Raw genomic sequence first — 56628 nt, 5'->3', positions numbered from 1 at the left:
GGCCACGTTGCGCCGATGCGTTCAAGGCAATGCGGCTGGCACCCTTGATCAGCATCACCAGGCATCCGGCGTCCGTCATCGCCTGCAGCGCCGGTTCGGCCTCGCGCATCGCCATGCGCGACTTGGTCCACAGCATCTTTTGCAGGCCGACAAGACGTGGATAGGCGGAATGGCCGGCCAATTTCCGGCCGAACCGGTCGCAGATGGCGGCCAGCAGCCGATGTTCCCTGAAGGAGACGAGATCGATATCGTTGGCGCTTAGCCACTGCATCGCGCAAGCGGCGGCTGCGTCCTCATCGGCAAGAAGCGCGGCCTTGAGCAACTGGTCGAGCCCGCCCGTCGGCCAGGACCAGCCATAGTCCGGGAAGCGTCGGCTGATGCGGCGGATGCGCGCCATCAGCCCGCGCCGGCCTTGTTCCGGGCCCGTCGCAGCATGGCCAGCCGCGCCACTTCGAGGTAGCCGCGGTCGCGCGTCGCATCGCGCCCGTATGACAGGCTGCCGGGCCTGATGCGACGCAGCGCCAGCACCTCTTCCATCATGTCGAGGGCACGGCCCGCCTCGCGTGCCCTAGCGATCCAGTCGATCATTTCGCCGCGGCCGCCCGGCGGATCGACGACTGGTCCGACGCTCTCGGCGACCTCGCGCCGGATCAGCATCGTGGTCCGCGACCAGCCGGGTACGGTGGCGTCCTCGGGCGCGTCCGGCCGGTCGTTGCGGAAGGTCCGCAAATGGCAGAAGACGCCCGATGTACCGGGCGATCCTCGCAGATATGCAAGCTGGCGCTCGATTTTGGTCGGCAGCCAAAGGTCGTCGGCGTCGAGCGTCGCGATGAACGGCGCCGACAGCGCGGCGATGCCTCTGGTCGTGGCGCTGCCCGGTCCGGCATTTGCCTGGCGCAGCAATTGCAGCGGCAGGTCCGTTCCGCCGATCGCCGCGGCGAGATCATCCGTTGATCCGTCATCGACGATCACCACCAGTTCCGGCCGTACCGTCTGGGCCGCGACCGATCGCAGCGTCTCGGCGATGGTGCCGCTGGCGTTGAAGGCGGGTATGACGACGCCGTATCCGTCCATCACAGGGATCGCCAATCCGAAAGTTTGTCGAGCTCGAAGATACCTTCGATCGGCCGCAGCGTCGGGTCGGCCTTGCGCCGCTTCATCGATTTATAGATAGCGCGCAGGAATTCCCGCGACTGGACGTCCTCTTGCCTCGTCATGTTGCCCGCATGCCGTCTGTAATAAAGCGCGACCGTGTCGGGAAGCACGTATCTGGGGCCGATCTCAAAACCGCGCAGCAGGTAGTCGGTATCTTCGGCCTGGACGAAATCCTCGTCGAAATCGCCTATGCGCGCGACGAGCCGGCGCGCGAAGATCGCCGCCGACAGATGAATGCCACGAACCGTGATGCTGTTGCTATCCGCCGTGGGCTCCAGGGTCCCGTCGTCGATCTTGTCGACCAGCATCATCCTTGAATAGGTCAGATCGAGATCGGAATTCTTCCGGAAAAGCTCGACATCGGCCTTGAAGCGTCCGGCTGGCGAGATGTCGTCCGAATCGAGGAACGACACCAGTTCCGCCTCGGGTTTGAGCTGCCTGAGCCCGCTGTTGCGCGCCCGCGTCACGCCCATGTTCTGCTGCTGGAACAGCCGGATGCAGGAATGATCATCGATCATCGCGCGCACGGCCTCGACCGAGCGATCGGTCGAACCATCATCGATGACGATGATGTCGAGGTCGGCGGCGTCGCCTTGCCTGAGCAGCGAGCGCAGCGCGGCGCCGACATAGGCCTCGCGATTGTACACCGGCATGATCACGCTGAGCTTCACCAGGCGCCTCGTGTCAGGAAAACCTCGATCGTGCCGGCGATCTCTGCCGGGTCGGTGCCGAGGGACAAACGAAAGCAGGGCAGGTGGCGCGTCAATTCGCTGAAGAAGCGAAAGCCGCTTTCGCGCTCGCCCGGCATCTGGGCGATGCCGGACGGCGCCAAGGCAATCATGGCATCCCTGCGCGACACCGGCATGATCGAACTTGCTCCGCCACCGCTGATATGTGGCACCATCAACGCAACGATGTCCAGCATCGCGGGCACCGGCCCAGGCGCGATGTCATCGACGTGAAACATGTGCTTGCCCTGCCAGTTCAGCGGGCCTTGCGCCGTTAGCCGCTGTTGCAGGCCCAGCCGCGCGAAACCTAGCGCGTCCTGCTTCAGCGTCGAGAAAAGGGGCCACGCGGTCACGCCTCCGGCGAGATTGATCAGCACGTAGTCGTCGCCGACACTGTCGAGTCCGTTGAGCAGGCCGGCGGCGACGGTGCCGGATTTCCCGACCCCGCCAGAGCCGGCGAGCAGGATGCCCTTGCCCTCGATGCCGAGCGTGCCGGCATGGGTCAGCCGCATGCCGCGCGCGGCATATTCCCAATGCAGGAAGGCGCGCAATGGTGCTCCCGGCTCCCAGGGCGGAAAGGCATCGGCCGAGGCCATCAGCTGCACGCCAATGCAATGTTGCGGATCGTAGATCTGCCAGAAATCCAGGTCGTGGAAATAGTGGCCGCGCAGCCCGGCTTCGGCGAGCCGTTTGGCAAAACCGTGCTCGGTGAAATGCGCATCGCCCCATCGCGCCGGCTCCGGGATGCCGTCGATGCCGGGATGAGCGATGAAGATGCGGCACACGGACGGTTCGGGCTGATCATGACCGGCCTCGACAAATGCATGGTTTAGTGCATCGGCAAGCACGCCGTGGCCGAGATGCGCGGTCAGTTCCAGCCGGGGCAGGCGAACCTTTCGTGTGGTCGGATAGCGCGGGGCCGCGCCTTCAGCGGCGGCGATGAGATACCGGGCGTACTCGGGCAAGGTTTCGAGCGTGACGCGCGGCATCAAGCGCCTTTCCATCACGGCCGCGGCCGGCCCGTCAGGAAGCCTGCTTGACCGCCGGCCAGCCAAGGGGTTCCTCGACCTCATGGATGGGATCGACGACGATCAGATCGGCGAGGTCGTCGTGAATGCTCACATTGAGCGGTTCGTTCGTGGCGGCAAGCTCGGCTGGCAATTCGCCTGGCAGTGGCTGCGCCGTCGCTTCCGAACGCACCAGCAAACCCAGTTCGAGCAATTGGGATATGAAGTGTTCGAGTTCGGCCTGGCCTATTGTCGAGCCGCCCGCGGCCAGCCCGATCAGAGCCTGGGCGTCCGCTCCGGACGAAAGCGCCTGCCACACCTTGCTGCCGGAATCCGAGAAGCCGAAATATTTGCCATTGGCAAGGTTGAGCACCACGGCTTCGCCATCGAAGGATTCGAAAACGATATCCCGGCTCGCAACCGCATAGGCATGGGATTCATGCATCATTGTTGCCCCGCTCTGCATTTTCCTGCCCGCCAGCAGGACCGCTTCCACCGACAACGGCTGTAAACTTTCGGGTCTTCCTTGGCAAGGTAACCATCGCCGGCAAGGCGCGGACCATTCCCGGATCAGTCGAAGGCCGGGCAGATCAAGCCTCGATTTCCAGTGCCGACAGTGGCTTTGAACAGCAGGCCAGGATGAAGCCATCATCGATCTCGTGATCGAGGATGCCGCCATTGTGGCTCATCTCGACGCTGCCGGAGACTTTCTTCACCTTGCAGGTTCCGCACAGGCCGAATTCGCAGGCCGCCGGTATCCGCACGCCCGAAGCACGCGCCGTCTGCAGCACGGTCTGGCCGGCGACACAGCCGGCGTCGACGTCCGAAAGCGCGAAGCGGATCGGCGTTGCGGCTTCGACGGGGACAGCCACACCGTCCTGCGCCGGCGCCGCGAATGGCACCGGGATTTCCTCAACGGTCGGCGCGGCAAAGCTCTCCTGATGGTACTTTGCCATGTCGAAGCCGGCGGCTTCGAGCATGCCGCGCACGGCGCGCATGAAGGGATCGGGGCCGCAGCAGAAGATTTCGCGTTCGCGGAAATCGGGCGCCAGCAGCGGCAACCGGATAGCGTCGATGCGGCCCATATGGCCATACCAGCGCTCGCGGCTCGACCGTTCCTCGATCATGAAGCCGAGCGACAGGCCCGGCATGTGGCCGCCGAGCAGCTCCAGCTCCTTGCGGAAGATGATCTCTTCCGGGCGCCGCGCGCAGTTGACGAAGCCGACATCGGTCCATGGCGCGCAGTCGTTCAGCCAGCGCAGCATCGACATCATCGGCGTCACGCCCGAACCGGCCGAGATGAACAGATATTTCGCCGCCGGATGGCTGTGCAGTGAAAAGTCGCCGCCTGGTCCATAGGCCTTGACGTGCGAGCCGGGCGCCAGGTGATCGAACATCCAGCGTGTGCCGATGCTGCCCACCTGCGCCTTCACCGTCACCGCGATCGAGAATGGCCGCGACGGTGACGATGACAGCGTATAGGTGCGCATCAGCGGCCCGTCCGGTGTCGGCAATTCCAGCGTCACGAACTGGCCCGGCTTGTAGCGGAACCAGGTCTGGTTGTCGGAGCGGAAGGTGAATGTCTTCACGTCGGGCGCCTCGTCGGTGACGCCGGTCACTTCCAGCACCTGCAGCCTGTCGTTCCAGGGCGCCATCTGGTCGAGATGGCGATAGAGGCCGAGGTCCGTCATCGCATTCATCCTGTTGTCCCTTTTGTTCCGCGCATGCCCAAAACCGCCGTCTTTAGCGATATGCCTTAGGCAACGCTGCGCAGGGCCGGCCGGCCGCCTTCGGCAAGCCGTGGCCCGATGAAGGACGCGTACCACTCGACGAACTGGATCACGCCGCCCTCATGCAGCTCCGAATAGGGGCCTGGCTCATACGCCGGCGACAGGATGCCGAAGGCGTTTTCCTCGACGATGCGGCGATCCTGGTCGTTGGTCTCGGTCCAGACATGGGTGAGTTCTGCGAGATCGTAATCGACGCCCTCGACCGCATCCTTATGCACCAGCCATTTGGTCGTCACCGCCGTTTCCGTGGCGCTGATCGGCAGCACCCGGAAGGTGACGGCGTGGTCGCCCAGGATGTGGTTCCAGGTGGTCGGATAGTGGTAAAGCAGCAACGAACCGATGCGGTCGGTTGAAACGCTGTCGGAAAGATTCCTCTCGACCGCGCGCTTTCCCGTCATCGTGTAGCTGACGGCATCGCGCAGCAGCGGCGCGCGGGTCGCGCGATACTGGCCGGCCGGATCGATGCGGAACTTGCTCGGCAGGCCGACCGATTCGCATTTCGCCCAGTGCGCCAGCATCTCCGGATCGCTGTCGGCGCCTTGCACGCCGGTCACCGTCGGTGCTTCCGGGAAGGTCTTGCAGAGTTCGGGATGGTTGCCGGCGCAATGATAGCATTCGCGGTTGTTTTCCCAGACCAGCTTCCAGTTGCCCTTCTCGATGATGGTGCTCTCGAAGGCGACTTTTGCCTCACGCAGCCGGTGCGGCAAAAGGTAGGGCTCGATCATCGCCCGCATCGGCGCGAAATCGGCGGGCTCGCTGGCCAGACAGATGAAGATGTAGCCGCCAACGCTTTCGCAGGCGACGGGCTTCAGGCCGTACTGGCTCTTGTCGAATCCATCGGCCATCTGGCGGGCGAACAGCAGCCGGCCGTCGAGCTCGTAGGTCCATTGGTGATAGGGACAGACCAGTTTGGCGGCCGTGCCCTTGTCACTGTTGCAGACGCGGCTGCCGCGATGGCGGCAGGAATTGTGGAAGGCGTTGATCTTGCCCTGCTGATCGCGCACCAGCACGACCGGATAATCGCCGATCTGCACGGTGATGAAGCTGCCCGGCTTGGGCAATTCGCAATCATGGCCGATGAACAGCCAGTCGCGATACCAGATCAACTCCATGTCCAGCTTGAAGTAGTCCGGGTCGGTGTAAAAGGGCTGTTCCAGCGAAAAGCCTTGTCTGCGGCTGTTCAAGAGCCTCAGCATGTCGTTGCGCGCGTCCATGTCCTGTCCTCAGTTTCAAGGACTGAACTGGTGGTGATTGAGGAAGGACTGGGCGCAGATCGGCGAAAAGCCGGACAAACACCATCCGCCTCTTGACCGCCCACCGCGATCAGTCGAGTTCTAGCGATCTCGGGCTGGTTTCCGGGCTCTGGAGTTGTCCTTGCGGACCATCGCGACACCTTCCCAGGCTTTCGCCCAGTGGTCTCCCGTTGCGACTTGAACTCCACCACCGTTGCGGGGGCAGCGCCGGAATCTGACCGGCTTCCCAATTCTCCACTCCGTCGTCTCGCAGCGGCACCTGAGATGCCCGATCTAACCACGACAGGCTTTGCGACATCGGCACGAAAGCGACATCGCATCCATGCGGCGCGACACGCATGCTGGATCGTCATGACAGGCTTGTAGCCGTTGGAATCGCCTTCTGTCGCCAAGCCGCGCCGGCACCCTCTTCCACCCTTTTGCCGGCAGCAAATAGGTTAACGGTTTCAAAAAGTGACTATTAGCAGGGACTAAAATCGAACCGAACGGTTCGTTTCTGTTGACGGTGCGTGCAAGACGCTGTGAACGCCGAGCCTCCGACACAGTTGGTGATCGAGGTGCTGCTTTAAGCTAACAATTTGATATTACACGAGAAAATAAGAGATGTGGAAAGCGCTGGTACAATTTCAAGTGGTGGAGTCATGGTCCACGCTGAACAACTTCGTGATTGGAAACGGCAAGGGTGCTCTCCCACATCGGGGCTGTCCGAACGACGCGATTTAATCCCAAGACACGCCGCTAGACGGATGGAAAAATACTGGAGTACCAAAAAATGAAAAAGATCATTCTCACTGCCGCCGCCCTTCTGGCTGTTTCCGGCAGCGCCTTCGCTGGTAGCGACAATTACGGTTCGAACGGCGCCAACCAGCCTGCTGCCGCGGTGGACAGCTCGTACACCGCTTCCACCTCCACCAAGACGTCGGAGCCTGTTGCTCAGACGCCTGCTCAGGGCAGCGATCGCAACCTCTTCGGCCGCTAACGGCCTGTCCCCACGGACGGCGGGCTTGCCCGCCGATCCGGTGGAATTCAAGAAATTCAGGAGTGTCTAAAATGAACAAGATCCTTATTGCCGCCGCCGCCGTTCTGGCCATTTCCGGCAGCGCTTTTGCCAGCGACAACTATGGCTCCAACGGTGCCAACCAGCCTGCCGCCGCGGTGGACAACTCGTACACCGCGTCGGTCGACAAGTCGGCTCCTGCCAGCCAGGAGCCCGTCCAGCACGGCGCCGATCGCAACCTGTTCGGCAACAACTAACATCTCTTCAAGCAAGGACGGCGCGATCAGCCCGCCCCTTGAATTCGAAAAAATCGGAGTACCAAAATGAAAAAGATTGTTCTTACCGCCGCCGCTCTTCTGATTGCCGCTGGCAGCGCCTATGCCGGCAACGACAACGTTGGCGACACCGACATCAACAAGCTGGCGACCGTCAACGTCGACACCTCGCATACGGGCTCGACCCGCAAGAGCGAATCGCCTGTCTACAAGCTGCTCAATTCGTCGGGCGACGTACAGAAGTCCGCCCCTCAGGGCGCAGACCGCAACCTCTTCGGCAGCAACTAACCAGCCGTGGTGATATACAAAAGAGAGCGGCGGGCTTGCCCGCCGCTCTCTTTTTGCGTTGTCAAGACAGCTTGTGGTCTCAGGCGGCTTTTGCTTCCGCTTCCTGCAGGGCGAACGACCGTCCATCCGCATCGAAGATATGAAGGTCGCCGGCATTGGCGGTCAGCCGCAGCGTCGAGCCGCGCTTGACCTCGACATTGCCCGGCAACTTGGTCACCAGCGGCAGGTCGGCACGGCCGATGTCGATATAGACCAGCTGAACCTCACCGAGCTGCTCGAGATAATCGACCGTCCCCTCGAACAGATAATCGCTACCACTGGCGATCGCGAGATCTTCCGGCCGCACGCCGAAGCTGACCGCCGCTCCCTTTGCTGAAGCAGGCGTCGCTATCGGTACCGTCGCCTTGCGTCCGCCGACATGACTGACGATGGTCGGATTGCCCGTCTTGTCGACCGTCGCCGGCAGGATATTCATGGCCGGTGAGCCGATGAACTGGGCGACGAAGAGGTTGCCGGGGTTCTTGTAGAGCTCCATGGGCGTGCCGACCTGCTCGATGTGGCCATCCTTCAGCACGACGATGCGGTCGGCCAGCGTCATCGCCTCGACCTGGTCGTGCGTGACATAGATCATGGTCGTGTTGGGCATCGATTCCTTGAGCTTGGCGATCTCGATGCGCGTGGCGACGCGCAGCGCCGCGTCAAGGTTCGACAGCGGTTCGTCGAACAGGAACACTTTCGGATTGCGCACGATGGCGCGGCCGATGGCGACACGCTGACGCTGGCCGCCGGACATCGCCTTGGGCAGGCGGTCGAGATATTTGGTCAACTGCAGGATCTCGGCTGCCTGCCGTACCCGCTTGTCGATCTCGGACTTGCTTTCCTTGCCGATCTTCATCGAGAAGGCCATGTTGTCGTAGACGGTCATGTGCGGGTAGAGCGCATAGGACTGGAACACCATGGCGATGCCGCGCTTCGACGGCGGCACGTCGTTGACCACCTGGCCGTCGATCCTGAGTTCACCCGAGGTGATTTCCTCAAGCCCGGCGATCGAGCGCAGCAAGGTCGACTTGCCGCAGCCCGACGGTCCGACGAAGACGATGAATTCGCCCGATTTGATGTCGAGGTCGATGCCGTGGAGAATGTTGAGATTGCCGTAGGACTTCTTCACTTGTCTCAAATTGACATCGGCCATTGATTTCCTCCAGTGATTCCTCAGATGTTTCAGCCTATGCGTCCGAACCAGGCGTCGTAACCGCCAAGTTCGACCGAACCGGTGCTCGCCTGCCCGGAAAACCCGTGTCCCGCCAAAGGTTGCAGGGTTCGGTTGCCGAGGTCAACCTTCGCCGGCCTGGCGCCCAGATTGAAAACGCAGACGACCTCCTCATTGCCCGCCCGGCGGGTGAAGGCGACGGTGTCGCCCTCGCTTTCGACGAAGGTGATGTCGCCCTTGGCCAGCGCCGGATGGGCGCGGCGGAAGGCGAGAAAGCGCCGGTAATGCTCAAGCAGGGAGGTCTCGTCGCCTTGCTGCACGTTGACCGCCTGTGACAGATGCTTGGCCGGCACCGGCAGCCAGGGTTTTGCCGGGGAGAAGCCTCCATTCCTGGCGCCGCCATCCCACACCATGGGCGTGCGGCAGCCGTCGCGGCCCTTGAATTCCGGCCAGAAGCGGATGCCGTAGGGATCCTGCAGGTCCTCGAAGCGCAGGTCGGCCTCGCCGAGCCCGAGTTCTTCGCCCTGGTAGATGCAGACTGAGCCGCGCAGCGACATCAGCAATGCCGAGATGACCTTGAGATAGGCGGACGGGTCGGCTTCATCGGCGGCCCAGCGCGAGGCGGGGCGCATCACGTCATGGTTGGAAAACGCCCAGCACGACCAGCCGTCGCTGGCCACCCTGCCAAAGCCTTCCAGCACCGAGCGCACTTTGGCGGCGCTGATCTTTTCCGGCGCCAGGAAGTCGAAGGAATAGCACATATGCACGCGCTTGCCGCCGGCGGTATAGGCGGCGACCACGTCCAGCCCGCGCTGCGAATCGCCGACTTCGCCGACCGCGGCGGTCGCCGGATACTCGTCGAGCAGCGCCCTGAAGCGCTCGAGGAAAGCAAGGTTCTCCGGCCGGCTCTTGTCGTAGATATGATCCTGGTAGTTGTAGGGGTTGACCGCCGGCGCGGTCTGGTCGTTGCGCTCTTCCGGCGGCAGCGGCGGATTGTTTTCCAGCCCCTGGCTGTGGAAGTAGAAATTGATGGTATCGAGACGGAAGCCGTCGACGCCGCGCTCCAGCCAGAAGCGGGTGACGTCGAGCAGCGCGTCCTGGACTTGGCGGCTATGGAAGTTGAGGTCGGGCTGCTCGGCCAGGAAATTGTGCAGGTAATATTGCTGGCGGCTGGTGTCCCATTGCCACGCCGAGCCGCCGAAGATCGACAGCCAGTTGTTGGGCGGCGTACCGTCGGGCCTTGCGTCGGCCCAGACATACCAGTCGGCCTTCGGATTGGTGCGGCTCGAGCGACTTTCCATGAACCAGGGATGGATATCGGCGGTATGCGACAGCACCTCGTCGATCATCACCTTGAGACCCAGCCGGTGCGCCTCCGCCGTCAGCGCGTCGAAGTCGGCCAGCGTGCCGAACATCGGGTCGACGTCACAATAATCCGAGACGTCGTAGCCGAAATCCTTCATTGGCGATTTGAAGAAAGGCGAAATCCAGATGGCATCCGCGCCAAGGGCGGCAATGTAGGGCAGCCTGCCGATGATGCCCTTGAGGTCACCGATGCCGTCGCCGTTGGAGTCCTGATAGCTGCGCGGATAGATCTGGTAGATCACCGCGCCCCGCCACCAGTCGCGATCAATGGCGGGGTCTGGTTTCGAAGTCGCCTTCAAAGCCGATTGCATTGTCTCAACCTCCTTTCACCGAGCCGGCCAGCAGCCCGCGGACGAAATAACGCTGCAGCGAGAAGAAGACGATCAGCGGCACGATGATGGTGATGAAGGCCGATGTCGTCAGGATCTCCCAGTTGCCGCCACGCGAGCCGAGCAGCGCATTGAGCTTGGCCGTCAGCACGATCTGATCGGGCGCCGTTCCGAGGAAAACCATTGCCACCAGGAGATCGTTCCATACCCACAGGAATTGGAAGATGGCGAAGGAGGCAAGCACCGGGAAGGACAGCGGCAGCACGATCTTGACGAAGATCTCGAAATCGCTGGCGCCGTCGATGCGCGCCGATTCCATGATCTCGCGCGGCAGGCCGGCAATGTAGCTTCGGAGCAGATAGATGGCGAAGGGCAGGCCGAAACCGGTATGCGCCAGCCAGATGCCGAGATAGGTCTTGGACGGCACGCCGAAGAACGTCCCGACGCCGTTGTAGAGCTTCAGGAGCGGGATGAGCGACATCTGCAGCGGCACCACCAGCAGGCCGATGACGACAGCGATCAAGAGCGCGCGGCCTGGAAAGCGCATCCAGGCCAGCGCATAGGCGGCAAACGCCGCGATCAGGATCGGGATGACGGTCGCCGGGATGGTGACCGTCAGCGAATTCATGAAGGAGCGGCCGATGCCTTCGGAGAACAGCACGGTCTGATAGTTTTCGGGGGTGAATTTCGGCGGTGCCGACGAAGCGTAGTAGATGCGCTGGCCCCGGTCGCCCTCGAATGCCTTGGGCGAGGCCATGACGAAGCTGCCGTCGGCGTTGAGTTGCAGGGTGACGCCGTCGCCGAGATCGGCTGATGTGCCGGCAGGATACTGCGTCGGTGCCGCCGCCTTGACGCCGAAGGCACTGATGCCGCGCTTGGCCCCATCGCCGAAGATGTTGCCCTGGAGAACGAACTTGCCGTCCTTCTCTACTTGTGTGGAGGCGGCCGGCAGGCGGCCGGCTTCGGTCTGGCTGGAACTGGCGAACGAATTCCACCAGCCCGAGGCGATGATCTGATCCTTGTCGCGTATCGACGAGACGAGGATGCCGAGCGTGGGGATGGTCCAGATCACCACGAAAACGAGCACCGCGATATGGACGCCGAAACGGCTGGCGAAGGAGTTTCCGGTCGCGACGGCCATCTCAGTGTCCTCCCGTCTCTTTGTTGGCCTGGCGGATGTTCCAGATCATGATCGGAATGACGGCGATCATGATGATGATGGCAATGGTCGCGCCGCGGCCGAAATCGCCGCCGCCGCGGAACATCCAGTCGAACATCAGATTGGCCAGCACCTGGCTGTTCCATTGACCGTTGGTCATGGTCAGGACGATGTCGAACACCTTCAGCACCAGGATGGTGATGGTGGTCCATACCACCGCGATGGTGCCCCAGATCTGCGGCACCATGATCTTCCAGAAGATCTGGAACGGATTGGCGCCGTCTATGACCGCCGCTTCCAGTGTTTCTTCGGGGATGCCGCGCAGCGCCGAGGAGAGGATGACCATGGCGAAGCCGGTCTGGATCCAGATCAGGATGATCATCAGGAAGAAATTGTTCCAGAGCGGCAGCGATATCCAGACCTGCGGCTGGCCGCCGAAATACTGGATGATGGCGTTGAGCAGTCCGATCTGGATCTGGCCCTCGCCACGATATTCGTAGATGAACTTCCAGATCACGCTGGCGCCGACGAAGGAGATCGCCAGCGGCAGGAAGATCAGGCTCTTGGCGATCGTACCCCACCATATCTTGTCGGTGAGCACGGCGATGATCAGGCCGAGGAAGGTGCAGGCCGCCGGCACCACCGCCAGCCACAGGATGTTGTTCCGGATGGCGTTTCGCAGATCCGGATCGCGCAGCGCCCACTCATAGTTGGCGGACCCCACGAAACTCGTGCCGCCGCGGTCGAAGAAAGACAGCCACAGCGTCGCGATCACCGGATAGATCAGGTAGATGGTCAGGATGATCAGCGCCGGACCCACGAACAACCAGGGCCGCACCAATCCCTGCCGGCGCAGATTGTTGACGGCGGCCGTCCCGGACACCCCACGCGAGGGGAAGATCAGGTCGAGCAGTTTGTTGGCGCCCCAGAAATAGGCGACGCAGCCGCCGACGCCGATGATGATGACGAATATTGCCGAGAAAATCTGAGTCGCCATGGGTCCCTCTCCCTGCGCATGACCGGCCAGGCGATGCTGGCGACTGGAAACGCCGACTTTCAGTTGTTCGGAACAATCGAAACGCGAAGGCTTCCGGCATGCACCGCCGGTCGGATCCGGGCCGTGGCCCGGATCCAGTAGGAGGATCAGGAAGGATCAGGTCTCGCCGCAGCGGCCTACTTGATTGCGTCCCAGCTCTTCTGGATGTCGGTTGCGACGTCCTGGGCGGACTTGCCGCCGACCAGGTCGATCATGCCGGTCCAGAAGGAGCCGGCGCCCACCTTGCCGGGCATCAGGTCGGAGCCGTCGAAGCGCACCGTCGTGGCGCCGACCAGGATCTCGCCCTGCTTCTTCAACGCATCGCTGCCATAGGCGTCCTTGTTGGCGCCCTTGAAGGGGGTGACGAAGCTCTTCTGCGCCATCCACAATTCATGCGCGAGCGGCATCTGCAGGAACTTGATGAATTCGCGCGACGCCTTGGAATCCTTGGTGATCATCACCAGCGTTCCGGCCACTTCCAGCGGCGTCCCGAGTTCCGGCTTGGAGGCGTAGGGCGGGTAGGGGAAGAAGTCCGCATCCTGGCCAAGCTTCACGCCCTCCGGGAAGAAGGAAGGGATGAACGATGCCTGATGGTGCATGTAGCACTTCGGCGGCACGGTGAAGAGGCCCTTCGGGCTGTCGCGGAAGTCGGTCGCCGCGACCGCCTTGGCGCCGCCGTCGACCATCTTGTCGTCGGTGGCGATCTTGCCGAAGATGTCGATGGCGTTGACCACTGCCGGATCGGTGAATGGGATCTCGTTCTTCACCCACTTGTCGTAGACTTCAGGCGGCTGCGTCCTGAGCATGATATCCTCGACCCAGTCGGTCGCCGGCCAGCCGGTCGCGCCGCCCGAGCCAAGGCCGATGCACCAGGGCTTGCCGCCATCGGCGATGATCTTCTTTTCGAGCTCGGCCAGTTCTTCCTGCGTCTTCGGCACCTTGTAGCCGGCTTCCTCGAAATTGTCGGGCGAGTACCAGACAAGCCCCTTCACGTCGATCTTGTAGGGAAAGGCATAGAAGCCCGGCTTGCCGTCCTTGCCCGTATAGGTGCCGAGCTTGGCCCAGGAGTCGCCGGCGGCGTAATTCTCCTTGACCCAGGTCGCGACGTCGTCGCCGAGCGGGGTCAGCACGCCCTTGGAAGCAAGGTCCTGGATGAGGCCCGGCTGCGGCAGGACGGCGATGTTGGGCGGGCTGCCGGCCTGGGTGTCGATGACGATCTGCTGCTCGTAATTCTCGGACGAGGAATATTTGACCTCTGCGCCGGTGGCCTCGGAGAAATAATCGAGTACCGACCGGACAAGCGCCTCGTCCTCGCCACGCCATGGGCCGAAGATCGACAAGGTCTCACCCTTGAGGTCGACTTTCTTGAGGTCTTCATAATTCGCCCAGTGAAAGTGCTGATCTTCGCCGGGCTTGAACTTCAGTTCGGCCTGCGCGGGCGCGCTCAGGGCGAACGCGGCAGACGCAACGCCCAGCAAAAGCAACTTCTTCATCGGTATTCCTCCCAGTGGGTCACACATACAGGACGGAACCTCCATTCCGCCCGCCGACGCCGCAGGACTGTGACTCACTCGCAAGGGAACCGCAACCTTTCGAAGAGTCTTCCAAAGCGCTTTGGCCTTGCCGATCTCGCCATTGAATCGATCAGGAGTCAAGAGTGCTCGCGAACTAATCGATTTAACTGCCAGCAGTCTGCGCTCGAAAGGTGCGTCGCAACATGCTTTTTTGGCGGTGCAACAGCAATTTCTGTTTCAAAGCTGGCCCCCGCACGCATATGGTCTCTGCGATGTGGCCGCATTTCGGGTAGTGTTTGGGTCGATTCAATCTAAAAGCGCTTTGAGGCAGGGAGGCCTCTCGTGAACCTCAAGCAACTCGCACATATGCTGGCGCTTTCGCAGACGACGGTAAGCCGGGCGCTGAACGGCTATCCCGAAGTCAACGAGGAAACCCGCAGGCGCGTCATGGACGCCGCCAAGCGCCACGGCTATCGCCCCAATCCGAGCGCGCGTCGGCTGGCCACGGGCAAGTCCGGAATGATCGGCTACGTGCTGCCGACGGGTGCCGCCGTCGACATCGACCCCCACTTCGTCGAATTCCTGTCCGGCCTCGGCGACTATGCCCGTTCGCACGAACTCGACCTTGTCCTGTCCCCGACCGACGCCGACGATCAGGAGACGACCTACCGGCGCATCGTCGCCAACCGGCAGGTCGATGCCGTCTACATCTCGTCGCCCAGGCCCGCCGACCGGCGCGTGGCGCTGGTCAATACGCTCGGCATTCCCTTCATCGTCCATGGCCGCAGCGAGGGCTTGGACTTCGACTATCCCTTTCTCGACATCGACAATGAAGGCGCTTTCCACGAGGCCGCCCGGCTGCTCGTCCAGCTCGGCCACCGGCGGCTGGCGCTGATCAATGGCGATGACGGGGAGACCTTCGCCATTCATCGCGAGCGCGGCCTGCGCCGGGCGCTGGCAGCAAGCGGCCTGACATTGGACGATCGCCATGTCTGCTCCGTCGTCATGACCGAGGAGAACGGCTATCGCGCCGCCCGGCGCCTGCTTGAACAGGACGGCGCGCCGACGGCAATCGCCTGCTCCAGCCTGATCATGGCGCTCGGCGTCGTGCGCGCGGTGCGCGACCTTGGCCTCAGCATTCCCGGCGACATCTCGCTGATCGCCCATGACGACGTCTTTCCCTGGCTGAAGCCGGAGAATTTTTCCGTGCCGCTGTCGACGACGCGCTCGTCGATCCGGCTGGCCGGCGCGCGCATCGCCGAGCGGCTGGCGGCGCGGATATCGGGACTGGAGGAGGGCGCGCGCGGCGAGGTCTGGCCGGTCGACCTGGTGGTCAGGGGATCGGTGGCGGGAGCGCCGGCCTAGGGTCGCCCCAAAACAGAGTGCCCTCTTAACCCCGCATTAGCGCGCATCGAACGCTGCCCAAGAAGCGGTTGTCCAACTCGGAAATGATCGAGATCAACGGCCTTTACCGGGTTATTGGCAGCGATGAGCAGGCGGTATTGATGCGATGACTGGCAATAATCGGTTTGGCTGTCGTCGGGCTTTGTCTTGGAGTCGCGTTGCTTCTGCTATTCCGTCGAACCCGGCGACTGGCGACAGGTTGATCGGCCGCAGATCGACGAAATCGACGCCTGAAGCGAAAACCTATTCCCTCACGGCCTCGGCCGCCTTAAGGTCCAGCAACCCGTAGCCGAAATCATTGTCGCGTCCCTTGGGCCCGAGATCTCTCGCCGTCGCCGCAAGTGCCTTCTCGATGTCGTTGGCCGAGCGGTCGGGCGTGGCGTGGATGAGGTTGGCGATGGCGCCGCTGACGACCGCCGCGGCAAACGAGGTGCCCGTCACCACGTCCGAGCCGGCGCCGCTCGGTGCCACCATCTCGACGCCCGGCGCCGAGATGAAGACATAAGCGCCGCGATTGGCCTGCGGCATCAGTCCGTCACTGGCGTCGGTGGCCGTCACCGCGATGACACCGTCAAAGGCGGCCGGATAGCCATAGGGCGCCTTCGGGCCGTTGTTGCCGGCGGCGGCGACCAGCACCATGCCGAGCGCCCGTGCATTACGGCAGGCGGTGCCGAGCAGGTCGTTTTTCGGGCCGACGAAGCTCATATTGATGATGCTGACATTCTGGTCCGCCGCCCAGTCGAGCGCCGACAGGATGACGTCCATGGTCGACTTGCCGCCCTCGAAGGCACGCGCGTGGTAGATTTTCGCGCCCGGCGCCATGCCTTCCAGCGGGCCGACGCCGGCAATCAGACCATCGATCGAAGTGCCGTGGTCGCGCTTTTCGATCGGGACGTCGGGCATCGCGTCGAACTGCGCGGCGATGACCCCGGCCAGAGCCGGATTGGTATCGTCGATGCCGGTATCGATGACGGCGACACGCACGTTCTCGCCACTGGCCTGTTTGGCGTCGAGCGCGATACGGTCGAAGGCATAGTTGACGATGCCGGCCGCCTGTTGCAGCGAATAGATATGGTTGGGCTCGCGGCGCTGCGTGCGGCCGTCGGCGGCAAGCTGCGCCAGCACGACGCCGACGGGGCGGCCATCGCGAATGCCGAAACGCACCAGCGTGGTGCCGAGCAGCCGGGACTGGCGCTGCGAGCGCACTTCAAGGCCGAAGGACGCGGCGATCTGCTGCACGGCTCCGGCATCGCCGTCGACGGTCACCAGCACCTCGTCGGGTACGAAGTCGCCGGTCACGGCGCGTCGCGACTGGACGGCGATGAGATCGGTCGGCGAGATGATCGGGCCACCGGACGGCGGGCCTGCCTGGTTCCCGGCGGGGGCTGTCGCGGGCTCCGGTCGTGGTATCGGCACCGGTGCAGGAAGGGCGACCGGGTTGGGGAAGAGGTCGACGATCAAGGCGGGCAGAAAAACGGCGCCGGCCTGGGCTACACCCGACCCACCCTTATCGCTGCCGTCGTTGACGCAGTCGGCTGCGGTCGAATTGGCCTCGTTGTTGCAATCGATTTTCGTCCGGTCGGGAGTGGCATCGTTGCCCTGCGCCGACGCAGGCACGGCGGCGATTGTGATCGCCGCCGCCAGGATGGCCGCAAATCGAATGACCGCCTCAACCGCCATCAACAGGTTTCCTTCCCTCGATCACAGCCTCCGCGAAAGGCTGCGCGGCAATAAGGCCCCGCAGTTTCTCGTAGTCGGCGGCTGTCGTCGCCGGAATGGCGAGCCTGAAGACGCCGTCGGCGGTCGGTCCGCCGATGATCTTGAGCTTGTTGGCGTCGAGAAAGGCGGCAATATCGGCCATCCTGGCATCCGGCTTGAATTTGACCAGCGCGAACGGCAATTTGGCCAGATCGTCTTGTGCGCCGGCGATCTCGAAATTGCCGCCCTTGCCGCCAGGCTGCACCAGAGACTGGACCGCGATCAAGGCCAGCAGCACCGCGGCCGCCGCCCAGGCGACGCCGACCGGCACCGCCATGAAGCGGCCCCACGCCTGCGCCAACCAGGATCCGCTTGCAGGCGCCCGAACCGGCCCCGCCTCCGCGTCGAGCGCCTTGGCGAAGCGGCTGAGCGCATCGGCCGGCGGGCGGATCGCCTCGTTGGCTGCAGCCGTGCCGGAGAACTCGGCTTCCGCCTCGCCGAGCGCGACAAGTGCCGCCGGATCGGTGGCCAGCCATTCTTCGATGGCTTCCAGATCCGACCCTTCGAGCGAACCGTTCAGGTAGAACGGCAGCAGCGTTTCCATTTCGTCGCGGCGCGACATCTTTTCAGCGGCGCTCATGGCCACCCCCTGTCGTAACCGGCGGCCTTCAAGGCTTCGCCGAGTTTCTTGCGGGCGTAGAACATACGGGTCTTGACGGTCGCGACCGGGATGCCGAGCACCTGTGCGATCTCGGTCACCGATTGCCCTTGATAATAGGCGAGGTCGATCACCGTGCGGTGCTCGTCGGGCAAGGCGTCGATGAGGCGGCGCAAGGCGGCGGCCTTGTCCTCCTTCATGGTGACGACCTCAGGCGTGTCGGCGCTGTCGGGCACCGCCGCGGCGGCCTCGTCGTCGATCCAGTCTTCCTTCTTCTTGCGCAGCAGCGAGAGCGCCTTGAAGCGGGCGATGCCGAGCAGCCATGTCGAGACTTCGGACCGCCCTTCGAAGCTCGGCGCCTGGCGCCACAGTTCGAGGAACACTTCGTTCGCGATATCGTCAGCCATCATTTCCGATCCCGTCTGGCGCGCCACGAAGCGGTAGACCCGCGCGTGATGACGCATGAACAGGAGCCGCACGGCGGCCCGGTCGCCCTTCGCGACCCGGTCGACAAGCGCGCGATCGGTTTCCGTCGCCGTCATGGCCGGTCGAGCCGCCTGGCTCCTGTCTGCTCTGTCGCCGATCGATCCAAAAAGGTTCATCCTCCGCCAAGGAATTCCGGGAGGCTAACCGAAGAGCGGGACGGTTGCCAGAGCATCCCTTCTCGCCGTCTACGGGGAGAAGGTGCCGGCAGGCGGATGAGGGGCGGTGCCAGCCACTCGATCAGGAGAGAAAAGCCTTCACCTTCATCGTCGCCGGCACCGGCACGCCAAGCCGGCTCAGAACCGTTGGCGCCAGTTGCAACTGGTCGAGCAGCGTATCGGCTTCCGGCCCTTCGCCCTGTCCGAAATAATACAGCGCGAAATCCTGCATCTCGTCGTCATGACCGCCATGGTGGCCGCGGTCGGTCTGGCCGTGGTCGGCGGTGACGATGACCTCGTAGCCGGCCTCGATCCAGCCCGGCAGGAAGGCCGCCAGCATGCCGTCCATGGCGTAGCAGGCATGGTCCATCTCGTGGCAGTCATGGCCGAAACGGTGGCCCATCGAGTCCAGCGTGCAGGTGTGCAGGACACCATAGTCGATGCCGTGGCGCCGGGTGAGCATGGTCAGCGTCGCGAACAGGTCGACATCGCTCGGCGTCATCTGGTTCTTGAGATTATAGCCGGTCATGGTGTGGAAGCGGCCATGCGTGATCGGCCCGCCGGGCTCGTCATATTCCATGTCCTCGACGAGGTCGAACGGGTAGGAGCGGAAGAATTCGGACCAGTAGGAATGGGTGACCGCGCCGGTCTTGCCGCCGGCTTTGCTGACTTCCGAGAAGATGTCGGGCTGCCCGACGCGAAAGCGGTTCTCGTTGGACAGGATGCCGTGCACCTGCGGCGACACGCCGGTGTGGATCGAGGCATAGCAGCAGGCCGAGGTCGACGGCAGCACGGAGCGCATCTTCCACACCCGTGCCTCGCCCGACTGCACCCAGCCTTCGAGATTGCCCATCAGCCGGCGCCAGTTCCGGTAGGGAACGCCATCGAGGATGATCAGCAGAAGCTTGGTCTTGAGCGCCACGGGCTGCTCCATGCGATTGTCTGTCGAAACGAGTGCGCCGCGTGTCGTTCGGACACGCGGCGCTTTTCAATATGAGTCGGATGTCAGGCGTTCAGCCAGCATTCGCCCAGCGCGTAGCCGTCCATCATTTCGCCGTTCGGGTTCTTGACGAAGCCGCTTATTTTGTTGGTGGCGGCGGCGTCGATGAACTGGTTGAAGAAGGGCACGATCAACCCGCCTTCGTCGCGCATCAGCATGGCCATGTCGTGGTAGATCGCCTTGCGTTTGGCCTGGTCGAGCTCGGCACGGGCCGTGAACAGCATCTTGTCGAATTCCGGCCGTTTGAAGCGCGTGTCGTTCCAGTCGGCGGTCGAGACGTAGCCCGTGGAATACATCTGGTCCTGCGTCGGGCGCCCGCCCCAGTAGGAGAGCGAGAAGGGCTGCTTGTTCCAGACTTCGGACCAGTAACCGTCGCCGGGCTCGCGTTTGATCTCGATCTTGATGCCGGCCTTGGCCGCGCTCTGCTGATAGAGCTGGGCGGCATCGACGGCGCCGGGGAAGGCGACATCCGATGTGCGCAGCAGGATGGAGCCGCTATGGCCCGACTTCTTGTAGGCGGCCGCGGCTTTTTCCGGATCGAACTTGCGTTGCTCGATGTCGGTGGAAAACAGCGGATAGGCTTCGTTGATTGGGAAGTCGTTGCCGACCGAACCGTAGCCGCGCAGGATCTTTTCCAACAACTCGTCGCGGTCCATGGCAAGCTTCAGCGCCATACGCAGGTCGTTGTTATCGAAGGGGGCCGTGTCGCAGAACATGTTGAACGGGTAGTAGCCGCGCCCCGACACGTTCTCGATGGTGACGCCCGCGATGCGCTTGACCAGATCGACCACTTTCGGCTCGACCCTGTTGATCAGGTGAACCTGGCCCCCCTGCAACGCGGCAAGCCGCGCCGTGGCATCGTTGATGACGACGATCTCGATCTGGTCGGCGTGGCCGGCCTTGTCGCCGCGCCAGTAATTGGCGAAGCGCTCGCCGCCATGGCGCACGCCCGGCTGGTTCACGGTCACCTTGTAGGGACCGGCGCTGATGCCGGCATTGGGGTTGTCCTTGCCGCCATTCGGCTGGATGACGAGGTGGTAGTCGGCCATCAGATAGGGGAAGTCGGCATCCGCATCGCCGAGCGTGACGACCACTTCCTTGCCAGCCGGCTTGATCGTCTTGATGTTCTTCAGCACGCCCAGCGCACCCGACTTCGACTTCTCGTCGGCATGGCGCTCGAGCGTGGCAGCAATATCCTCCGCGGTCACGGTCTTGCCATTGTGGAATTCGATGCCGTCGCGCACTTTTATGGTCCAGGTCTTGGCGTCCGCCGAGGCGCCGATCTCCTGCGCGATCCGGTTCTCGACGCCACCTTCCGGTGTCAGGCGGACAAGGAACTCGCCCCACTGCTTGCCGAAATTGTAAGTAACCTGGCTTAGGTTCAGTGCCGGATCGAGGCTGTTGGTCGATTCACCGCCCTGCAGGCCGGCCTTGAGGATGCCGCCCTTGACCGGGCTCTGCGCGAAGGCTTTCCCGGCCAATGTCGTTGCTAGTGCCGCCGACACACCCAGCGCCGCCGTGCGGCCAAGAAACTCGCGACGCGATATCCGGCCCTGGCCGGCGAGTTCAGCGAGATGGTCGAGTTCGGTCTTCATGTCCTACCCCCTTGTTGAAAACAACGTCACACCAGCGGCGCCCCGTCCGAAGACGTGTGGCGCCCTAGTGTTGCATGCGGATGACGGCCGCCATCTCCTTGGCTGGCGGACTGCTGGCTGGCTAGTTCCCGGCGCTGGCCATGCGCCGCCCCTTGATCGCCTTTTCCAGCCAGCCGATCTCCATTTCCGGAACGGACGACAACAACAGGTCGGTATAGGCATCGAAGGGCGGTGTGAGCACCTTGCTCTTGGAACCGTAGCGCACCACTTCGCCGCGATACATCACCGCGATCGAATCGGCGATCGACTTCACCGTCGCGAGGTCGTGGGTGATGAACAGATAGGCTGCGTTTTCCTCCTTCTGCAGTTCGAGCAGCAACTTGAGGATGCCGTTGGCCACCAGCGGATCAAGCGCGGATGTCACTTCGTCGCAGATGATCAGCTTGGGCTTTGCCGCGAGCGAGCGGGCGATGCAGACACGCTGCTTCTGGCCGCCGGAGAGCTCGGCCGGGTAGCGGTCGACAAAGCCCTTGCCCATTTCGATCTTGTCGAGCAGTTCGGCGACGCGGGCATCGCGCTGCCTGCCGCGCATGCCGAAATAGAATTCGAGCGGCCGCCCGATGATGGTGCCGACGGTCTGGCGCGGGTTCATCGCCACGTCGGCCATCTGATAGATCATCTGCAGCTGGCGCAGGTCCTCCTTCGGTCGGTCGGCGAGCCGGTTGGCCAAGGGGCGCCCGTCGAATGTAACGGTGCCTTGCTCGGGCGGCAAAAGTCCGGTTATGGCGCGCGCCAGCGTCGATTTTCCGGAGCCGGATTCGCCAACCACGGCCAGCGTCTGGCCGGGGTAGATGTCGACCGAGACGTTCTTCAGCACCTTGACGTGGCCGCCACCATAGGCGGCGGTCACGTTCTTGACCGACAGGAACGGCGTGGTGCCGGGTTTTTGCTCGGCATGTTCGATCTCGTGCACCGAAACCAGCGCATTGGTGTATTCCTGCCGCGGTTCCTTGATGATCTGGCGGGTGCCGCCCCATTCGACCAGCCGGCCGTGACGCAGCACCATGATCTCGTCCGAAACCTGGGCGACGACGGCCAGGTCGTGCGTGATGTAGAGCGCCGCCACATGGGTGTCGCGGATAGCATCCTTGATCGCCGCCAGCACGTCGATCTGCGTCGTCACATCGAGCGCCGTGGTCGGCTCGTCGAAGACGATCAGGTCAGGCTCCGAGCACAGCGCCATCGCCGTCATCACACGCTGCAGCTGGCCGCCCGAAACCTGGTGCGGAAAGCGTTCGCCGATGGCTTCCGGGTTGGGCAGGCTGAGCTTCTTGAACAATGCGACAGCGCGCTTCTCGGCCTCCGCTCGTGTCGCCGTTCCGTGCAGCAGCGTGGCTTCCACCACCTGGTCCATCAGCCTGTGCGCGGGATTGAAAGCGGCCGCCGCCGACTGCGCGACATAGCAGACCTCGCGGCCGCGCAGCTTGCGAAAGTCCTCCTTGCCGCCCTTGAGGATGTCGCGGCCGTTGAGGAGCACCTCGCCGCCGGTGATGCGCACGCCGCCACGGCCATAGCCCATGGATGACAGGCCGATGGTCGACTTGCCGGCACCGGATTCGCCGATCAGGCCGAGCACCTTGCCCTTCTCCAGTGTCAGCGAGACATCGTGGACCAGCGTGATGGTCTTCGGCGCCTCACCGGGCGGATAGACCGTCGCCTCGATGCGCAAATTGCGGATGTCGAGCAGAGGGGTGGACTTTGCCTTGACGTCAGCCATCACCCGCGTCCTCCCTTCAGGCTTGTCGTGCGGTTCAGCACCCAGTCGGCGACAAGATTGACCGAGATCGCCAGCGCCGCGATCGCGGCCGCGGGAATGAGCGCTGCGCCTATGCCGAACACGATGCCGTCCTTGTTCTCCTTCACCATGCCGCCCCAGTCGGCGTCCGGCGGCTGCACGCCAAGGCCGAGAAAGGAAAGCGTCGACAGGAACAGCACCGCGTAAATGAAGCGCAGGCCGAGCTCGGAGATCAGCGGCGACAACGCGTTGGGCAGGATTTCACGGAAGATGATCCAGACGCTGCCCTCGCCGCGCAGCTTGGCGGCTTCGACATAGTCCATGACGTTGATGTCGACGGCGACCGCGCGGGACAAACGGTAGACGCGCGTCGAGTCGAGAATGCCCATCACCAGGATCAGCGTCACCAGGTTGGTTGGCAGCACAGAGAGCACCACCAGGCCCATGATCAGTGTCGGGATCGACATCAGGAGGTCGACGAGGCGCGACAGGATCGTGTCGAACCAGCCGCCGAACACCGCGGCCGAAAAGCCAAGTATGGCGCCGAGCGAGAACGACAGCGCGGTGGCCAGCACCGCGATAAACAAGGTGATGCGGGCGCCATAGATCATCCGGGACAGCAAATCGCGGCCGAGATTGTCGGTGCCCAGCCAATGCGCCGCCGACATCGGCTCCCAGACATCGCCGACAATTTCGGCGTTGTCATGCGGCGAAATCCATGGCGCGAAGATCGCCGCCAGCACGAATAGTGCCGTCAGGATAATGCCGATCAACGCGGGGATGGGGATGCGTTTGATATCGAGCATGCCCGCCCCCTATTTCGGATGTCGCAGACGCGGATTGGCGACGATCGCCGCTATGTCCGCGATGATGTTGAGACTGATGTAGACGGCGGCGAAGATCAGGCCGACGGCCTGTACCACCGGCACGTCACGCTTGGTCACGTGATCGACGAGATATTGTCCCATGCCGGGATAGACGAAAATCACCTCGACCACGACGACGCCGACGATGAGATAAGCGAGGTTGAGCATGACGACGTTGATGATCGGCGCGATGGCATTCGGGAAGGCGTGCTTGCGGATGACGTTGAACGCTGACAGGCCTTTCAGTTCCGCGGTCTCGACATAGGCCGACTGCATGACATTGAGGATCGCCGCTCGCGTCATGCGCATCATGTGGGCGAGCACCACCAGCGTCAGCGCCGTCGCCGGCAGCGCGATCGCCTGCATCCGCTCACCGAACGGCATGCCCTCATAGACGGTCGAGATGCCGGGAAAGATCTGCCACTTCACGGCGAAGAAATAGACCAGCACATAGCCGATGAAGAATTCTGGGAAAGAGGTCGAGGCGAGCGCCAGGCCGGAGATCAGCTTGTCGACCCAGCCATTGCGGTAGCGCACCGCGATCAGTCCGAGAATGATGGCCAGCGGTACGGCCACGATCGCCGCCCAGAAGGCGAGGAACAGAGTGTTCCACAAGCGCGACTTGATCGAGGTCGCGATATCCTGCCCGCTCGACATCGCAGTGCCGAGGTCGCCGGTCAAGACGCCGCCGAGCCAATGGAAATACCTGACATAGGCCGGATCGTTCAGCCCAAGCTGCTCGCGCAGATTGGCCAGCGACTCCGGTGTCGCCGATTGTCCCAAAATGGCTTGCGCGACGTCGCCGGGCAGGATCTGCGTGCCGGCGAAGATCAGGACCGAGATGGCCAACAGAAGCAGGATGCCCAGCGCAATGCGCTGGGCAATTAGTTTCAGGATGGGTGAAGACATCTCTGCAAAGCCGGACTCAGGCCTGCAGCCAGCACTTCGCCAGGGCGTAGCCGTTCATCAGCTCCTGATGCGGGTCGTCCACCCAGCCATCGACCTTGGCGCCGGTGGCGTCGATGAACTGGTTGAACATCGGCAGGATCAGGCCGCCTTCGTCGCGCACCATGACAGCCATGTCGTGGTACATCTGCTTGCGCTTGGCCTCATCGAGTTCGGCACGCGCCGCCAGCACCATCTTGTCGAAATCCGGGCGCTTGAAACGCGTGTCGTTCCAGTCGGCGGTCGACAGATAGGCGGTCGAGTACATCTGGTCCTGCGTCGAGCGGCCGCCCCAATAGGAAGCGCAGAAGGGCTGCTTGTTCCAGACTTCGTTCCAGTAACCGTCGCCGGGCTCGCGCTTGAGCTCGATCTTGATGCCAGCCTTGGCCGCGCTCTGCTGGAAGAGCTGGGACGCATCGACAGCGCCCGGGAAGGCGACGTCCGAGGTCCTGAGCAGCACGGTACCGTCATGGCCAGATTTCTTGTAGTGGAACTTGGCCTTGTCGGGATCATACTTGCGCTGCTCGATCTCGCTGAACAGCGGATAGGACGCGTTGATCGGGAAGTCGTTGCCGAGCGAGCCGTAACCGCGCAGCACCTTGGTCAGCATCTCCTCGCGGTCGATCGCCAGCTTCAGCGCCATCCTGAGGTCGTTGTTGTCGAACGGCGCCGTGTTGCAATGCATGATGAACACGTAGTGGCCGGGGCCCGCGTGGTTACGGATGGTGACGCCCGGCACGCGCTTGATCAGGTCGACGATCTTCGGCTCGACGCGGTTGATCATGTTGACCTGGCCGCCCTGCAGTGCCGCCGTGCGGGCCGTCGCGTCGTTGATGACGATGACCTCGATCTGGTCGGCATGGCCCATCTTGTCGCCTTGCCAGTAATTGGCGAAGCGCTCGCCGCCATGGCGCACGCCGGGCTCGTTGGTCTTGACCACGTATGGGCCGGCCGAGATGCCGGCATCGGGCTTGTCCTTGCCGCCATTGGGCTGGACGATCAGGTGATAGTCGCTGAGCAGGTAGGGAAGATCGGCGTTAGCCTCCTTCAGCGTCAGCACCACTTCCTTGCCGCTGGCCTTGATGGTCTCGATGCCCTTCATATAGCCGAGCGCGCCGGATTTCGACTTCTCGTCCGAATGGCGCTCGAGCGTGGCGGCGACGTCTTCGGCGGTCACCGTCTTGCCGTTGTGGAATTCGACGCCGTCGCGGATCTTCAGCGTCCAGGTCTTCGCATCGTCCGAGGAGCCGATCTCTTCGGCGATGCGGTTCTCGAGCTTGCCTTCCGGCGACAGCTCGACGATCATTTCGCCCCAGCACTTGCCGAAAGCGAACGGCACCTGCGTCATCATCAGCGCCGGGTCGAGGCTGTTGGTGGATTCACCGCCGACCAGGCCGGCCTTCAGCGTACCGCCCTTGACCGGACCCGCCGCGCGCGCCGCGCTCGAAAGCAGCGCGTTGGCGAAGGGCGCGGCGATGCCGAGCGCTGCGGCCCGACCGAGAAAATCACGACGGCTCAGTTTGCCAGACGCAACCCGCCGGCTAAGGAATTCCAGTTCATTTGACATTTGAGTTCCTCACTCTGTTGGTTCGACTCTGCGGTCGATTTTCTTGCTTCTTGTTAAAGGGAATAATGACCGCAAGGGAAAGCGGTAAGCAAGACCGAATGCGACATGCCGTGGCGTAAATCGCACGTCGCATTTGGACCAACGGCTTCAGCGCTCAAACCAGCGCGCGCGGGACCTTTTCGTCGAAATCGCGCGCGAAGACGAGGGTTTCGCCTTCGTAGGCCTCGATTCTGGCGCTGACGATGAAGTTTTGCGCGTCCGACCGCATCTGGGCCCACGTCTCGGTACGGACCGACCATCCATTTCGCGACAGGGTCTGCGTCCAGTGTGTTTTCCCAGAGGCTGACAGAGGATCGTCGGGATGGATAGTCCAGGTTTCGCGGGCGATGCTGCCGTTGACCAGGCCGTGGTCGAGATCGCGCACTTCGCCGAAATCATCGGCAATGGAAAGCGTGACGATTCCCGCCTTTTCGTCGCGGTCGACATGGCGTTCGGAATTGGCGGGACGGATCGTCTCGGTCGCCCAGGGCGCGGCACCTTCCGGCTCGGCGAAAACGGCTTCGTCGCCTGTTGCCAGCAGGCGCAAGGGCACCGATAGCGTGGCGTCCGACAAGGTCAGTCGTGCCGGTTCCGGCGAAGGCCAGATCATTGGCCAGTAGGCGGTGGAAACGGCGACGCGCAGACGGTGGCCGGCCGGCACGCGGTAGGCGCATTGATCGAGCACGACACGCGCCGAAACCGTCTCCCCGGGGACCAGTGCTTCGGGGAATTCATGCGAGTTGCGGTGCGTCAGATTGAGGACGCCATAGGAGATAAGTTCCGAGGCGCCGTCGGGATGCACGTCGCAAAGCCGGACCGCGATGTTGGCCTGGGGCCGATCGGAGGCAAGCAGGACCTCAAGCTCTGGCGCGCCGACGATCTCGATCGGCTTGGTGAGCTCAGGCTGGTCGAAACATGCCGACAGCCCATCGTCAGGGCGCTGATCACCCGGCAATTCCGGTCCGAAGGTGAACGGAAAGTATTCGCCGCCGGCAAGCCCGCAGGTCTGCGGCGAAGCGACGGTTGAAGGCCCTGCATCAGGGGAAATGAGTTCGATCGCTTCGACCGCTATGCTGGACGACGGCCACTCCTGCTCGGCTATCCAGCGGCCGGGCCGCTCCGGATGCCAGCGGGCGGGACGCACGCTGTCCATCACATAGGCGCGGTAGTCGGGATCGGCCTCGACGCCGGTCTCGGCGCCCTTCAGCCAGTGGTCCCACCACCGCAGCGCTTCCTGCAGGAAGCCGATCGCGGGCTGGGGACCGGCATAGTGCGGGTATTTGTGGATCCACGGTCCGACGATACCCTTGACCGGTGCCTCGATGTTGCTGACGAGGTGCGAGATCGTGTTGCGGTAGCCGTCGTGCCAGCCGCCGATCGACAGCACCGCGGCATGAACAGCGGAAAAATCCTCGCAGATCGAACCGCGCTTCCAATAGGCGTCGCGATGCTGGTGGCTGAGCCACAGCGGCAAAAGGAACGACTGGTTCTCCAGCCGTTTCAGCCACAGATCGCGCCATTTGTCGTCGCCGGCAATCAGCGGATCCGGTGGCCGCGACGAATAGGACAGCATGGTCGAGGCCCAGCCGAAATTCTCGAGCAGCAGGCAGCCGCCCTTGTAGTGGATGTCGTCGGCATAGCGGTCGACGGTCGAGCACAGGCTGATCACTGCCTTGAGCGCCGGCGGTTGTTTGGCCGCCACCTGCAGGCAATTGAAGCCGCCCCAGGAAATACCCATCATGCCGACATTGCCGTTGCACCAGGGCTGCGCCGCCGCCCAGGCAATGACATCGCAGGCGTCCTGCAGTTCCTGCTCGGAATATTCGTCGTCCATCAGCCCTTCGGAATCACCATTGCCGCGCATGTCGACGCGGATCGAGGCGTAACCGTGTCCGGCGAAATAGGGATGGGTAAGCTGATCGCGAAAGATCGTGCCGTCGCGCTTGCGGTAAGGCAGGTGCTCGAGGATGACAGGTACTGGATCGTCGCCCGCATCCTCCGGCATCCACACCCGCGCCGACAGCCGGCAGCCATCGGGCATGACGATGCCCATGTCGGGAAATTCGACGACCTTGCGGGGAAATTCGGTGATGGTTTTCATGGCAGGCATAACGCTCCGCGGCACGAGAACTTTCAATCGTCATTCGCGACTGGAGCAGCGAAATATGCGACCTGTGCCGCTACCTGTTTCATACTATCAATTCAGCGGAATGTCGGTTTCGGCCTTGTTCGCCTGATAGACGCCGGACAGCTCGTCATAGCGTCCGGAAATCCTGCCGATCCGATCCTCCAGCCGCTGGCGCTCGACCTCGGGCAGCGCTCTCACCAGCCTGCGGATCGAAAAACTTTTCCAATAGGCGTTCTCGGCATTGTAGCCGCCGGGATCAAGGGTGAAGACCTCTTTCAGGATTTTGAGGTCATGCGGGATGGCGAAACTGTCGCGCGAATCCTCGTGGCTGAACAAATAGTAGAAATTGTCGAAGCCGGTCCAGGTGATCGCCGACAGGCAGAGCGAACAGGGTTCATGCGTGGCAATGAAGATGGCATCTTTCGTGTCGACACGTTCGGCCTTGGGCATTTCGTAAAAGCGCTTCAGGCAATGCACCTCGCCATGCCAGAGCGGGTTTTCCATCTCGTTGTTGGTTTCGGCCAGCACCAGCGAACGGTCGTCCTTGCGCAGGATCGCCGCTCCGAACAGCTTGTTGCCGTGCGCGACGCCTTCTGCCGTCTTCGGCACGATGTCGTGCTCGATCACGTCGAGCAGGCGGTCGATCAGCGAAATGTCGGTCATCACAAGCTCTCGTCGGGGAGATGGATCTCGTAGGCGTGCGAGAAATGGAATTCCTCGAGATTGGCTCCGTCGCCGCCACGGTCGACGATCAAAAAGTCCTGAGGCTCTCCGATGGGCGTCAGCACGCCGTGCCACAGATTGCGGGAATAGTTGATGCCTTGCCCCGGTGCGGTGATGAAGGCATGCGGCTCGCCCGGCCCCTCCTTGCCGTCATGGCAGACGACGACCAGGAACGGACGTGGCGACAGCGGGATGAACGCTTGGCTGCCCAAGGGGTGGCGCTCCACCATGGTCAGCTTCAGCGGCATCTCGTAAGGCGTGCCGCGTACCATGGAAATCAGCACGCGGGCGTTAGGTCCTGCAGCCTCAGCGGTGGCGAGATCGTGGTAGCGCTCGGCCTTGCCGCCATTGATCGGATAGTGATTGTCGCCGCCCATGTCGATGACGTCGCCGAATTCGGCAAAGGCCTCACGGGTCAGCGGCCGCGCGACGATGCGGGTCATGACGTCCGCTTCGCGATGCCAGCCCCGCCGAGCTTGGCGTGCCGGTTGACATCCTTGTAGAGCAGATAGCGGAATTTGCCGGGGCCGCCGGCATAGCAGGCCTGCGGGCAGAAGGCGCGCAGCCACATATAGTCGCCGGCCTCGACTTCGACCCAGTCCTGGTTGAGCCGGTAGACCGCCTTGCCTTCGAGCACATAGAGCCCGTGTTCCATGACATGTGTCTCGGCGAAAGGAATGACCGCGCCGGGCTCGAGCGTGACGATGGTCATGTGCATGTCGTGGCGCAGATCGGCGGGATCGACGAACCGCGTCGTTGCCCAGCGGCCCTCGGTGCCCGGCATCGGGGTCGGCGCGATCTCCTGTTCCTTGGTGAAGAAGGCCTTGGGAATCTCGAGACCGTCGACCGCCTCATATGCCTTGCGTATCCAGTGGAAGCGGACAGCCGCCTTGCTTTCGTTGCGGACTGTCCAGCCGCTGGCAGGCGGCAGGAAAGCAAAGCCGCCGGGGCTCAAGCTATGCTTCTTGCCGTCGAGCAGAACCGTCAGTTCGCCCTCGACCACGAACAGGGCGCCCTCGGCGCCGGCATCGGGCTCGGGCCGGTCGCTGCCACCGCCGGGCGCGACCTCGACGATGTATTGCGAAAACGTCTCGGCGAAGCCGGACAGCGGCCGCGACAGGATCCAGACGCGGGTCTTGTCCCAGAACGGCAAGGCGCTGGTGACGATGTCCTGCATCACCCCCTTGGGAATGACGGCATAGGCCTCGGTGAAGACGGCGCGTCCGGTCAGAAGTTCGTTCTGGCCGGAATGGCCGCCCTGTGGGGCATAATAGGTGCGCTCGGGCATCCTGATCGTATCCATGGTTCAAACCTATTGTGGAAGCATGTCCTTGAGGCGGAGCAGCGCGATGCGCTCGACCTGCTTGCAAGCGGTTTCGAATTCGACGCCGCGGCCGTTGCCGATGCGGGCTTCGAATTCGGCTAGGATTTCCTCCTTTGTCTTGCCTTTCACCGCGATGATGAAGGGAAAGCCGAAGGTGGTGACGTAGGCGGCGTTGAGCTTGGAGAACAATTCACGCTCCTTGTCGGTCAGCGCGTCGAGACCGGCGGAAGCCTGTTCCCTGGTCGATTCCGCCGTCAGCCGCCTGGCTTTGGCCAGCTTGCCGGCGAGGTCGGGATGGGCGTTGAGCACGCCGAGCCGCTCGGTTTCGCTGGCGGAACGGAAGATACGGCAGAGCGCATTGTGCAGGCCGCCGGCTGTGTCGTGCGCTGGGCCGAGCTCCAGCTCGTAGGCCCGTTCGGCAATCCAGGGCGAATGCTCGAACACGCCGCCGAAGGTGTGAACGAACGTCTCGAATTCCATCTTCGACGGGCGCAGAGCGGCCGGTTGATAGGGGTGATTTTCCTGCCAGTGCTTGGCGATGTCGATGCGCCGCGCCAGCCAGACCTTGTCGTGCGACTTGACATAATCGACGAAGCGTTTCAGCGCCGCCACCCGGCCCGGCCGCCCGACGAGGCGGCAGTGCAGGCCGATGTTCATCATGCGCGGCCTGCCAGCCTTGCCCTCGGCATAGAGTGTATCGAAACTATCCCTGAGATAGGCAAAGAACTGGTCGCCCGAGTTGAAACCCTGCGGCGTGGCAAAGCGCATGTCGTTGGCGTCGAGCGTGTAGGGGATGATGAGCTGCGTGCCGTCCGCATGCTCGAACCAGTAAGGCAGTTCGTCGTCATAGGTGTCCGAGACGTAGTCGAAGCCGCCTTCTTCGGCCACCAGCCGCACCGTGTTGACCGATGTGCGGCCCGTGTACCAGCCGGTCGGGCGCTGGCCGGTCACCTCGTAGTGCAGCTTGATCGCCGCTTCGAGGTCGCGGCGCTCGTCCTCGGCGTCGTGGTCGCGGTAATCGATCCACTTCAGCCCGTGCGAGGCGATTTCCCAGCCGGCCTCCTGCATGGCCGTGACCTGGTCGGGTGAGCGCGCGAGCGCCGTGGCGACGCCATAGCAGGTCACAGGCACTTGCTCTTCGCTGAACAGGCGCAGCAGCCGCCAGAAGCCGGCCCGCGCCCCATATTCGTAGATTGATTCCATATTCCAGTGGCGCTGGCCCACCCAGGGCGCCGCACCGACGATTTCCGACAGGAAGGCTTCCGAAGCCTTGTCGCCGTGGAGCACGCAGTTCTCGCCGCCCTCTTCGTAGTTGACGACGAACTGCACGGCGACATGCGCGCCGCCAGGCCATTTCGGATCCGGCGGATTGGCTCCGTAGCCACGCATGTCCCTGGTGTAACGCATCGTCCCTCCGCGCCCGGCATCACCGGAAGTATGATCAGGATATCGAAAGGGTGCTTCTCGCATTCCCCTCAAAATTTTTGAAAGTGTTTTTGTCGCACTCCGCTCGACCGGGACTTATGCATCGCCTTTAATTGGCGCACAATTCATCGTTAGTGCTCGATTGTACCGGCCAATTTGTTCGTATTGGAAAATGGGAGGCGGCCAATGGCAGAAACGTCGAAAGCCGATGGCGGGCGTCTGACGACCCATGTCCTGGATACCGCGACCGGTAGGCCGGCGGCGGGATTGTCGGTCGCACTCTACCATCTGGAGGGTTCCGCCCGCACGCTTCTGAAGACGGTCGTCACCAATGCCGACGGCCGCTGCGACGCGCCGCTGCTGGCGGGCGCCGACTTCCGCACCGGCGAATACGAGCTGGTGTTCGCGGCTGGCGACTATCTGCGCGGCCAGGGCACGAAGCTGCCCGCGCCTGCCTTCCTCGACAGCGTGCCGATCCGCTTCGGCATGGCGGAGGCGGTGCATTATCATGTACCATTGCTGATCTCGCCGTACGGCTATTCCACCTACAGGGGGAGCTGAGGCATGGCCAAGGTCAACATCCGCAACGAAATCCGCTTCATTCTGAATGGCAGGGATATCGCGCTGTCATCCGTGGCGCCCGATGCGACCTTGCTCGACTGGCTGCGGCTCGACCGTTCGCTGCGCGGCACCAAGGAAGGCTGTGCCGAGGGCGATTGCGGCGCCTGCACCGTGCTCATCGGCAAGCTTTCGGCCGCCGGACTGGTCTATGAAAGCGTCAATGCCTGCATCCGCTTCCTCGGCTCGCTCGACGGCACCCATGTCGTGACGGTCGAGCATCTGCGCGGTGTGTCTGGCCAGTTGCATCCTGTGCAGCAGGCGATGGTCGATTTCCATGGGTCGCAATGCGGCTTCTGCACGCCGGGTTTTATTATGTCGCTCTATGGCCTGTGGATGAAATCACCGGACCCATCGGATGCGGCCATCGAAAAAGCCTTGCAAGGCAATCTCTGCCGTTGCACCGGTTACGAGGCGATCATGCGTGCCGCGCACGCCATCTCGAGCTATGGCAAGGCGGCGAAGGACCCGCTGGCGGCGGAGCGCCGGGACATCACGACACGGCTGCAGGCGTTGCGCGATGGCGCCAGGATCGAGATGGGCTCCGGCAGGACGCGGCTGGTCGTGCCGGCCGATGCCGACGATTTCGCTTCTGTCTTCGAAAAAGAACCCACCGCCACCGTCGTCGCCGGTTCGACCGACGTTGGCCTGTGGGTGACCAAGCATATGCGCGAAATCTCGCCGGCGATCTTCATCGGCAATCTGCCGGGGCTTTGCACCATCACGGAAGACGATAGTGTCATATCGATCGGCGCCGGCGTCACCTACACCGAAGCTTTTTCGACACTGTCGAAACGCATCCCGGCGTTGGGACCGTTGTTCGACCGCATCGGCGGCGAACAGGTTCGCAACATGGGCACGATCGGCGGCAACGTCGCCAACGGCTCGCCGATCGGCGACACGCCGCCGCCGTTGATCGCACTCGGCGCACGGTTGACTTTGCGCAAGGGCAAGACGCGGCGCACGATCCCGTTGCAGGATTTTTTCATCGCCTATGGCAAGCAGGACCGCCAGCCAGGCGAGTTCGTCGAGGCCTTGCATGTGCCGGTGCCGGCAAAGGACGTGAAATTCGCCGTCTACAAGGTCACCAAGCGCCGCGACGAGGACATCACCGCGACCCTTGGGGCCTTCTGCCTGGCTCTGGCCAAGGATGGCACGGTGGCCGACATCCGCATCGCCTATGGCGGCATGGCGGCAACGCCGAAGCGGGCTGCGGCCGTTGAACAGGCTTTGATCGGCAAGGCCTGGAACGAAGCGACGGTGGAGGCGGCGATGGCGGAATACGCCAAGGACTTCACGCCGCTCACCGACATGCGCGCGAGCGCCGAATATCGAGCTCTGGCTGCAAAAAACCTTTTGTTGCGCTTTTACGTGGAAACCACGGGCACCAAGGTGCCGGTGCAGGTATCGCGCAGCGAGGCTGCCTGATGAACAAGCACGCCACATCAAACCACAAGGCCGAGAAGATCGTCGGCGGCATCGCTACCGACCAGCGGCATGATTCCGCCCACAAGCATGTCAGCGGCGGCGCCGTCTATATCGACGACATGCCGGAGCCGGCCGGCACGCTGCATGCCGGCCTTGGCCTGTCCAAGGTGGCGCATGGCGTTCTGAAAAGCGTCGATCTCTCGGCGGTGCGCGCGGCCCCCGGCGTCGTCGACGTGCTGACTTATGCCGACGTGCCGGGTGAGAACGATGTCTCGCCCAGCAACATGCATGACGATCCGGTGCTGGCGGAAGGCAAGGTGCAGTTCTTCGGCCAGCCCATCTTCGCGGTGATTGCCGAAACGCGCGAGGCAGCCCGGCGCGCCGCGCGCCTGGCCAGGATCGAGTATGACGAGCTTCCCGCCGTGATCGACATCTGGGACCTTGATCCGACGAAGGACAAGCAGGTGACCACGCCGCTGGTCCTGAAGCGCGGCGATGCGGCCGCGGCAATCAAGGCAGCGCCCCGCCGCATCAAGAGCCGCATGTGGCTTGGCGGCCAGGACCATTTCTACCTCGAAGGCCAGGTGTCGCTCGCCATCCCCGGCGAGGACGACGAGGTGACCGTCTACTGTTCGACCCAGGGGCCGAGCGAGACGCAGCATCTGGTCGCCCACACGCTCGGCGTGCCGAGTAACGCGGTGACGGTGGAGGTGCGCCGCATGGGCGGCGGCTTCGGCGGCAAGGAAACGCAGGCCAACCAGTGCGCCGCGATCGCCGCTATTGCCGCCAAGAGGCTGAAGCGCGCGGTCAAGATCCGGCTCGACCGCGACGAGGACATGACCGCCACCGGTAAGCGGCATGATTTCGCCATCGACTACGAGGTCGGCTTCGACGACGAGGGCAACATCCTTGGCGTCGACTTCACCTACGCTTTGCGCTGCGGCTTTTCCGCCGACCTGTCCGGCCCGGTCGGCGATCGTGCGCTGTTCCACTGCGACAACGCCTATTTCTATCCAGCGGTGCTGGCCAAATCGGCGCCGCTCTTTACCAACACCGTCTCCAACACCGCCTTTCGTGGCTTCGGCGGCCCGCAAGGCATGATCGGCGCCGAGCGCGTCATCGACGAGGTCGCCTTTTCGGTCGGCAAGGATTCGCTCGAGATCCGCAAGCTGAATTTCTACGATCCGATGGAAGCGATCGGCGGCCGCAACGTCACGCCCTATCACCAGAAGGTCGAGGACTGCATCATCCAGCGCATCGTGGCGGAACTGGAGGAGAGCGCCAGCTATGCGCGTCGCCGCCGCGAGATTTCGGCCTTCAACGCCAACAGCCGCTTCATCAAGCGCGGCCTGGCGCTGACGCCGGTCAAGTTTGGCATCTCCTTCACCAAGACCGAGTCCAACCAGGCCGGCGCGCTGGTGCATGTCTATGCCGACGGCTCGGTGCACATGAACCATGGCGGAACCGAAATGGGGCAGGGCCTGCACCTCAAGGTGGCGCAGGTCGTGGCCGAGGAATTCCAGATCGACCTCGACCGCGTGAAGATCACCGCCACCACCACCGCCAAGGTGCCCAACACCGCGCCGACGGCGGCGTCCTCGGGCGCCGATCTCAATGGCATGGCGGCACAGAACGCGGCGCGCCAGATCCGCCAGCGGCTGACCGACTTTGCCGCCGAGACATACCAGATCCCTGTCGACCAGGTGGTGTTCCTGCCAAACCGGGTGCGCGTCGGCAACCAGGAGGTCAGCTTCAACGATCTGGTCAAGCAGGCCTATATTGCGCGTGTGCAGCTCTCGGCCGCCGGCTTCTACAAGACGCCGAAGATCCACTGGGACCGCGGCAAGGGCCAGGGCCACGCCTTTTATTACTACGCCTATGGCGCGGCCTGCGCCGAAGTGTCGGTCGACACGCTAACCGGCGAATATGTCGTCGAGCGCGCCGATATCCTGCACGATTGCGGCCGTTCGCTGAACCGGGCCATCGACCTCGGCCAGATCGAGGGCGGCTTCATCCAGGGCATGGGGTGGCTGACCACCGAGGAATTGTGGTGGGACGACAAGGGCCGGCTGCGCACGCATGCGCCGTCGACCTACAAGATCCCGCTGGCGTCGGACCGACCGAAGATCTTCAACGTGGCGCTGACTGACTGGTCGCAGGCCTATGAACCGACCATCCATCGCTCCAAGGCGGTCGGCGAACCGCCGCTGCCGCATGGCATGGCGGTGCTGCACGCCCTGTCGGACGCAGTGGCCAGCGTCGCCGACCACAAGATCTGCCCGCGCCTCGACGCCCCGGCAACGCCAGAACGCGTGCTGATGGCAATCGAGCGGCTGAAGAAAGCGATCAAGGCCGGCGCCTGAATCTGGCAGAACGTGCAATTCGGACCGAAAAAGCCTATATTTCCCATTCGGGAACCGTGAAACCATGAACTCGAAAGCACAAAGCCTGAAAGCCTTTCTCGGCGGCGTCGGCCGTCTTGCCCTGGTCGAAGTGGCCGGCACCAGGGGCTCGACGCCGCGTGAGAAGGGCGCCTTCATGCTCGTCTCGCGAACGGCGATCTTTGGCACGATCGGCGGCGGTCAACTCGAATACATGGCCATCGACAAGGCGCGGCAGATGGTGGCGCCATCGGGTGGGTCCAACCGCCTGCAGTCGACGTCCCGCGTCGCGGTCGACGAAGTCCGCACCACGCTTGACGTCCCGCTCGGCCCCGAAATCGGCCAGTGCTGTGGCGGGCGGGTCGAGGTGCTGATCCGGTTGGTCGATACCGCATTGGCCGCCGAACTGGTCGCGGCGGCGGAAGCCGAGGAAGCTCATATGCCGCATGTCTATATTTTCGGCGGCGGTCATGTCGGCCAGGCGCTGGCGTCGACCATTGCGCTCCTTCCCGTGCGCGGCGTCGTCATCGAAACTCGCGCCGAGGCGCTGGAAGGCATGCCGGAAACCGTGGAGACTCGGCTGACCCCCATGCCGGAGGCCGAGGTGCGCAACGCCCCGGCCGGCACCGCCTTCGCCATCCTCACTCATGACCATGCGCTCGATTTCCTGATCGTCGCCGAGGCGCTGAAACGCGACGACGCGGCCTATGTCGGCATGATCGGGTCGAAGACCAAGAAAGCCACGTTCAGGAGCTGGTTCCTGAAGTCGGCGGACGGTACGGAGGCTGAATTCGCCCGCCTCGTCTCGCCGATCGGCGGCGATGCGGTCAAGGACAAGCGCCCGCCCGTCATCGCCGCGCTGGCGGCCGCCGAGATCATGACGGCGCTGGTCAGCCACGTGACCGCGGATCATCGGGCTCTGCAGGGCAAGGTGATGGCCCCGGCTAGACCAGCCTAGGCTGGCTTTCGCGCAAGGCAACCGGATCGGATAGGCCACGAGGCCATCACTTGCAGGCCAGTTCGCCCTTCCGCCTACTTGCCGGCCAGAAGATCCTTGATCAGCCGCTGGCAGCGCTCCGCCATGAAGTCGAGCAGCAGCCGCACCTTGGGGTCCTGCAGCTTCTTGTGCGGATAAACGGCCGCGAACTGCACCGGCGTCGGTGGCGTGTTGCTCAGGATCACCTTCAGCCGGCGGTCGCGGATGAACGGCTCGACCTCGAAGCGCGGCTTGTTGATGATGCCGCGCCCTGACAAGGCCCAACCGGTCAGCACGTCGCCATCATCGGTGTCGTATGGGCCGTGTACCTCGAACTTTTGCGGCCCGGTCGGGGTCTGCAAGGTCCAGACATATTCGCGCGCGCCGGAATAGCGCAGCATCAGGCAATCATGTTTCCTGCCGATCAGCTCCTGCGGCTCCATCGGCTCGCCGCGCGCCTCCAGATATTTTGGTGCGGCGACCAGCACGCGCTCGCATTCCATGATGCCACGCATCCGAAGACTGGAATCCTCGATGATGCCGAGCCGGAAGGCGACGTCGATGCCTTCCTTCATGATGTCGACATTGTGGTCCGAGAGCCTGAGCCGCACCTCGATGTCAGGGTATTTGTCATGGAAATCGGGAATGCCCGAGGCCACCAGCCGTCGCCCGAGACCGAGCGGCGCGGTGACGCGGATGGTGCCGCGCGGCTGGCCGGACAGCGCCGAGACGGCAGCCTCCGCCTCGGTGATCGCTTCCAGCACCTGCTTGGCGCCGGAATAGAAAACAGTGCCGTGTTCTGTTGGCATCAACTGCCGGGTGGTGCGGTTGAACAGCCGCACGCCGAGATGCTTCTCCAGTTCCTTGATGCGATTGGAGGCGACAGCCGGCGAAATGCGCATGTCGCGGCCGGCCGCCGACAGATTGCCGAGCTCGACGACGCGGACGAAGACGGCGATGTTGTCGAGATAGGCCATACGGAGCACCTTCGCCGGTTTGTGGCCATCAAACTAGTATTTTCCAATTTTTTTTGAAAGTCATCGTACACCTCGCCTCTTTTCGTTTGCGCACCACACCGTAAAGTCACCGGATCGGCAGGGACGACTTCAATGATGGATTTCGCGATTTTCTGGGACTGGCTGAGCTTCGCCGTGCGCTGGCTGCACGTCGTTACCGGCATCGCCTGGATCGGCTCGTCCTTCTACTTCGTCGCACTCGATCTTGGTCTGCGCCAGCGCCCGGGCATGCCGGTTGGGGCCTTCGGCGAGGAATGGCAGGTGCATGGCGGCGGCTTCTACCACATCCAGAAATATCTGGTGGCGCCGTCCGAGATGCCGGAACACCTGACCTGGTTCAAATGGGAATCCTACGCCACCTGGCTTTCCGGCTTCGCGATGCTGTGCGTGGTTTATTACGCCGGCGCTGACCTGTTCCTGATCGATCCCAACGTGCTGCCGATGTCGGTACCGGTCGGCATCCTGCTGTCGATGGCGACGATCGGCGTCGGCTGGGTGGTCTATGATCTCTTGTGCCGCTCGCCGCTCGGAAGAAGCGACACCGGCCTGATGCTGGTGCTCTACTGCGTGCTGGTGTTCATCGCCTGGGGGCTGACGCATCTGTTCACCGGCCGCGCCGCCTTCCTGCATCTGGGTGCCATCACCGCGACGATCATGTCGGCCAACGTCTTCATGGTCATCATTCCCAACCAGAAGATCGTCGTCGCCGACCTCATCGCCGGCCGCAAGCCGGATCCGAAATACGGCAAGATCGCCAAGCAGCGTTCGCTCCACAACAACTATCTGACGTTGCCCGTCCTGTTCCTGATGCTGTCGAACCATTATCCGCTGGCGTTCGGCACCGAGTTCAACTGGGTCATCGCCTCGCTGGTGTTCATCATCGGCGTCCTGATCCGGCATTATTTCAACAGCGTGCACAAGCGCGCCGGCAATCCGCACTGGACGTGGCTGGGCGCCCTTGTCCTGTTTCTCATCATCATCTGGCTGTCGACGGTGCCGAAGGTGCTGACCGGCGAACCCAAGGCCTCCGCCGCGGCTGAGGTCTATATCGCTTCGGCGCATTTCCCGGCCGTGCGCGACACCGTGCTCGGCCGCTGCTCGATGTGTCATTCACAGGAGCCGGTCTATGAAGGCATCTATCACGCACCCAAGGGGGTGATGCTGGATACGGACGCCGGCATCGCCGAGCATGCCCGCGATATCTATCTGCAGGCCGGCCGCAGCCACGCCATGCCGCCAGCCAATGTCTCGCAGATATCAGACAAGGAACGGGCGTTGCTGGTGGCGTGGTTCGAAGGCGCGGGGAAATAAGCATGACCTCGACACTTCTGCGTGGCCGCACGCTGTCCTTCGTGCGCTGGCCGCAAACCATCGACGACCACTCCGCCTGGCGCTACGAGGAGGATGGCGGGCTGCTGATAAGCGACGGCAGGATCATTGCGGCAGGCGCCTATGCCGATGTCGAGAAACAGGCCGGTGAGACGGCGAAAAAAATCGACCACCGGCCGCATCTGCTGCTGCCGGGCTTCATCGATGCCCATGTGCATTTCCCGCAGATGCAGGTCATCGCGTCCCATGGCGCCGAGCTGCTCGATTGGCTGAACACCTACACCTTTCCCGAGGAAACAAAATTCGCCAACGCCCAGCATGGCCGCCGCATCGCGCGCCTGTTCCTCGATGAGACGGTGCGCCATGGCACCACGACCGTTGCCGCCTACTGCTCCGTGCACAAGGCGTCGGCGGAAGCCTTCTTCGCCGAGTCGCATGCGCGCGACATGCTCAACGTCGCCGGCAAGGTGATGATGGACCGCAACGCGCCCGAAGGCGTGCTCGATACGCCGCAATCGGGCTATGACGACACCAAGGCGCTGATCGCCGAATGGCACGGCAAGGGCCGCCAGCTCTATGCCATCACGCCACGTTTCGCCATCACCTCGTCACCGGAGCAGATGGAGATGGCCGGCGCGTTGTGCCGCGAACATGCCGACCTGCACATGCAGACGCATCTGTCGGAAAACCACGCCGAGATCGCCTTCACCGGGGAACTCTACCCCTGGTCGCGCGACTACACCGATGTTTACGAGCATTATGGGCTGCTGGGCAAAAAGAGCCTGTTCGGCCACTGCATCCATTTGTCGGAGCGCGAGGCGGACGCCCTGTCGGACAGCGGTTCGGTGGCCGTGTTCTGCCCGACCTCGAACCTGTTCCTCGGTTCCGGCCTGTTCGACTATCAGCGCTTTCGTCGCCGCGACAAGCCGTTGCGCATAGGTGCCGCCACCGATGTCGGCGGCGGCACCAACTATTCGATGCTGCGCACCATGGACGAGGGCTACAAGGTCATCGCGCTCAATGGCGAGAAGCTGAACCCGTTCCAGTCTTTCTGGCAGATCACGCGCGGCAACGCAGAGGCGCTGTCGGTGACGGACAAGATCGGCACGTTGGAGGAAGGCACCGATGCAGACATCGTCGTGCTCGATGCCAGGGCGACGCCCGCCATGCGGCTCAGGATGGAGACGGTCGAGACGCTGGCGCAGGAATTGTTTCTGCTGCAGACGCTTGGCGACGACCGAGCCGTGCGCGAGGTCTATGTGGCGGGGCGCGCGGCCAAGAGCGACATGATCGCGGGGTGAACCCCGTCTTGCCAACCGAATTGCGAAGGGCAATTCGGGGCGATCCGGCCCCCCAAGGAGAGAGGAGACCGCCGGCGCTGGCGCCAGGCTCTTCTCCCAACCGGGAGAACGCGGCCGCGCGGCGGCCGGATGAGGGGGCGCCGCGATGGAAGCTTGACCCGGCCGATGTTGTCGTACAAACGAAACGTCACGATTTTCGGAGAAAAGAGACATGGCCGTTGCTGACGACATCGCTCTGATCAAGAGACAGGAAGAGACACTTGTCTTCGCAGCCTTCGACGAGGCCGTCGCCTTCGAGATCGGCGCAGCCATCCGTGGTCGTGCAATGGCCGAGAACCTGCCGATCATCGTCGACATCAGGCTATGGGACCGGCCGCTTTTCTATGCCGCCATGCCGGGTTCGAACGCTTCCAACCCCGACTGGGCGCGGCGCAAGATCAATGTCGTGAAGCGCTATCTCAGAAGCACTTACCGTCTGGTGCTTGAACAGCAACGTCCTGACCGCACCTTCAAGATCGGCGAGGGGCTGGATATTGCTGACTACGTGCTGGCCGGCGGCGGCTTCCCGGTCACGGTCAAGGGCGCCGGTGTCATCGGTGTGATCGCGGTGTCCGGCCTGCCGGAGCGCCAGGATCATGGCGTGGTGGTCGATGCGCTGTGCGATAACCTGGGCATGGACAGGCGCGAGCTGGCACTGTCCGCGGACCCCGAATGACCGTGCCCGATCCCAAGGTTTTTCTTACCTCGATCTTCAATGCCGCCGTCGCCGCCGCCGATCCGGAGCGTACCATCCGCGACCATTTGCCGGTCAGGCCCAGGGGCCGCACCATCGTCATCGGCGCCGGCAAGGGCTCGGCGCAGATGGCCGCGGCCTTCGAAAAGGTCTGGGATGGCCCGATCGAAGGGCTGGTCGTCACGCGCTACGGCTATGGCGCCAAATGCGAGCGCATCGAGATCATCGAGGCGGCGCATCCTGTACCGGACGCCGCCGGGCTCGAGGCCTCGCGGCGGCTGCTGGAGAAGGTGCACGGGCTGACAGCGGACGATCTGGTCGTGGCACTGATTTCCGGCGGGGGTTCGGCGCTGCTGCCGTCTCCGGCCGCCGGCCTGACGCTGGCCGACGAGATCGCCGTCAACGAGGCGCTGCTCGCCTCCGGCGCGCCGATCGCGGCGATGAACACCATCCGCAAGCACCTCTCCACCATCAAGGGCGGCCGGCTGGCTGCCGCGGCCTGGCCGGCCAAGGTGGTGTCGCTGGTGGTCTCCGACATCCCCGGCGACAATCCGGCCCTTGTCGCGTCCGGCCCGACCGTTCCCGATACCGGCAGCCGTGAAGATGCCCTGGCTTTGATATCAGCCCATGGCATGAAACTGCCGGACGCGGTCATGGCGCATATCCGGTCGCCTGCGGCCGACGCGCCAGATCCCGACGACGAGCGTTTTTCGCGTAACGAAGTGCATCTGATCGCATCAGCCGGCGTGTCGCTGGAAGCGGCAGCAGTAGAAGCCAGGCGGAAAGGCATTGAAGCCGTCATCCTCTCCGATGCCGTTGAAGGCGAAGCGCGCGAGGTCGGCGGCGTCCACGCCGCGATTGCCCGCGAAGTGGCGACGCGCAACCGGCCCTTCCAAAAGCCGGTTCTGATCCTTTCGGGCGGTGAGACCACCGTGACCTTGCGGGCCAAAGGCAAGGGTGGCCGCAACTCGGAATTCCTGCTCGCCTTCGCCATCGGCATCAATGGCTTGGAAGGCATTCATGCCTTGGCGGCCGACACCGACGGCATCGACGGTTCGGAAAACAATGCCGGCGCCTTCGCCGACGGCTCGACCGTTTCACGGATGCGCGCGGCGGGCGTGGATGCCAAGGCGATGCTCGCCGGCAACAATGCCTGGACGGCCTTCAATGCCGTCGGCGATCTCTTCGTGCCCGGCCCGACCGGCACGAACGTCAACGATCTCAGGGCAATTCTCGTCCGCTAATGCATGTCGCCCAAGTGACCTCGGTTTTGGGGGAAGGACATGCATCAACACAAAGACCTGAAGCGCGTCGCATGAATCCGTTTCGACGCGAAGCGCTTTAGACCGGCAATCAAGCGGCCATAAGCCGCTTCACCTGCTTCATATCCTGCAAAAACCGCTCGCGTTCGGCCTCTTTGTCGGCGTGATCACGAATACGCAGGATGAAGGAGGGATGAATGGTGATGAAGACCCGCAAGCCATCCTCGCGTTCGATCACCTGGCCGCGCATCTTGGTTACCGGTATCGCCTTGCCAAGCAGGGACAGCGCCGCCGTGGCGCCGAGCGCCACGGCGACGTTCGGCTTGATCAGGTCAAATTCCTGGTCGAGCCACCAGCGGCAGGCTTGAACCTCGCCGACATTCGGCTTGGAATGGATGCGCCGCTTGCCGCGCGGCTCGAATTTGAAGTGCTTGACCGCGTTGGTGACGTAGACCTTCAGGCGATCGACCCCGGCATCGTCCAATATGGCATCGAACACCTTGCCCGCCGGGCCGACGAATGGCTGGCCGGCGAGGTCTTCCTGGTCGCCCGGCTGTTCGCCGACAAAAATCACCTTGGCATTGTCAGGCCCTTCACCGAATACCGTCTGCGTCGCATCGCGCCAAAGCGGACAGCGGCGGCATCCCTTCGCGACCTCTCGCAATTCGGAAACCGTGTCCGCGGCATCGTCATCAGGTGTTTCGGCTGGCTGCTGCTTCGGCCAGTGCCTCGCCTGCACCTTGGCGTGGTGCGGCGCAGGCGTTGTCGGCATCTTCGCAATCATATCCCTGGCGGCCTTGTCCGCTCTCGCGATCAAGTCAGGAATGAGCGAGGCCTCGGGAAGGTTCCGCCAATATTTCTATGGGATGGCTGATACGCCACCTCATTTAGATGACGACGGCGAAAAAGTGATCGTCGCCGGGTCACCCAGCCATCAGACTTCGTGCAGGTAAAGGTGATAGTCGAGTTCGCTGACCGTGCGCGCCACGCGCAGGTATTCGGACTGCTTGATCGCCACGAAGGTGCGGTGCAGGTCCTCGCCGAGCGCGCCTTTCAGAAAGCTGGACGCCTTGGCTGCTTCGATGGCGGCGCGCCAATCGGCCGGCATCGTCGTACGGGTGACGGACGCCTCATAGCCATTGCCGGTCGTTTCGGGGCCTGGATCAAGCCCTTCATCGAGGCCTTTGACGATGCCGGCGAGCACCGTCGCCGCAATCAGATAGGGGTTGGCGTCGACGCCGGACGGACGATGTTCGATGCGCCGGTTTTTCGCATCGCCCGCCGGCACGCGCAGCGCCACCGAGCGGTTGTTGACGCCCCAGGTCGGCGCCACCGGTGCATAGGATTGCGAGACGAAGCGGCGCCAGGAATTGGCGTGCGGCGCAAACACCAGCATCGATTCCGCCATGGTCTGGATCAGCCCGCCGAGGCCACGCAGCAGCGGCAACGACCAGTTCTCGCCGGCTGCTTCCGAAAAGACGTTTCGGCCGTCCTTGTCCTGCAGCGAGACATGGAAATGCATGCCGGAGCCGGCATATTTCTCGATCGGCTTGGCCATGAAGCAGGCGGTGACGCCGTGGCGGCGCGCCTGCGCCCGCACCAGCCGCTTCAGCATGACCAGGTCGTCCGCCGCCCGGATCACGTCCTTGCGGTAGTTCAGCGTCAATTCGTACTGGCCAGGCGCATATTCCGAGATCACCGTCTCGGCCGGAATGCCTTGCGCCTTGGCGGCGGCGTAGATGTCGGAGAACAGCGGCTCCATGCCGTGCAGATGGTCGACGGAATAGACTTCCGTCTTGCCCGAGACGCGGCCATCGAGCACCGCGCGCGCCGGCTGCACCTTGCCCTCGGCATCGCGCTCATTGGCCAGCAGAAAAAACTCCAGCTCGAAGGCGCCAGCCGGATGGAGGCCCTTGGCCGCCAGTATGTCGACCTGCCGGGCAAGCGCCAGCCGCGGGTCCGACGACATTGGCTGGCCGTCGAGATGGTGCATCGCCATCAGCACCTGGCCGCGGGGCGGGTTCGTGCCGTAAAGCGGCACCAGCGTGCCGGGAATCGGCCAGGCCCTGAGATCGCCATCGCCGCTGTCCCAGATCAGCCCGGTTTCGTGCACATCCTCGCCGGTGATGTCGAGGCCGAGGATCGAGATCGGCATATGCCGGCCGCCTTCGAAAATGCTTTTCAGCTCATGCCGGCGCACGATCTTGCCGCGCCCGACGCCGTTGGCGTCGGTCAGCACGATATCGAAGGCCTCGACCTCGGGATGGGCGTCGAGGAAGGCTTGCGCCTCGGTGGGCGTCGAGCCCGAAGGTGAAGTCATGATGGAACTCGGGTTTGGCTTGGTGGCTTGTCTCATGCCGCAAGCTTTGCCGCAACCGCGCCAAAAGCGGTGATCAGCCGGTTGACCTGGGCGCCTGACGTTGCCGGCGAGACCAGCATCATGTTGTGGAAGGGTGCGATCAGCACGCCGCGATTGACCAGCGCGACATGGATGGCGGCCTCCAGTTCCGATGCATGCGCACCCTCCGCCTCGGCGCCATTGCGCAGCGGGCCGGGCGCGCAGATGAACTCGACGCGAGCCCCGACACGGGAGATATGCCAGGGCAGACGATAGCGATCGATCACGCCGGTCAGCCCGGCATCGAGCCGCCGCGCCAGATGATCCATGCGGTCGTAATTCTCCTGCGTCATCACCTCCTCGAGCGTGGCGCGCATCGCCGCGAACTGCAGCGGGTTGGCCGACAGCGTCGTGCCCATGCCGGAATAGCCAGGCTCTTTCGTCCTGTTATAGTCGGCATAGCGCGACGCGACCTCCTCGCTCATGCCCCAGACGCTCGCCGGCACGCCGCCGGCAATCGGCTTGCCCAGCACGAACAAGTCCGGCTCCAGCCCATATTTCCTGGTGTAGCCGCCCGGGCCGGTCGAGATCGTGTGCGTCTCGTCGATCAAAAGCAGCGTGCCCGCTTCGCGCGTCAACTTTCGCAGCGCATCATGGTAGCCGGGATCGGCAAGCACCATGCAGGAATTGGTCAGCACCGGCTCCGCGATGACGCAAGCGACATCCCCGTCCTTCAGCGCCGCTTCGAGAGCGGCGACATCGTTGAATTCGATGACCTTGGCCGAGCGGGTCAGGTCGCGGAATTCACCCGCCAGTCCTGGCCGGTTGACGGGCTTGCCGTCGATCAGCCGCACCATCGTCTCGTCCACCGAGCCGTGATAGCAGCCATTGAAGACCAGGATTTTTTCTCTCCCAGTGATGGCGCGGGCGACGCGTAGCGCGAACCGGTTGGCGTCGGTCGCCGTCGTCGCGATCTGCCAGAACGGCAGGCCGAAGCGCTGCTGCAGCAGCGGCCCGATGGCGAGCGCGTCTTCCGAAGGCAGCATGTAAGTCAAGCCGCGCCCAGCCTGGCGGCGAAGGGCGCGTGCCACCGGCGGCGGCGAATGGCCGAACATCGAACCGGTGTCGCCGAGGCAGAAATCGTCGAGCTTGTTGCCGTCCATGTCGGTGATCGTGGCGCCGCGGGCGCTGTCGACCAGGATCGGAAACGGCGTCGGCCAGTCGTTCATCCAGTGCATCGGCACGCCGCCGAAGAAGCCGGGCAAGCCGTTGCCGACCTTGGCCTGCGATTTCGGCCGCGCCTCGCGGAATACGGCACCTTCCGTCTCGCGCAATTGCGCGATGCGGTCGCGGCTGATGCCGCCGATGGTCGTTGAACTGTCGCTGTGCATGAAAACCCCTCTGGCACGTCCCTCTTAGCCAATCCACCTCCGCATCGGCAATTGGCCGCGCGTCCGTTCTGCATTGGCTCAGCCCTAGCTGGCGGCGCTTGACGCTCTGCGCGAAGTCGGCGCCAATGGGAACGGCAATAGGGGGCAAGGGAAATGCGGACGATCATCTGCGTGACGGCACTGTTCCTGTCGGCCGGTACGGCCTGTGCGACCGGCGGCATCTGGTGCTCCGTCGATGATCCACAGGTGAAATTCCAGGTCGATGCCGGCGTCACCACCGGCATGGGGGGCCCGACCTTCAATTTTCGCGGCGACCTGGAGATCAAGGCAGGGCCGGCCGGCGATCAGCTGCGCAAGACCACTTTCGAGAACTCCAATCTCACCCAGTACTGGCTCGACAACAACGAGCTGCGGCTGAACATCTACCACGAGCAGGAGGTGGCCAAGACCTACAGTTCGGTCGAACTTACGATCCTGACCAGGGCCAGCGACGAGGGCGTCTATGATGGAGACTACAAACTCGCCGTCTATGACAGCACGGACGACAAGGACAGCGATGGCAAGCCGGTCGATCTGACCGGCAAGGTTTCCTGCGGCGCCGAGTAATCCGCTGTTTCGAAACTACGCAGTGATGTCGATGACGCCGCAGTCGCCGGCGGCACTGCCGAAGGCGACGCGGCGTTCTTCCTTGTCCCACATCATCGCGGTGATGGCGCCTTTGCCCGGGCGCCGCAAAAGCACTTCCTTGGCGTCGGAAAAGCGCACGGCCATGACCATGCCGTCGTCATAGCCGACGGCGACGACATCCTGGCTCGGGTGGCAAGCGACCGCCGTCACCATGGCGTTGCCCCGGGTGCCGAGTTCCAGCGGCGCCTTGCCCATCGGCCCGTCCTTGGCCGAAAACGGCCAGACGATCGCCGCCGGCGCGCCGGAACTGGCCAGCCACTTGCCTTTCACGCTCCACGACAGGCTTTTGACCTTGCCGGGATAGCCGCTCATGCGCATGTGCTTGCCGTCGGCGAGTTTCCAGCCATGCAGGGCGTTTTCCTGCATGGTGGTAACCAGAAAGGCGCCATCCGGCGAGAAGGTGATGCCGGTGTGGGCGCCCGCCCATTCGAGTTCCACCGGCTTGCCCTCCGCAGCGGGGAAATGCAGCGTCGCGCCATTGTAGCGGGCAACGCCGAAGCGCATGCCCTTGGGCGAGAACGCCAGCCCCTCGACCGAGCGCGGATGGGCAAATTCCCGGGTCTTACCATCGGCGAAGCGCACGAAGGCGGTCTTGCCCGTGGCATAGGCGACGGCCCCTTGCGGCCCGGCGGCAACGCTGGTGATCCATTTCTTGCCGGCGCTCGCCACCTCCTGGGTCTCACCGCCGGCTTTGACGGCAAACACCTTGCCGTCCTCACCGCCGGTGATCAGCCGGTCGTTGGCCGCGTCATGAAAGGCCGCGAGCAGCCCATCATTAGCCTGCACAGTCTTGTGGCCATTGTCGAGCCGATGGATAGCGCCATCGGCCAGCGCGAAATGCGGCACATCGCCAAGGAAGACGGCGGTAACGCAATGGCCTTCGAGATCAAGCGGGGCGACTGTGGACATGATTGTCTTTGTTCAACTGAATGAGATTACAGAGGCGGCTTACTCGACGTCTGCGGTTCCGGCAACCGGCAGATCAATCGGCGAGAGGCTGTCATCAAAGCAGCCCCTTCGCCCGCAGATCGGTTGCGAACGTCGCCAATGGCATCACCAAGGTCAGATCCGATCCATCGAGACGCTCGGCCCCGTAGCTGGCATACCATCGCGCGGCCCGCTCGCTCTTGGCATCGATGATAAGCAGGATGCCGCCGCCTTCGCCAGCAAGTCGCAAGCAGCGCAACGCGGCGGCGCCAAGCAGTTGACCTCCGAGTCCTTGCCTGGCGACGCTGCGGTCGGTCGCCAGCCGGGCAAGCTTGAAGCCGGAGACCTCGTGCCGTGCCAAGCCTCTCGTCATCGTCTCCGGCACGGTTTCATGAGCAATGGCTGACGGCGCGATCGTATAGAAGCCAAAGATCCGCTCCAAAGCCGTATCGTCGATCGCACAGAAAGTCTTGGCGGCATTTTGTTCGTGGCTTTGCCGCGCGAACCGCCGCAGAAAATCGTTCATCTGCGCATCGCCGCAATCGAACGAGGCCCGATCATGGCGTTTCGCAATCGGCTCCTCGTGCCAGGCGGGAAGCGTCACAGAGTATCCGGCAAGGCTGCGATCGCTGCTCGGAGCTTGGCATTGGGTTTCGGCGGGTTCTCCAGCAGATCGAGTATACGTGTGAAATCGCGGTCGGACACTTTCGCAACCTCGGCTGCTTCGATTACGGCCTGTGCTTCCGGAACCACCTTGTTGAGAATGAAGTCGGTAACGTCCTGATGAGATAGCGCGGCGGCGCGCGCGATCATCGCCTTCTGCGCAGGCGCGATGCGGATTTGATAGCGCTCGGTTTTGTTGTCGGCCGACCTGGGCATCAGAAATCTCCTCGGGTCCATGTACACATGATATGTGTACATGGACCTATAGTCAATCTCGAGAGCCCTTCAATACAGCCTTACGAGGCTTGGCAGGCCTCGAAGCTCTTCTTCAGCCGCTCGGCGTCGAGTTCGCGGCCGATGAAGACCAGCCGGCTTTCGTGCTTTTCGCCGTCCTTCCAGGCGCGCTGGTGATCGCCCTCGATGATCATGTGCACGCCCTGGATGACATAGCGCTCATCATCGCCCTTGAGCGCGATGATGCCTTTCAGTCGCAGGATGTTGGGGCCTTCCATCTGGGTGATCTTCTCGATCCAAGGGAAGAATTTCTTCGGGTCCATCTCGCCGCCGCGCAGCGACACCGACTGCACCGTCACGTCATGGATGTCGGAAGGATGCGCGTGATGGTCATGCCCGTCATGATCATGATGGTGGTGATCGTGGCCATCATGGTCGTGATGATCATGATCATGGTGGTCATGTTCGTCATTCGCCTCGAGGAAATGCGGATCGTTTTCCAATGCCCGGGACAGGTCGAAGGCGCCGCGGTCGAGCACTTCCGACAGGTCGACACCGGCGCGCGTCGTACGATGGATCCTGGCCGCCGGATTGATGGCGCGGATCGTCGCCTCGACCTTGGCGAGCTCTTCCGGGGTCACAAGGTCGGTCTTGTTGAGCACGACGACGTCGGCGAAGGCGATCTGGTCCTCGGCTTCCCTGGAATCCTTGAGCCGCAGCGGCAAATGCTTGGCGTCGACCAGCGCCACCACGGCATCGAGCTTGGTCTTGGAGCGCACGTCGTCGTCCATGAAGAAGGTCTGCGCCACCGGCACCGGATCGGCGAGCCCGGTGGTCTCGACGACGATGGCGTCGAAGCGGCCGGGCCGGCGCATCAGGCCCTCGACGACGCGGATCAGGTCGCCGCGCACCGTGCAGCAGACGCAGCCATTGTTCATCTCGTAGATTTCCTCGTCGGATTCCACGATCAGCTCGTTGTCGATGCCGATCTCGCCGAATTCGTTGACGATCACGGCGTAACGCTTGCCGTGGTTCTCCGACAGGATGCGGTTGAGCAGCGTCGTCTTGCCGGCGCCGAGATAGCCGGTAAGAACGGTTACGGGGATCTGCGTCTGTGCGTCGCTCATGGCTTGCCTCGAAATGACTGGCCCTGAAATCCAGGCCGCGAAAGGGATTGTCGGTTCCATATAGGATGTGCGCCGGGCTTTTGCACGGGCCAAACCATGGGCCAAATTTAACGGCTGGGATTCGTTCTGACATCGTGGCCGCGAAAAGCGGTCGTCGCCGCGCGATGGAATGATCAAGGGGGCTTCTTGTCCGGGGCTATCGGTTGCCGGATCGCATTCACGCAGCGGTTGGCCGAATTTCCTGCACGCGAAACTCGTTTGTCATCTAACTGAAATAAACATCTGGCATCACCACGGCGGACACCGCAAATGCTTGCCGGCAAAGCTGTTTCGGATGCCGGAATCTTTTTCGATCGTCGATTGCCAACCGGCCGGCTGCGTCTATGCTGTGCGCACCGGTACGGCCGAAGAGGGATGACCATGGCCAAGGCGGACAAGACTGCAACGATGAGCCGGCTGCATTCGGCGGCAAGGCTGGCAAGGACCGCGCTCGCGGCACGGCTTCTGGCGCACGGCTTCTACGCCGGCCAGGACCAGATCATGCTGTCGCTGGACCGCGAGGACGGCCAGACACCGGGCACTCTTGCCGGGCGTCTCGGCGTGCGTCCGCCGACCATCACCAAGACCATCAACCGGCTGCAGGCGCAGGGCTTTCTGGAAAAACGCGCATCGGAATCCGATGCCCGCCAGGCCCATATCTTCCTCACCGATACCGGCCGTGAAACCATCCGCGCCATCGAGAAGTCGGTGAAGAAGACCGAAAAGCAGGCGCTGAAGGGCCTCGACAAGAAAGACCAGAAGGCGCTGTTCAAGCTGCTCGCCCGTATCGAGGCCAACCTCTCCAACGAGGAACTGGTGTTGATCGACGACGACGCCGAGGCGGACGAATGATCTCTTCGGCTATCAAGCCGCCGCGGCAGCTCCGTGGATCAAGGACGACCAGCGTCCCGGTGTCATGCCGAACGCTTTCTTGAATTGCCTGTTGAAGTGGCTCTGGTCGCTGAAGCCGGCCTCGACCGCGATCTGTGCCAAGGGCTCGCCGGAGGCGATCATCTTGCGCGCGCTCTGAAGCCGGCGCATCACCAGGAAACGATGCGGACTGGTCGAGAAGGCCGCACGGAAATGTCTCGACAGGGCATAGCGGTCGAGACCCGTGATGGCTTCCAACTCGTCCGAACGCACGGGCCGGTCGAGGTTTTCCGTGAGATATTCACGCGCCAGTGTCGCCGCCCGCCACGCCGTCCCGGCCAGTGCCTTTGCCGGCTGCCCGGCATGCCGGGCGAGGCTTTGCATCAGTTGAGCCAGGAAGTCGTCGATGAACAGCTCGTCGAGTTCCCGCTCCAATGGCCCAAGCGCCGAAAGCAGCGTCGCGCAGAAGGCATCGTCGGTCACCACCCCATCCCTGACGAACGGCAGCGCCGTGCCGCCGAGACAGTCGAGCATCAGTGACGGCTCGAGATAGAGCATTCTGTAGCGCAGGCCTTCCTCGGTGCCCGCGCCGCCATCGTGCAATTCGTCCGGATGCAGCACGATGATCTGGCCGGGCAGGCTGTGCCGCGCGGCGCCACGATAGCGAAAGGTCTGCACGCCGCGCAGCGTCACCCCGATCGCATAGGTGTCGTGGCGATGGGGATCGAAGGCGCTGCCGTGAAACCGCGCCTCGATGCGCTCCATCCCCGCAGGGTCGGGAGCCGAGATGATGCAGCTTTCAGCGGCATCGGCGCACAAACGTCCAAGACCCTCGAAGGCCTGGCGGTCTAGTTCGAACGACATCGTCTCCTTCAGCCTCGCAATACGGGGCCTAAACTCGAATGGCGCATTTTCTCATGTTTGATACGAAATTTGCAATCGTACTGCGGGAAGATCTGCCCGTCTGGCAGAAACTCAACGTCACCGCCTTCCTGACCAGCGGCGTCGTCGCGCAATTCCCCGACATCATCGGCGAGCCCTATCGCGACCGCGCCGATAATCTCTACAATCCCCTGTCGATCCAGCCGGTCATCGTACTCTCGGCCGACCATGCGGCGCTTGGTGCGATCCACCGGCGTGCGCTGGAACGCGGCGTCACCACCTCGCTCTATGTCGAGGAGATGTTTTCGACCGGCTTCGACGCCGCCAATCGCGCCGTCTTTGCCGAATTCGCGCCCGAAGACGCCAAGGTGGTCGGCATCGCGCTGCGCGCAGGGAAGAAGATCGTCGACAAGATCACCAAGGGTGCCCACATGCATGCATAGAGGCAAACTCACAAACTCAATCGACTGGCTGCCGCCGATCGAGAAGAGCGGCATACAGTGCCGCCAGCAATGCGAATATCGCCGACACAAGCATCATGGAAAAAAGCGCTGAGCTGAATCTGCAAGAAACAGACCGGCGATGGAGGCGATGAGTGCCCCGCCGCCGATCCTCATTGCGGCGGCTAGTCCTGCGGCGGTGCCAACCAGATCCGGCCGCACCGACAATGCGCCGCTGTTGGCGGCGGGCATGGTCAACCCGTTGCCGGTTGGGCCGTGACATGCCGGACGAGGGCTAAGCCTGTCCCAGGCGTCTTGTTGTGCCAGACGCTTTTGGCTTGCCGGCAAGCGACAATTCCCGCAAAGGTGGGCTCCAGCCCAGCTTTTCCCCCGGCCTGCACGTGAATCCTTCCCAAAGAGATGCAGAAAGCGCGACGCCGCCGGTGGCGATCCTGTGCATGCTGACGACCTATGTCTTCTTCACCTTCCTCGACACCAGCAGCAAATATCTCGTCCTTGCAGGCGTCTCCGTCCTGATCGTCGCCTGGGTGCGCTTTGCCGTGCATGTCGTGCTGGTCGGGGCGCTGCTGCGCGGCTGGCGCGAGCCGGTGCGGTTTCGCCCGGTCAACTTGCCCGCGCATGTGATACGCGGCGCCTTCCTGTTCGGCTCCACCATGTTCAACGTCCTGGCGCTGCGCTCCCTGCAACTGGCCGAGACGACATCGATCTATTTCTTCGGGCCGATGGTGATCACCGCGCTTGCCGGCCCGCTGCTGGGCGAATGGGCCGGTTGGCGGCGTTGGCTGGCGATCCTGGCCGCTTTCGCCGGCGTCTTGATCATCACGAGGCCGGGTGTCGGTGTTTTCGGCGTCGGACATCTCTTCGCGCTCGGCTCGATGCTGTCGAACTGCTTCTATGTCATCATGACGCGCCGCATGTCGGCGACCGAAACGTCGGAAAGCCTGATCCTGTTTTCGGCGCTGGCGCCGGCGGTGCTGCTTTTACCCATGCTGCCGTTCTCCTTCTCCTTGCCGCATGATGGGTGGCACTGGTTCGTCCTGCTCATGCTTGGCGTGTTCGGCGGCGTTGGCCATTGGCTGCTGGTGCAGGCCTATCGGCTGGCGACGACCACGGCTCTGGCGCCCTATCCGTATTCGCAGATGGTGTGGATGATCATTTCCGGCTGGCTTGTCTTCAAGCAGTTCCCCGACCGCTGGACGCTGGTCGGCGCCGCCATCATCGTCGCCAGTGGCCTCTACATCGTCCATCGCGAACACCGGCTCAGGCTCCGCAGCCGCGCGGCCTCGGATGTCGAGGCCGAAGCGCTGGCAAAAAAACTTTGATTTGGCCCCGATCGATGGCATAAGGCCGCCCTTAAACAGTTTAAAAAACGACGGGGAGCGAAAGCCTGGCACAGAAGATCAAGCTGTCGACGATCGCGGATGCGCTCGGCGTGTCCACGGCCACGGTTTCGCTGGCGCTGCGCGACAGTCCGCTGGTCGCCGGCTCGACGCGCGACCGCATCAAGGAACACGCCCGCGCCATCGGCTATATCTACAACCGCCGCGCCGCCAGTCTGCGCACCTCGCGCTCGGGCATTGTCGGTGTCGTCGTGCACGACATCATGAACCCGTTCTTCGCCGAGATCCTGCGCTCGATCGAGAGTGAGCTCGACCGCAGCCGGCAAACCTTCATCCTGTCCAATCATTATGATCAGCTCGAAAAGCAGCGCACCTTCATCGATACGCTGCTGCAGCTCGGCGCCGACGGCGTCATCATGTCGCCGGCCATCGGCACGCCCGCATCGGATATCGTCATGGCCGAGGAGAACGGCTTGCCGGCGGTGCTGATCGCACGCACCGTCGAGGGCGCCGACGTGCCGGTGTTTCGCGGTGACGATGCGTATGGCACGGGCCTCGCCACCAACCACCTGATCTCGCTCGGCCACAAGCGCATCGCCATGATTGGCGGCACCGACCAGACCTCGACCGGGCGTGATCGCTACCAGGGCTATGTCAACGCCATGGAGGCGGCGGGGCTTGAGGTCAGACCGTCCTGGCGCATTGCCGGGCCGCGCACCAAGCAAGCCGGCTTCGAGGCGGCCGGGCAGTTCCTGGCGCTGAAGGACAGACCGACCGCCGCCTGCTGCTGGAACGACCTCGTCGCCATCGGCCTGATGAACGGCATAGCGCGCGCCGGCCTGGTGCCGGGCATCGACATCTCCGTCACCGGCTATGACGATCTCGAGGAGGCGGCGATCGCCACGCCGGCGCTGACCACCGTCTGGAATGGCCAGCGCGAGGTCGGTCGCCGCGCCGCCAGCGCGCTGCTCGACAAGCTCAACGGGCAGACGGTGCGGCCCTCGCAGGAATTGATCAAGCCGGAACTGCATGTGCGCCAGTCGACCGGCAAGCCGGTGGAGCGTGCATGACCAGGGCCAAGGATCTGCAAGCCGTTGCCATTTTGGTGCCGGCGGATTTCAGCGATCACGCCGTCGGGCGTATCGAACGGACCTTCAGGCGCGTCGGCATCGAGCGCGCCGATCCGGCGCTGGTCACCGAGGAGATGCGCCGCGCCGTGCGTGGCATCGCATCCTTTGCCGGCATCAGTGCGGCGATGATGGATGCGTTGCCCAATCTCGAACTCATCGCCTCCTTCGGCGTCGGCTATGATTCGGTCGAGGTCCACCATGCGGCGGCGAAGAACATCATGGTCACCAACACGCCCGACGTCCTGACCGAGGAGGTCGCCGACACCGCGATCGGCCTGCTGATCAACACAATCCGCGACCTGCCGCGCGCCGAGACCTGGCTGCGTGACGGCAGCTGGGTGCGCAAGGGCAACTATCCGCTGAGCCGGCTGACCTTGCGCGCGCGCCGTGTCGGCATTTTCGGGATGGGCCGCATCGGCCAGGCCATTGCACGGCGGCTGGAGGCGTTCGGACTGCCCGTCGCCTATCACAATCGGCGTCGTGTCGAAGGTCTTGCCTACCAGTATCACGCGACGCTGAAGGGCTTGGCCGAGGCAGTCGACACGCTGATTTCGGTGGCGCCCGGCGGAGCATCGACACAGAAAGCGGTCAATGCCGAAATCCTTTCGGCGCTCGGCGCGAACGGCGTCTTCGTCAACATCGGCCGCGGCAGCACCGTCGACGAGGCTGCCCTGGCGGCCGCTCTCGCCGACGGCACCATCGCCGCAGCCGGGCTCGATGTCTTCGCCGACGAGCCGAATGTCCCCAAGGCGTTGCTCGACTTGCCAAACACCTCTCTGTTGCCGCATGTCGGCTCGGCTTCGGAGCACACGCGCCGCGCCATGGCCGATCTGTGCGTCGACAATCTGGTGTCGTGGTTCAGCGAGCGCCGGCCGCTGACACCGGTGCCCGAGACTGTTGACGTGAAGGCACGCGCTTGAGCGCCGGGCTCTGCCCTATTTATTAACGTCTGCTTAACCCTTTGAAATCATTCTTCATCCTGTGTATGCGTGGGTGAAGATCAGGATGAAGACGCTTTCCACATTGATCGGGGCCTCCGCCTTGTTCGGCGGCGTTCAGCTGTTTCATGCCGGCGGTGTTGAAAGCGTCGGCGAAGAGGCTACGCCGTCCAACACCTACAGACTGGTCGCCAATGGCGACGAGGGGGCCTGCGCGGTCACGCGCGGCGCCTCGGTCTCGGATGGCTTGTCGCTGTTGACCGTGGCTCCGAATTGCCGACGGCTCCTGCCGGGCCTCGAGCAGGCGAAATTCTGGCGCGAGCAAAACGACGGAACGGTCGCCTTCAGCGCCGACGGCATCGATCCGATCGTCACCTTCGCCGTGGCTGATGGCAACGGCTACGAATCCTACGCCCCGGCGCTGCCGTTGCTGTCGCTGGCATCAAACGGTGGCTTGAAGCGCGGAGACTGACTACTCAGCCGCGGCCCGTGCGCCGGCTTTCGCCGCCGCGTGCAAACGCACCGCATCACCGAAAGCCCGAAAAATCTTGGCGGAATTGCTGTCCGATTTGACCCAGTATTCGGGATGCCATTGGACGCCGACGGCGAAGGCGCGCGCGCCCTTGACCGAAACCGCTTCGAC

55 protein-coding genes and 1 riboswitch (2 of these 56 only partly in view) are annotated in these 56628 nt (G+C 63.3%); of the genes, 19 read left to right on the top strand and 36 right to left on the bottom strand.

The window, feature by feature from the left end; all coding sequences use genetic code 11:
• From O7A70_RS20745 to O7A70_RS20715, 7 genes are all read right to left on the bottom strand, one after another.
• Positions 1-397, bottom strand: the 5' portion of a protein-coding gene (locus O7A70_RS20745; protein WP_337142047.1) for a nucleotidyltransferase family protein. It extends 1070 nt beyond the left edge of the window; the window shows 397 of its 1467 coding nt (coding positions 1-397); the start codon lies at positions 395-397; its stop codon lies beyond the left edge, outside the window.
• A complete protein-coding gene (locus tag O7A70_RS20740; RefSeq protein ID WP_337142045.1) occupies positions 397-1074 on the bottom strand; it encodes a glycosyltransferase family 2 protein in 678 nt (225 codons plus the stop codon). Before O7A70_RS20740 ends, O7A70_RS20745 begins: the two co-directional genes overlap by 1 nt.
• Entirely contained in the window at positions 1074-1826 is a 753-nt protein-coding gene (locus tag O7A70_RS20735) for a glycosyltransferase family 2 protein (RefSeq protein ID WP_337142043.1), read from the bottom strand. Before O7A70_RS20735 ends, O7A70_RS20740 begins: the two co-directional genes overlap by 1 nt.
• Entirely contained in the window at positions 1823-2872 is a 1050-nt protein-coding gene (locus O7A70_RS20730) for a serine kinase (protein ID WP_337142042.1), read from the bottom strand. Before O7A70_RS20730 ends, O7A70_RS20735 begins: the two co-directional genes overlap by 4 nt.
• Before the next feature lie 34 nt (positions 2873-2906).
• Positions 2907-3338: a PqqD family protein gene (locus O7A70_RS20725; RefSeq protein WP_337142040.1), complete on the bottom strand. Its 432-nt coding sequence runs from the start codon at positions 3336-3338 to the stop codon at positions 2907-2909.
• 142 nt (positions 3339-3480) lie between these two features.
• The gene (locus O7A70_RS20720) at positions 3481-4581 is read right to left on the bottom strand and encodes a hybrid-cluster NAD(P)-dependent oxidoreductase (protein WP_337142039.1); all 1101 of its coding nucleotides are present in this window, start codon (positions 4579-4581) and stop codon (positions 3481-3483) included.
• Positions 4582-4646: 65 nt separating this feature from the next.
• Positions 4647-5894 carry an aromatic ring-hydroxylating oxygenase subunit alpha gene (locus O7A70_RS20715; RefSeq protein WP_337142038.1) on the bottom strand — a complete coding sequence of 416 codons (1248 nt, stop codon included), beginning with the start codon at positions 5892-5894 and terminating at the stop codon, positions 4647-4649.
• Positions 5895-6009: 115 nt separating this feature from the next.
• Positions 6010-6211, bottom strand: a riboswitch (cobalamin riboswitch).
• A gap of 494 nt (positions 6212-6705) precedes the next feature.
• On the opposite strand from O7A70_RS20715, the gene O7A70_RS20710 reads away from it, so the two are divergent.
• From O7A70_RS20710 to O7A70_RS20700, 3 genes are all read left to right on the top strand, one after another.
• Positions 6706-6912, top strand: a complete 207-nt coding sequence (locus O7A70_RS20710; RefSeq protein WP_337104582.1) for a DUF680 domain-containing protein — start codon at positions 6706-6708, stop codon at positions 6910-6912.
• Positions 6913-6983: 71 nt separating this feature from the next.
• On the top strand, positions 6984-7187 hold the full coding sequence (locus O7A70_RS20705; protein WP_140716316.1) for a DUF680 domain-containing protein: 204 nt from the start codon (positions 6984-6986) through the stop codon (positions 7185-7187).
• A 66-nt stretch (positions 7188-7253) separates the two neighbouring features.
• Positions 7254-7493, top strand: coding sequence for a DUF680 domain-containing protein (locus tag O7A70_RS20700; RefSeq protein ID WP_337142037.1), 240 nt, complete (start codon positions 7254-7256; stop codon positions 7491-7493).
• Between the two features lie 79 nt (positions 7494-7572).
• On the opposite strand, the gene O7A70_RS20695 is transcribed toward O7A70_RS20700, so the two are convergent.
• From O7A70_RS20695 to O7A70_RS20675, 5 genes are all read right to left on the bottom strand, one after another.
• Positions 7573-8685: an ABC transporter ATP-binding protein gene (locus tag O7A70_RS20695; protein WP_337142036.1), complete on the bottom strand. Its 1113-nt coding sequence runs from the start codon at positions 8683-8685 to the stop codon at positions 7573-7575.
• A 29-nt stretch (positions 8686-8714) separates the two neighbouring features.
• Complete coding sequence (gene bglA / locus O7A70_RS20690) at positions 8715-10379, bottom strand: beta-galactosidase BglA (RefSeq protein WP_337142035.1); 1665 nt, start codon at positions 10377-10379, stop codon at positions 8715-8717.
• Between the two features lie 4 nt (positions 10380-10383).
• Complete coding sequence (locus O7A70_RS20685; RefSeq protein WP_027142760.1) at positions 10384-11538, bottom strand: carbohydrate ABC transporter permease; 1155 nt, start codon at positions 11536-11538, stop codon at positions 10384-10386.
• A gap of 1 nt (position 11539) precedes the next feature.
• Positions 11540-12553 carry a carbohydrate ABC transporter permease gene (locus O7A70_RS20680; protein WP_337132268.1) on the bottom strand — a complete coding sequence of 338 codons (1014 nt, stop codon included), beginning with the start codon at positions 12551-12553 and terminating at the stop codon, positions 11540-11542.
• 176 nt (positions 12554-12729) lie between these two features.
• Positions 12730-14085 carry an ABC transporter substrate-binding protein gene (locus O7A70_RS20675; protein ID WP_027142762.1) on the bottom strand — a complete coding sequence of 452 codons (1356 nt, stop codon included), beginning with the start codon at positions 14083-14085 and terminating at the stop codon, positions 12730-12732.
• 363 nt (positions 14086-14448) lie between these two features.
• Between O7A70_RS20675 and O7A70_RS20670 the strand changes: the two genes are divergently transcribed.
• A complete protein-coding gene (locus O7A70_RS20670) occupies positions 14449-15471 on the top strand; it encodes a LacI family DNA-binding transcriptional regulator (RefSeq protein WP_337142034.1) in 1023 nt (340 codons plus the stop codon).
• 282 nt (positions 15472-15753) lie between these two features.
• On the opposite strand, the gene O7A70_RS20665 is transcribed toward O7A70_RS20670, so the two are convergent.
• The 14 genes from O7A70_RS20665 to puuE all read right to left on the bottom strand — a co-directional run bounded on the left by O7A70_RS20665 (position 15754) and on the right by puuE (position 31896).
• A complete protein-coding gene (locus tag O7A70_RS20665) occupies positions 15754-17190 on the bottom strand; it encodes a S8 family serine peptidase (RefSeq protein WP_337142033.1) in 1437 nt (478 codons plus the stop codon).
• Positions 17180-17848: an anti-sigma factor gene (locus O7A70_RS20660; RefSeq protein ID WP_337142031.1), complete on the bottom strand. Its 669-nt coding sequence runs from the start codon at positions 17846-17848 to the stop codon at positions 17180-17182. Before O7A70_RS20660 ends, O7A70_RS20665 begins: the two co-directional genes overlap by 11 nt.
• The gene (locus tag O7A70_RS20655; protein ID WP_337142030.1) at positions 17845-18408 is read right to left on the bottom strand and encodes a sigma-70 family RNA polymerase sigma factor; all 564 of its coding nucleotides are present in this window, start codon (positions 18406-18408) and stop codon (positions 17845-17847) included. The genes O7A70_RS20660 and O7A70_RS20655 overlap by 4 nt, the downstream gene beginning before the upstream one ends.
• Before the next feature lie 181 nt (positions 18409-18589).
• A complete protein-coding gene (locus O7A70_RS20650; RefSeq protein ID WP_337142029.1) occupies positions 18590-19429 on the bottom strand; it encodes an alkaline phosphatase family protein in 840 nt (279 codons plus the stop codon).
• A gap of 83 nt (positions 19430-19512) precedes the next feature.
• Entirely contained in the window at positions 19513-21102 is a 1590-nt protein-coding gene (locus tag O7A70_RS20645) for an ABC transporter substrate-binding protein (protein WP_337142028.1), read from the bottom strand.
• Between the two features lie 121 nt (positions 21103-21223).
• Positions 21224-22879: an ABC transporter ATP-binding protein gene (locus O7A70_RS20640; RefSeq protein ID WP_337142027.1), complete on the bottom strand. Its 1656-nt coding sequence runs from the start codon at positions 22877-22879 to the stop codon at positions 21224-21226.
• Positions 22879-23703 carry an ABC transporter permease gene (locus O7A70_RS20635; RefSeq protein WP_027142770.1) on the bottom strand — a complete coding sequence of 275 codons (825 nt, stop codon included), beginning with the start codon at positions 23701-23703 and terminating at the stop codon, positions 22879-22881. The genes O7A70_RS20640 and O7A70_RS20635 overlap by 1 nt, the downstream gene beginning before the upstream one ends.
• A 9-nt stretch (positions 23704-23712) precedes the next feature.
• Positions 23713-24672, bottom strand: a complete 960-nt coding sequence (locus O7A70_RS20630; RefSeq protein WP_015314326.1) for an ABC transporter permease — start codon at positions 24670-24672, stop codon at positions 23713-23715.
• A gap of 16 nt (positions 24673-24688) precedes the next feature.
• On the bottom strand, positions 24689-26275 hold the full coding sequence (locus O7A70_RS20625; protein ID WP_337142026.1) for an ABC transporter substrate-binding protein: 1587 nt from the start codon (positions 26273-26275) through the stop codon (positions 24689-24691).
• A 154-nt stretch (positions 26276-26429) separates the two neighbouring features.
• Positions 26430-28415 carry a CocE/NonD family hydrolase gene (locus tag O7A70_RS20620; protein ID WP_337142025.1) on the bottom strand — a complete coding sequence of 662 codons (1986 nt, stop codon included), beginning with the start codon at positions 28413-28415 and terminating at the stop codon, positions 26430-26432.
• A gap of 96 nt (positions 28416-28511) precedes the next feature.
• A complete protein-coding gene (locus O7A70_RS20615) occupies positions 28512-29105 on the bottom strand; it encodes a nucleoside deaminase (protein WP_337142024.1) in 594 nt (197 codons plus the stop codon).
• The gene (locus O7A70_RS20610) at positions 29105-29608 is read right to left on the bottom strand and encodes an ureidoglycolate lyase (protein WP_337142023.1); all 504 of its coding nucleotides are present in this window, start codon (positions 29606-29608) and stop codon (positions 29105-29107) included. The genes O7A70_RS20615 and O7A70_RS20610 overlap by 1 nt, the downstream gene beginning before the upstream one ends.
• Complete coding sequence (locus tag O7A70_RS20605; protein ID WP_337142022.1) at positions 29605-30468, bottom strand: bifunctional allantoicase/(S)-ureidoglycine aminohydrolase; 864 nt, start codon at positions 30466-30468, stop codon at positions 29605-29607. Before O7A70_RS20605 ends, O7A70_RS20610 begins: the two co-directional genes overlap by 4 nt.
• Positions 30469-30477: 9 nt before the next feature.
• On the bottom strand, positions 30478-31896 hold the full coding sequence (gene puuE, locus O7A70_RS20600) for an allantoinase PuuE (protein ID WP_337142021.1): 1419 nt from the start codon (positions 31894-31896) through the stop codon (positions 30478-30480).
• A gap of 204 nt (positions 31897-32100) precedes the next feature.
• Between puuE and uraH the strand changes: the two genes are divergently transcribed.
• From uraH to xdhC, 4 genes are all read left to right on the top strand, one after another.
• Positions 32101-32475, top strand: a complete 375-nt coding sequence (uraH, locus tag O7A70_RS20595) for a hydroxyisourate hydrolase (protein ID WP_027142780.1) — start codon at positions 32101-32103, stop codon at positions 32473-32475.
• 3 nt (positions 32476-32478) lie between these two features.
• Positions 32479-33960, top strand: a complete 1482-nt coding sequence (gene xdhA / locus O7A70_RS20590; protein WP_337142020.1) for a xanthine dehydrogenase small subunit — start codon at positions 32479-32481, stop codon at positions 33958-33960.
• The gene (gene xdhB / locus O7A70_RS20585; protein ID WP_337142019.1) at positions 33960-36323 is read left to right on the top strand and encodes a xanthine dehydrogenase molybdopterin binding subunit; all 2364 of its coding nucleotides are present in this window, start codon (positions 33960-33962) and stop codon (positions 36321-36323) included. The genes xdhA and xdhB overlap by 1 nt, the downstream gene beginning before the upstream one ends.
• A gap of 64 nt (positions 36324-36387) precedes the next feature.
• The gene (xdhC, locus tag O7A70_RS20580; RefSeq protein ID WP_027142783.1) at positions 36388-37299 is read left to right on the top strand and encodes a xanthine dehydrogenase accessory protein XdhC; all 912 of its coding nucleotides are present in this window, start codon (positions 36388-36390) and stop codon (positions 37297-37299) included.
• Between the two features lie 74 nt (positions 37300-37373).
• Here xdhC and O7A70_RS20575 read toward each other — a convergent pair whose 3' ends face one another.
• The gene (locus O7A70_RS20575; RefSeq protein ID WP_027142784.1) at positions 37374-38294 is read right to left on the bottom strand and encodes a LysR family transcriptional regulator; all 921 of its coding nucleotides are present in this window, start codon (positions 38292-38294) and stop codon (positions 37374-37376) included.
• 132 nt (positions 38295-38426) lie between these two features.
• Between O7A70_RS20575 and O7A70_RS20570 the strand changes: the two genes are divergently transcribed.
• From O7A70_RS20570 to O7A70_RS20555, 4 genes are all read left to right on the top strand, one after another.
• Positions 38427-39644, top strand: a complete 1218-nt coding sequence (locus tag O7A70_RS20570) for a urate hydroxylase PuuD (RefSeq protein ID WP_337142018.1) — start codon at positions 38427-38429, stop codon at positions 39642-39644.
• A 2-nt stretch (positions 39645-39646) separates the two neighbouring features.
• Positions 39647-40963 carry a guanine deaminase gene (gene guaD, locus O7A70_RS20565; protein WP_337142017.1) on the top strand — a complete coding sequence of 439 codons (1317 nt, stop codon included), beginning with the start codon at positions 39647-39649 and terminating at the stop codon, positions 40961-40963.
• 211 nt (positions 40964-41174) lie between these two features.
• Positions 41175-41678, top strand: coding sequence for a heme-degrading domain-containing protein (locus O7A70_RS20560; protein ID WP_337142015.1), 504 nt, complete (start codon positions 41175-41177; stop codon positions 41676-41678).
• A complete protein-coding gene (locus O7A70_RS20555) occupies positions 41675-42940 on the top strand; it encodes a glycerate kinase type-2 family protein (RefSeq protein ID WP_337142013.1) in 1266 nt (421 codons plus the stop codon). The genes O7A70_RS20560 and O7A70_RS20555 overlap by 4 nt, the downstream gene beginning before the upstream one ends.
• 109 nt (positions 42941-43049) lie before the next feature.
• On the opposite strand, the gene O7A70_RS20550 is transcribed toward O7A70_RS20555, so the two are convergent.
• The 3 genes from O7A70_RS20550 to O7A70_RS20540 form a co-directional block, all read right to left on the bottom strand.
• Positions 43050-43775, bottom strand: a complete 726-nt coding sequence (locus O7A70_RS20550; RefSeq protein WP_280940096.1) for a UdgX family uracil-DNA binding protein — start codon at positions 43773-43775, stop codon at positions 43050-43052.
• A gap of 117 nt (positions 43776-43892) precedes the next feature.
• Entirely contained in the window at positions 43893-45278 is a 1386-nt protein-coding gene (locus O7A70_RS20545) for a glutamine synthetase family protein (protein ID WP_337130254.1), read from the bottom strand.
• A 32-nt stretch (positions 45279-45310) separates the two neighbouring features.
• A complete protein-coding gene (locus O7A70_RS20540) occupies positions 45311-46687 on the bottom strand; it encodes an aspartate aminotransferase family protein (protein ID WP_337142011.1) in 1377 nt (458 codons plus the stop codon).
• 153 nt (positions 46688-46840) lie between these two features.
• Between O7A70_RS20540 and O7A70_RS20535 the strand changes: the two genes are divergently transcribed.
• Entirely contained in the window at positions 46841-47293 is a 453-nt protein-coding gene (locus O7A70_RS20535; RefSeq protein WP_337142010.1) for a hypothetical protein, read from the top strand.
• A gap of 15 nt (positions 47294-47308) precedes the next feature.
• Here the strand turns inward: O7A70_RS20535 and O7A70_RS20530 are convergent, their stop codons facing one another.
• The 4 genes from O7A70_RS20530 to O7A70_RS20515 all read right to left on the bottom strand — a co-directional run bounded on the left by O7A70_RS20530 (position 47309) and on the right by O7A70_RS20515 (position 50325).
• A complete protein-coding gene (locus O7A70_RS20530; RefSeq protein WP_337142009.1) occupies positions 47309-48283 on the bottom strand; it encodes a WD40 repeat domain-containing protein in 975 nt (324 codons plus the stop codon).
• A gap of 94 nt (positions 48284-48377) precedes the next feature.
• Complete coding sequence (locus tag O7A70_RS20525) at positions 48378-48905, bottom strand: GNAT family N-acetyltransferase (protein WP_337142008.1); 528 nt, start codon at positions 48903-48905, stop codon at positions 48378-48380.
• Positions 48902-49180, bottom strand: a complete 279-nt coding sequence (locus tag O7A70_RS20520; protein ID WP_027142795.1) for a type II toxin-antitoxin system TacA family antitoxin — start codon at positions 49178-49180, stop codon at positions 48902-48904. Before O7A70_RS20520 ends, O7A70_RS20525 begins: the two co-directional genes overlap by 4 nt.
• Before the next feature lie 80 nt (positions 49181-49260).
• Positions 49261-50325, bottom strand: a complete 1065-nt coding sequence (locus O7A70_RS20515) for a CobW family GTP-binding protein (RefSeq protein WP_337142007.1) — start codon at positions 50323-50325, stop codon at positions 49261-49263.
• 420 nt (positions 50326-50745) lie between these two features.
• Between O7A70_RS20515 and O7A70_RS20510 the strand changes: the two genes are divergently transcribed.
• The gene (locus O7A70_RS20510; RefSeq protein ID WP_337142006.1) at positions 50746-51216 is read left to right on the top strand and encodes a MarR family winged helix-turn-helix transcriptional regulator; all 471 of its coding nucleotides are present in this window, start codon (positions 50746-50748) and stop codon (positions 51214-51216) included.
• A 12-nt stretch (positions 51217-51228) separates the two neighbouring features.
• Here the strand turns inward: O7A70_RS20510 and O7A70_RS20505 are convergent, their stop codons facing one another.
• The gene (locus O7A70_RS20505) at positions 51229-52098 is read right to left on the bottom strand and encodes an AraC family transcriptional regulator (protein WP_337142005.1); all 870 of its coding nucleotides are present in this window, start codon (positions 52096-52098) and stop codon (positions 51229-51231) included.
• Positions 52099-52151: 53 nt separating this feature from the next.
• Between O7A70_RS20505 and O7A70_RS20500 the strand changes: the two genes are divergently transcribed.
• The 5 genes from O7A70_RS20500 (at position 52152) to O7A70_RS20480 (ending at position 56457) form a co-directional block, all read left to right on the top strand.
• Positions 52152-52559, top strand: a complete 408-nt coding sequence (locus O7A70_RS20500; protein ID WP_337142004.1) for a DUF2000 family protein — start codon at positions 52152-52154, stop codon at positions 52557-52559.
• A 455-nt stretch (positions 52560-53014) separates the two neighbouring features.
• Entirely contained in the window at positions 53015-53899 is an 885-nt protein-coding gene (locus tag O7A70_RS20495) for a DMT family transporter (protein ID WP_181165949.1), read from the top strand.
• 65 nt (positions 53900-53964) lie between these two features.
• On the top strand, positions 53965-54987 hold the full coding sequence (locus O7A70_RS20490) for a LacI family DNA-binding transcriptional regulator (protein WP_084636511.1): 1023 nt from the start codon (positions 53965-53967) through the stop codon (positions 54985-54987).
• A complete protein-coding gene (locus O7A70_RS20485) occupies positions 54984-55967 on the top strand; it encodes a 2-hydroxyacid dehydrogenase (protein WP_337142003.1) in 984 nt (327 codons plus the stop codon). The genes O7A70_RS20490 and O7A70_RS20485 overlap by 4 nt, the downstream gene beginning before the upstream one ends.
• Before the next feature lie 85 nt (positions 55968-56052).
• Complete coding sequence (locus tag O7A70_RS20480; RefSeq protein ID WP_337142002.1) at positions 56053-56457, top strand: hypothetical protein; 405 nt, start codon at positions 56053-56055, stop codon at positions 56455-56457.
• On the opposite strand, the gene O7A70_RS20475 is transcribed toward O7A70_RS20480, so the two are convergent.
• A protein-coding gene (locus tag O7A70_RS20475) for a gamma-glutamyl-gamma-aminobutyrate hydrolase family protein (RefSeq protein ID WP_140506725.1) crosses the window boundary here: on the bottom strand, positions 56458-56628 show its 3' portion. 603 nt of this gene lie beyond the right edge of the window; only the last 171 of its 774 coding nucleotides appear in the window; its start codon lies off the right edge, out of view; the stop codon is at positions 56458-56460. It lies immediately after the preceding gene.

It is taken from the genome of Mesorhizobium sp. Cs1299R1N1, from assembly GCF_037179655.1.
Taxonomy (GTDB): Bacteria; Pseudomonadota; Alphaproteobacteria; order Rhizobiales; family Rhizobiaceae; genus Mesorhizobium; species Mesorhizobium salmacidum.
This window is presented reverse-complemented; position numbering and strand designations above follow the sequence as displayed.

Excerpts from the sequence above, each read along its gene's own strand:
- uraH (WP_027142780.1), top strand. The coding sequence starts at position 32,101 with ATGGCAGAAACGTCGAAAGCCGATGGCGGGCGTCTGACGACCCATGTC.
- O7A70_RS20530 (WP_337142009.1), bottom strand. The coding sequence starts at position 48,283 with ATGTCCACAGTCGCCCCGCTTGATCTCGAAGGCCATTGCGTTACCGCC.
- O7A70_RS20715 (WP_337142038.1), bottom strand. The coding sequence starts at position 5,894 with ATGGACGCGCGCAACGACATGCTGAGGCTCTTGAACAGCCGCAGACAA.
- O7A70_RS20545 (WP_337130254.1), bottom strand. The coding sequence starts at position 45,278 with ATGACTTCACCTTCGGGCTCGACGCCCACCGAGGCGCAAGCCTTCCTC.
- O7A70_RS20560 (WP_337142015.1), top strand. The coding sequence starts at position 41,175 with ATGGCCGTTGCTGACGACATCGCTCTGATCAAGAGACAGGAAGAGACA.
- O7A70_RS20540 (WP_337142011.1), bottom strand. The coding sequence starts at position 46,687 with ATGCACAGCGACAGTTCAACGACCATCGGCGGCATCAGCCGCGACCGC.
- O7A70_RS20685 (WP_027142760.1), bottom strand. The coding sequence starts at position 11,538 with ATGGCCGTCGCGACCGGAAACTCCTTCGCCAGCCGTTTCGGCGTCCAT.
- xdhB (WP_337142019.1), top strand. The coding sequence starts at position 33,960 with ATGAACAAGCACGCCACATCAAACCACAAGGCCGAGAAGATCGTCGGC.
- O7A70_RS20610 (WP_337142023.1), bottom strand. The coding sequence starts at position 29,608 with ATGACCCGCATCGTCGCGCGGCCGCTGACCCGTGAGGCCTTTGCCGAA.
- O7A70_RS20500 (WP_337142004.1), top strand. The coding sequence starts at position 52,152 with ATGTTTGATACGAAATTTGCAATCGTACTGCGGGAAGATCTGCCCGTC.
- O7A70_RS20695 (WP_337142036.1), bottom strand. The coding sequence starts at position 8,685 with ATGGCCGATGTCAATTTGAGACAAGTGAAGAAGTCCTACGGCAATCTC.
- O7A70_RS20505 (WP_337142005.1), bottom strand. The coding sequence starts at position 52,098 with ATGTCGTTCGAACTAGACCGCCAGGCCTTCGAGGGTCTTGGACGTTTG.
- xdhC (WP_027142783.1), top strand. The coding sequence starts at position 36,388 with ATGAACTCGAAAGCACAAAGCCTGAAAGCCTTTCTCGGCGGCGTCGGC.
- O7A70_RS20655 (WP_337142030.1), bottom strand. The coding sequence starts at position 18,408 with ATGACGGCGACGGAAACCGATCGCGCGCTTGTCGACCGGGTCGCGAAG.
- O7A70_RS20675 (WP_027142762.1), bottom strand. The coding sequence starts at position 14,085 with ATGAAGAAGTTGCTTTTGCTGGGCGTTGCGTCTGCCGCGTTCGCCCTG.
- O7A70_RS20730 (WP_337142042.1), bottom strand. The coding sequence starts at position 2,872 with ATGCCGCGCGTCACGCTCGAAACCTTGCCCGAGTACGCCCGGTATCTC.
- O7A70_RS20640 (WP_337142027.1), bottom strand. The coding sequence starts at position 22,879 with ATGGCTGACGTCAAGGCAAAGTCCACCCCTCTGCTCGACATCCGCAAT.
- O7A70_RS20520 (WP_027142795.1), bottom strand. The coding sequence starts at position 49,180 with ATGCCCAGGTCGGCCGACAACAAAACCGAGCGCTATCAAATCCGCATC.
- O7A70_RS20630 (WP_015314326.1), bottom strand. The coding sequence starts at position 24,672 with ATGTCTTCACCCATCCTGAAACTAATTGCCCAGCGCATTGCGCTGGGC.
- O7A70_RS20535 (WP_337142010.1), top strand. The coding sequence starts at position 46,841 with ATGCGGACGATCATCTGCGTGACGGCACTGTTCCTGTCGGCCGGTACG.
- O7A70_RS20485 (WP_337142003.1), top strand. The coding sequence starts at position 54,984 with ATGACCAGGGCCAAGGATCTGCAAGCCGTTGCCATTTTGGTGCCGGCG.
- O7A70_RS20665 (WP_337142033.1), bottom strand. The coding sequence starts at position 17,190 with ATGGCGGTTGAGGCGGTCATTCGATTTGCGGCCATCCTGGCGGCGGCG.
- guaD (WP_337142017.1), top strand. The coding sequence starts at position 39,647 with ATGACCTCGACACTTCTGCGTGGCCGCACGCTGTCCTTCGTGCGCTGG.
- O7A70_RS20620 (WP_337142025.1), bottom strand. The coding sequence starts at position 28,415 with ATGAAAACCATCACCGAATTTCCCCGCAAGGTCGTCGAATTTCCCGAC.
- O7A70_RS20570 (WP_337142018.1), top strand. The coding sequence starts at position 38,427 with ATGATGGATTTCGCGATTTTCTGGGACTGGCTGAGCTTCGCCGTGCGC.
- bglA (WP_337142035.1), bottom strand. The coding sequence starts at position 10,379 with ATGCAATCGGCTTTGAAGGCGACTTCGAAACCAGACCCCGCCATTGAT.
- xdhA (WP_337142020.1), top strand. The coding sequence starts at position 32,479 with ATGGCCAAGGTCAACATCCGCAACGAAATCCGCTTCATTCTGAATGGC.
- O7A70_RS20515 (WP_337142007.1), bottom strand. The coding sequence starts at position 50,325 with ATGAGCGACGCACAGACGCAGATCCCCGTAACCGTTCTTACCGGCTAT.
- O7A70_RS20680 (WP_337132268.1), bottom strand. The coding sequence starts at position 12,553 with ATGGCGACTCAGATTTTCTCGGCAATATTCGTCATCATCATCGGCGTC.
- O7A70_RS20480 (WP_337142002.1), top strand. The coding sequence starts at position 56,053 with ATGAAGACGCTTTCCACATTGATCGGGGCCTCCGCCTTGTTCGGCGGC.
- O7A70_RS20660 (WP_337142031.1), bottom strand. The coding sequence starts at position 17,848 with ATGAGCGCCGCTGAAAAGATGTCGCGCCGCGACGAAATGGAAACGCTG.
- O7A70_RS20495 (WP_181165949.1), top strand. The coding sequence starts at position 53,015 with ATGCTGACGACCTATGTCTTCTTCACCTTCCTCGACACCAGCAGCAAA.
- O7A70_RS20605 (WP_337142022.1), bottom strand. The coding sequence starts at position 30,468 with ATGGATACGATCAGGATGCCCGAGCGCACCTATTATGCCCCACAGGGC.
- O7A70_RS20575 (WP_027142784.1), bottom strand. The coding sequence starts at position 38,294 with ATGGCCTATCTCGACAACATCGCCGTCTTCGTCCGCGTCGTCGAGCTC.
- O7A70_RS20740 (WP_337142045.1), bottom strand. The coding sequence starts at position 1,074 with ATGGACGGATACGGCGTCGTCATACCCGCCTTCAACGCCAGCGGCACC.
- O7A70_RS20510 (WP_337142006.1), top strand. The coding sequence starts at position 50,746 with ATGGCCAAGGCGGACAAGACTGCAACGATGAGCCGGCTGCATTCGGCG.
- O7A70_RS20710 (WP_337104582.1), top strand. The coding sequence starts at position 6,706 with ATGAAAAAGATCATTCTCACTGCCGCCGCCCTTCTGGCTGTTTCCGGC.
- O7A70_RS20615 (WP_337142024.1), bottom strand. The coding sequence starts at position 29,105 with ATGACCGACATTTCGCTGATCGACCGCCTGCTCGACGTGATCGAGCAC.
- O7A70_RS20700 (WP_337142037.1), top strand. The coding sequence starts at position 7,254 with ATGAAAAAGATTGTTCTTACCGCCGCCGCTCTTCTGATTGCCGCTGGC.
- O7A70_RS20625 (WP_337142026.1), bottom strand. The coding sequence starts at position 26,275 with ATGTCAAATGAACTGGAATTCCTTAGCCGGCGGGTTGCGTCTGGCAAA.
- O7A70_RS20720 (WP_337142039.1), bottom strand. The coding sequence starts at position 4,581 with ATGACGGACCTCGGCCTCTATCGCCATCTCGACCAGATGGCGCCCTGG.
- O7A70_RS20635 (WP_027142770.1), bottom strand. The coding sequence starts at position 23,703 with ATGCTCGATATCAAACGCATCCCCATCCCCGCGTTGATCGGCATTATC.
- O7A70_RS20725 (WP_337142040.1), bottom strand. The coding sequence starts at position 3,338 with ATGATGCATGAATCCCATGCCTATGCGGTTGCGAGCCGGGATATCGTT.
- puuE (WP_337142021.1), bottom strand. The coding sequence starts at position 31,896 with ATGCGTTACACCAGGGACATGCGTGGCTACGGAGCCAATCCGCCGGAT.
- O7A70_RS20705 (WP_140716316.1), top strand. The coding sequence starts at position 6,984 with ATGAACAAGATCCTTATTGCCGCCGCCGCCGTTCTGGCCATTTCCGGC.
- O7A70_RS20555 (WP_337142013.1), top strand. The coding sequence starts at position 41,675 with ATGACCGTGCCCGATCCCAAGGTTTTTCTTACCTCGATCTTCAATGCC.
- O7A70_RS20645 (WP_337142028.1), bottom strand. The coding sequence starts at position 21,102 with ATGAAGACCGAACTCGACCATCTCGCTGAACTCGCCGGCCAGGGCCGG.